We start from the raw sequence: 43,815 nt of genomic DNA on the forward strand, positions 1-43,815 counted from the left end.
AAAGATACCCCCTAAGAACGTCTGTCCGCTCAGACAGGTCCTTGATCTGGTTATGTATCGGGTTGGTTTCCAACATGGATCGCCCTGGCCTTGGTCAATATGACATGGTTCAAAAGAAAGACGCGCCGCTGTGGCGTCTTGGCTTGATGATTCCAAGCCAGCACCACAGCGGCGAAATTCTGAAAACCCATTGTAACGAAACCTGGCGTTTCTCGCATCCACTCGCCATTACGACGAATGCCTGAACCCAGCGAGTGCCGGGTTCAGGAGTAGAGCTGCCGATTATTTAACGCGTAAGAAACTTATTCCATCAAGACGCCTAAAACATGGGCTTAAAAACGATAAGTTTAAAAACGATAGGTCAACTGAGCACCAAAGCCGTGGGCTTCGTTTTTATAGTCAGCGGAGTAGGTAGATGTAACAGCCGGCAATGCCTCTGAGACAGGGTTATTATCCGTCTTTGTTTGATCCACATGAGTTGAACGCTCGGTTAGATAAGAGTAAGCAAAATCAAGCGTTAAATCAGGCGTTGGGCTCCACCCAGCACCCAGCGAGAAGATACGCCGATTATCGGAGGGAATACGCACACTGCGTGTCGCATCCTGTGTTGGCGTAAAGTCCAGCGCCAATCCTGCTCGCAAAGCAAGCTCAGGGGTCAGTTGATACTCACCACCTGTGGCAAACGCCCACGCATTGGAATAATTTTGCTGCTCGTCAGTAAGCTTTCCACGTTCAGCGCCATTAACCAGGATTTGATCAAAGCGGCTCCAGCGCGACCAGGAAGCGCCAAACATGAGTTTGAGATTGTCACTCATTTGCTGGGTTACTGAAAAATTGACCGTTTCAGGCGTGGTCAAATCCAATGCAGCAGTATCCGTTATGGTCCCTAGGCCTATCTGATCAAGTTCAGGTGAACTTGCGGAGAAACTACCCTCCAAATTGAAGTCCACTTTTGAGCGGTACGTTAAGCCAAATGTGGTTTCGGGCACCGGCTGATAAATCACCCCCAAGTTATATCCCCATGCGTCGTCGTCGCCCTCAACACGCGAGTCAACTTCCGTAGGTCCAACCGGAGTAACCGCCGGAACCTGGCGATGCAGCTCGCCATCAACGCGGTTATAGGTAATGCCCAACCCCACACCCCACTGCTCGTTAAAACGATAGGAGACCGTGGGTTGAGCCGTCATCACTTTGACTTCGGTATAGTTACCCTGATTACGCCCTTGGAAACCATCTTCGTACTCAGTTTTTGAGCCAAAAGGTGCATATAAACCAAAACCAAAGGCTAACTGGTCATTGACTGGCTGGGCGTAGAAGGCAAAAGGCACTAGCGTACCGGGCACCATATCACCGTCATTGGATCCTGATATCTCCGTCGAGCCACCTGCCCCAGCAACGCTTTGAGAGGCACTAACGTTACTAATATCTGTATTCGCATTAAGATAAGTGCCCCCCACCGTGAACTGCGCACGGTCCAGAAACGACATACCTGCCGGGTTACCGTACACAATGGTGGCATCGTGTACGTTAGAGCTGCGCCCTGCATGGCTGTAGCCTTGGCCACTAACGCTTTGCTCGTTAATTTGATAACCGCCAGCGTGTGCCTGGCTTGCGAAGACAGCTGCCGAAACCGCAGCTGCTAGAGTGAGCTTATTAAATTTATTATACATGGTCGGCCTCTTGTCCCGATGATCCTGTGGATGGCGACATCCGCTGGTACTGTTTTTATAGCGTAGGCATACACTTCAGTTTTCGCCCAATGTGGCCTTTGGTTCAAGGGCAAACGAGCGTTTTATTTTGTTTTTCGCTCATACATTAGTCGTACGACCGTTTTAAATCATTGTTTTGTTCGTTTTAAGCCCTTTTTAGCGAATTATTGAACAGCCCTTCTTGACCTACGTGTTACCCATAGGTTTTACACTACGTGCATTCCCACCGCTTACGAACAGCGGACAAAAACGTAAGGAGTGCGCGATGAAAGTCAGCGAGCTTGCCAAACAGGGCGGTGTAACGGCAGAGACAGTGCGCCACTACACCCGCGAAGGCTTACTTCTCCCGAGCCGCCATCCAGATAACGGCTATCAGCTTTTCTCAAGCACCGACCTTGAGCGGCTGCAGTTTATTCAGCGAGCACGCAAGCTGGGGTTTAGCGTAGCGGAGATACGCGACATTCTCCTACATGCCGACCAGGGCGACTCGCCCTGCCCGCTGGTGCGCGACCTGCTCGCCAGCCGCCTGCCGCAGATCCGTACACGGATTGCCGAACTTGAAGCGCTGGCCCAGCGCATGGAGCAAGCGCTGAAAAGCTGGGAGCACATGCCAGACGGCACACCCGATGGGCATAGCGTGTGCCGCCTTATTGAAAGCTTTCCCGATGAGCCCTCTTCCAGGGAGGCCTTATGAACGACACAACCACTTCTCGTCATACGGTTTTCCGTACGGTAGGCGGCATGAGCTGCCAGGGCTGCGTTAAGCGGATGCGTGAGGCGATTCAGGCAGAAGACCCAGCGGCTGAGGTAGTGGGCACTCCGGCTGAAAAACGCCTTGAAGTTACTACAAGCCTGGACGATAGCCGCCTGAACACGGCGCTGGAAAAAGCCGGCTACCCGGTCAGCAGCGAACCCGCCTCGCCGACAGCACCTGAAGCACCGCCAGAGGCAACTGAGATACCGGCCACGGCTGGGCCCAACCTGCGCTTGGCAATTAGCGGCATGACCTGCGCCAGCTGCGTTAAAAGCGTTCAGAATGCGCTGAAAAATACCCAAGGGGTGGAAGCCGCCAGCGTTAACTTCGCGACCCACACCGCCCAGGTAGTGGGCAGTACCGATGCGCAAGCCCTTATCAACGCAGTCGCCTCAGCGGGCTACACGGCGGAGCCGATTGTGGATATGCGTGAAGCCGAGCGCGTTCGCGCCGAGCAGGATGCCACTACCTATCGGCAGCGGCTGCGGGGCAGCGCCATCGCGCTGACACTGGCTATTCCCCTGATGCTCAGCATGTTTATCTATCATCCCCACGTTATGGGCCTGGGCCGTGTTTACTGGCTGGTGATTGGTGTCTTGACCCTGGGCGTGCTTGCCTTTCCAGGCCGCCACTTTTTTATCAATGCGTGGAAGAATCTCAAACGCCACCAAGCCAATATGGACACATTGGTGGCGATGGGTACGGGCACCGCTTGGCTCTACTCCATGGCGGTGGTCCTGTTTGCACCCTGGTTGCCTGAAATAGCCCAGGGAATCTACTTTGAAGCCTCAGCGATGGTGATTGGGCTTATCCTGCTGGGTAACGCCATGGAGCTTCGCGCCCGTGGGCGTACCAGCAACGCGCTAAAGCGCCTGCTTGATTTGCAAAGCCGCACGGCACGCGTCATTCGCGACGGCCAGGAGCAGGAAATAGACGTGGATGAAGTTCGTGAAGGCGACCAACTCCGCGTGCGCCCCGGCGAGCGCTTACCCGTTGATGGCGAAGTCACCGAAGGCCAGAGCCATATTGATGAATCCATGTTGACCGGTGAGCCGCTGGCCGTCAGCAAGCAATCCGGGGATAACGTCAGCGCAGGCACGGTCAATGGCCAAGGCGGGCTGGTGTATCGCGCGACCCGCGTGGGCCGCGATACCCGGCTTGGGCAAATAACCGAGCAGGTCGCCAGCGCCCAGAATTCGCGCCCGCCAATTGGTGAGCTGGCGGATAAAGTATCGAGCATCTTCGTGCCGTCCGTCATCATTATTGCCGTACTGGCGGCACTTGCGTGGTTTAACGTTGGCCCTGAGCCACGCGTGATTCATATGCTGGTGGCGGCCACCACCGTACTGATTATTGCCTGCCCCTGTGCACTGGGCCTTGCTACCCCCATTTCCACCATGATTGGCGTGGGCAAGGCCGCCGAACAGGGCGTGCTGGTAAGAAGCGGCGAAGCGCTACAAACCGCCAGCAAATTGACCACGCTGGTGGTCGATAAAACCGGCACGCTCACCGAAGGCAAACCCAGTGTCACCGATGCACAGCTGTTTGGCATGGATAAAACCACTGTGCTGGGCTTGGTTTATGGCCTGGAGCGCGGTTCTGAGCATCCGCTGGCAACAGCCCTTATCGCTTACGCGGATGCGCAGGGCGCCGCGCCTACTGAGATTCAAGGATTTGAAAGTGTTACGGGTGGTGGCGTAAAAGCCGAAACCCACGATGGAAAAGCGCTGCTGTTGGGCAATGCGCGCCTGCTTGAGGCTGCCGGAGTTGATCTTTCATCTGCCCAGCAAGCGGTTAACACGCTACAACACAAGGCGCGTACGCTGGTATATCTGGCAGTGGATAATCAGCTAGCGGCGCTCTTCGGGATTAGCGACCCACTACGTCACGATGCCGTCGCGGCCGTTAAACGCCTGCAGCAGGATGGACTGAACGTGGTCATGCTGACCGGCGATAACCAGCATAGCGCCGCGGCGATTGCCCGCGAAGTAGGCATTACAACGTTCAAAGCGGGCCTGACACCCGAGGACAAGCACGCTGAGATTGAGCGCTTACAGCAGGCAGGCGAAATCGTCGGCATGGTGGGCGACGGTATTAACGATGCCCCGGCGCTGGCGCGCGCTAACGTCGGCTTTGCGATTGGCCAGGGGACGGATATCGCCATGGAAAGCGCGGGGATCACCCTCATGCGTGGATCACTTCACGGCGTGGCTTCAGCGATTGAAATCAGCCGCACCACGCTTGCCAACATCAAGCAGAACCTGGTGGGCGCCTTTGGCTATAACGTGCTGTGCATCCCGATTGCGGCAGGCTTGCTCTACCCGGTAACCGGCATGCTGCTTTCACCGATTATCGCCGGGGTCGCCATGTCGCTCTCCTCCATCACCGTGGTGAGTAACGCCAATCGCCTACGATTCTGGAAGCCCGCTCAACAGGAGGTCTCATGAGCTTTTTGGTTAACGCGGCAGGCCTGGGGCTCATTGCCCTGGTCGTCTGGTGGTTCTGGCTTAGCTAGACGCTAACTCACGCCGATGTATCGCCCGGGCTTATGGTTAAGGGCGATAATCAAGTTCAACGTCAACGCTCCCAGCACCGAGTAGCCAACGCGGTCTAACGGTAGCTGGGTAAGCGCTACCAGCAAAATCATCCCATCAATGCCTAGCTGCACATAGCCCGCCCGCAGGCCGTGGCGGTCCTGCAGGTAGAGCGCCAGAATATTGATGCCGCCCAGGCTCGTGCGGTGGCGAAACAGCATCAGCATGCCAATGCCCATCAATGCCCCGCCCATGAGTGCGGCGTAGAGGGAAGGCACGCTTTCAAACTGCACCCAGCCCTGGGTTAGTTCAGAAAACAGCGATACCAGGCCAATGGCTATAAACGTACGCAGCGTAAAGCTCCACCCCATACGCTTGATCGCCAAGTAGTAAAACGGCAGATTGATGGCAAAAAACCACAGCCCAAACCCCCACTGCGTCACGTAATTAAGCAGCAGCGCCAAGCCCGCAGTGCTGCCAGTTAGCAGCACCGCTTGGGTATAAAAGGTAACGCCCAAGGCAACGAAGAACGTGCCCAGCAGCATCGCCATTACATCCTCATAGAGGCGGTGCGGGTCCTTGGGTAAATCGTCCACGCGCATTTTTAAACGCCCTTATGAAGTGTGCTGGGGTGATGAACAGGGTTAATGAACCGGGTTGATGAAAGCGTTTTAAACTGCGCTTGCGTGCTCAACCATCAACTGCAACGACTCCCGCCCCCGCCAGCGGTTACGATTAAGCTTGTAAGCGCAGTGCAGCGTGTCGCCGATGGCGAACGCGGGCAGCTCACCTGGTGTTAAGGCACGAAACCAGATTGCTTTACAGGTGACGGCACCCATGGAGAGCTCCAGCATCAAGTGCGCGCCATCGGCACCCACCGGGCGCAGCGCTTCGACGATAAAACGCCCTTCAAAAAGCGGTGCGTCAAATTCACGCCCATAGGGCCCCAGCGCGTCGATCTCCTCAAGCGTGGCGAGAGAGAGCTGCGCGGTGGAAAGCTCGCCGTCCGTCCATAGCCGGGGATAGAGCGAACGCCCTTCCAGCTGTTCCGCTACGGCCTTGAGAAACGCCTGTTTAAACACGTCCAGCTGTTCGCGGGGAACGCCCACTCCTGCGGCACCGCTGTGCCCACCAAAGCGTGGCAGCGCCTCAGGAGCTAGCTCAAAAGTACGCTGCAGCGCATCGCGCAGGTGCAAACCATCGATTGAGCGCCCGGAACCGGTGAGCATATTGGGTGCCGCCGCCTGCGTCAGCACCAGCGCAGGGCGCCCGTAAGACTGCACCAGCCGGGAGGCCACAATGCCCTGAACGCCGGGGTGGCCATCCTCCAGGAACACCACCACAGCAGGCTCATCGGCTAACAGTGCACTGGCGGCCAGCGCCCGTGCCTCTTCGGCCATATCAGCCTCAATCGCCTTACGCGACTGGTTATCCTGATCCAGCACTTCCAACTGACGATTAGCGACAGCGTCGCTCTCGGCCAGCATGAAATGCAGCGCGGCGTAAGGGTCATCCAGCCGCGAGCGCGCATTGATCCGCGGGCCCATCTGGAAGGCCAGGGTTTCGGCGTTGAACGGCACGCTGTCCGCCCCCAAGCGCGCGGCCATGGCGCGCCAGCAGGCGGCGTCCATGCGGTTGATCAGAGTTAATCCATAGCTCACCACGGCGCGGTTGGCGGGGCTTCCGCCCAGCGACACGCAGTCCGCCACGGTGCCCAGCGCCACATAAGAGAGCCACGGCGAAAGTTTGGGCGTAGCCTCGGGCAAGGCCCCCCACTCCACCAATACGCCACGTGCCAACGACATCAACAGCCACGCCACCATGCACCCGGCGATGGTTTTATCCGGATAAGTGCAATCGTCACGTGTGGGATTTACGCAGGCGTAAGCCGAAACGGGCGGGCCTTCCAATGGCAACGCGTGGTGATCACTGACCACCACGTCAATGCCTGCCGCTTTGAGTCGCGCGATACGTGGCTCGTCGCTGCTTCCGCAGTCGGCGGTAATCACCAGGGTCGGGAATGGCTTAAGCGCCAGCGTGCGCTCAACCAACGGCAAGCTGATCCCGTAGCCATCGTGAATACGGTGGCCAATCAGGCTATGCAGCTTGTGCTCGGGCACACCAAACAGCTCAACCAGCGTGCGGCGAATAACCACGTGGGAGGTAATCCCATCCACATCGTAATCGGTCAGAATCCCGATGGATTCACCCTCCGCAACCGCCTGAGCAATACGTTCGGCGGCACGGCGCCCATCGGCGAGCTTTTCCGGATGAGCCAGATAGCGCAGGCTGGGCGTTACCAGCGGAGCAAGCTCGCCCTGATAGCCGGGCAGCCGTGAGGCGAGAAGGCGCGCCTGAAGCTCGCTCAAGCCTTGTGCCTGGGCACGGGCGTAGACAGCCTCGTCCAGCGGACGAGGCTCCAACATTAGCTGCGTGGTGTGCTGAGGTGTAACAGGCGGATTGGCATCTGGCAAAGCAGTCATCATGTGTTAACGACGGTTATCCGCCACAAACTGCTGCACGGCGCTCAGCTCTGCAGGCAATACCGTGTAGCGCTCTTCACGCTCCAGCAAATCATCCATATGCGTGGGCAGCGGTACGCCCTGGAAACCTGCTTTCACTACGGCTTCAGCAAACTTGGCCGGGTGCGCGGTGGCAAGCGTTATCATCGGTGTTGATTGATCGGCGCGCACACGCTCAGCGGCGCGGTAGCCCGTAGCGGTGTGCGGGTCGAGCATTTCACCAGTACGGTGATGCGCTTCGCGAATGACGTCCAGAATGGTCGCATCGTCCACACTAAAACTTGAGAACTTCTCACGCAGCTTGGCAAGCGGCGCATCGGCAAGTGCGGTGGGCTCTTGCTGAAAGCGCTCCAGCAGTGCCGCCACGGCGGCGCCATCACGCTCATAAGCATCAAACAGAAGACGCTCGAAGTTAGACGACACCACGATATCCATGGAAGGCGCGAGCGTTGCCTCAAGCTCCTTCTTGGAGAAGTCGTTGGCGGCCAGCGTACGGTGCAGAATGTCGTTGGAGTTGGTGGCAATGATGAACTGCTTGACCGGCAGCCCCATTTTGTACGCCATGTAGCCCGCAAACACGTTGCCAAAATTGGCCGACGGCACGCAGAAGCTGACCTCGCGATGCGGAGCACCCAGCGCCACACTCGCCGCTACGTAGTAAACGATCTGAGCCATGATGCGCGCCCAGTTGATCGAATTGACCGCCACCAGGCGCGTGCCGTTCAGAAAGTCCTGATTGGCAAAGCTTGCCTTGACCATGGCTTGAGCATCATCAAAGTTGCCTTCGATAGCAATATTGAAGACGTTATCGGCCAGCACCGAGGTCATCTGGCGGCGCTGCACTTCGGACACCCGCTGGTGCGGGTGCAGAATAAAGATATCCAGGTTGTCGCAGTGGCGGCAGCCTTCAATCGCCGCCGACCCGGTATCGCCCGAGGTGGCGCCCATGATCACCGCGCGCTCGCCGCGCTTTTTCAAAAAGTGATCCAACAGGCGGCCCAAAAGCTGTAGCGCGACGTCTTTAAATGCCAGCGTCGGGCCATGGAACTGCTCAAGCAGGAAGTGATTGGCGTCGAGCTGCTTGAGCGGCACCACCGCATCGTGAGTGAAGGTGGCATACGCGTCGGTCACGATGGTGCGGAAAGTGTCGTCGTCAATCTCGCCGTTCACAAACGGCTTCATAACGCGAAAAGCAATCTCAGCGTAAGAGAGCCCGGCCATATCGGCCAGCGCTTCTTTCGAGAGGGTGGGCAGTTCTTCCGGCACGTAAAGGCCGCCGTCGCTGGCCATACCGGTTAGTACGACTTCTTCAAAGGAGAGCGCGGGCGCCTGCCCACGCGTACTGATATAGCGCATAGTGGGTTACTCCCCTTCGCTCAGGCTTTCCACGCGGATGCGTGTCACCGGTCCGGCGATATCGGCCATCGCTTCGATTTCACGAATTGCTTCGTTCATCTGCTTCTCTTTGGTGCGGTGCGTCAGCAGAATAATCGGCACCAGCTCGCCTTCGGTTGCCTCTTTCTGGATCAGTGCCTCAATAGAGATGCCCTGCTCCGAAAGAATGGTGGCTACGCGCGCCAGTACACCAGGGCGATCCACCGCCAACAGGCGCAGATAATACGCCGTAATGATGTCTTCCATCGGCATAATCGGCAGTTGGCTGACATCTTCATCAATACCGCTGAACGCCAAATAGGGCACGCGATAGTGGTGGGCAGTTGTAATATCACGAGCTACATCCAACACATCAGCAACCACGGCGGAAGCCGTTGGTTCAGCACCCGCACCGGCACCGTAGTAAAGCGTGGGGCCTACCGCGTCACCCATGATGGCAATGGCGTTTTTGACGCCATGCACATTGGCTAGCAAACGCTCTTTGGGGATCAACGTGGGGTGAACGCGTAGCTCAAGCCCCTGGTCGGTACGCTTGGAAATACCCAAGTGCTTAATAACGTAGCCCAGGTTATCGGCCTGCTCGACATCTTCAGCGGTAATCCGTGAAATACCTTCGGTGAAGGCTCTTTCAAACTGAAGCGGTACGCCGTAAGCAATCGAGGCCAGAATGGTCAGCTTGTGCGCCGCATCGATACCTTCCACGTCAAACGTGGGGTCGGCTTCGGCGTAACCCAGTGCCTGCGCTTCGGCAAGCACGTCTTCAAAGGCTCGGCCTTCGTCGCGCATGTGCGTCAGAATAAAGTTGCCGGTGCCGTTAATGATGCCGGCCACCCACTCAATGCGGTTGGCACCCAAGCCTTCACGCAGCGATTTGATAACCGGAATACCGCCTGCAACGGCGGCTTCAAAGGCGACAATAACGCCCTTTTCATGGGCGGCTTTGAATATCTCGTTACCGTGAACAGCAATCAACGCCTTGTTGGCAGTAACCACGTGTTTGCCATTGGCAATCGCGGTGAGTACCAATTCACGCGCCATGTCATAGCCGCCAATCAGCTCGACCAGCACATCAACGTTAGGGTTAGTTGCCACCTCGAAAACATCGGTGGTTGCGTTAATACCGGTAATATCGCAGTCAGGGTGAATACTGCGATGAGCCACCTGCTCAATCACAATAGGGCGGCCTGCACGGCGTGCAATATCATCCGCGTTGCGCGTCAATACATTGAACGTGCCGCCGCCAACCGTGCCTAGCCCACAAATGCCTACTCTTACCGGTTTCAAAATACATCCCCTTTCGTGGTGGGCGCCCTTGGCGCCTGGTCTTAAATTCAGTGTCTCAGCGTCACCGCTCGTTAACGGTGCTCTCTATTGGTGGGCACTTGTTGGGCGTGCCTATTGCTATGTTTCTGTTGCTACGTTTCTGTTGCCAGGCGCCTGTTTCAAAGCGCCTGCTTCAAAGCGCCTGCCAGATCAGGCTTAGACGTCGCCCAAGCCTAACATGACGGCAAGCCTTTCTGGCGGTACATAGCCTGGTACCATTTGGCCATCGGGCAGAATAATCGCGGGCGTGCCCTGTACACCCAGCGCCATACCCAGCTCATACTGTTCAGCCACCGGGTTATCGCAATCCGAAGGACCCGATAGTGGCTGGCGCTGCTGGGCACGGGTCATCGCTTCACTACGATTATCCGAACACCACGCTTGCTGCATGGAGGTCGCCGCATCGCTGCCCATACCCGCCCGTGGGAATGCTAAATAGTGTACCGCAATCCCGCGTTCATTAAGCTCAGGCACGGCTTCGTGAAGACGCTCACAGTAGGGGCAAGTGGGGTCGGTAAATACTACCACGGTGGCTTTTGGCTCATCGACACCGCGATACACAACGCGCTCAGACTCGGGGATGCTTGCCAGTGCCGCAACACGCTCCTGATTCTTGGACTGCTCGGTTAAATTGACCAGCCCCGTTTCGGCATTTTCGAAAAGATCACCCACCAAAAAGTGGCTGCCATCGACGTTGGTGTAGAACGACTCGCCGCTTTCCAAGCGCACGTGGTAAATGCCTTCCATCGGAGTCGTCGTTACGTGCTCAACCGGCATCGGCTGACCATTAACGCTCAGCGACTCACTCAGTCGTTGCGTGACGGCATCTGCCTGAGCGGCGACCGGCAAAACGCTGGCGATGGCGAGCGTGAGTAATGCCGTGCGTAAAGAAGGAGTAACCGTACGTTGACGCATTCTATCTTCAACCTCGCGGATGGTGTTCGGCATGTAAATGCTCCAAGCGGGCTTGGGCAACATGCGTATAAATTTGAGTCGTAGATAAATCGCTGTGGCCTAACAGCAGCTGTACGACCCGTAAATTGGCCCCATGATTCAATAAATGTGTCGCAAAAGCATGCCGCAGCGTATGCGGAGACAGCGGACGCGAGATACCAGCCGTGATGGCATGCGCTTTTATACGGTGCCAGAAGGTCTGTCGCGTCATGGCTTTATCATGGCGCCCTGGAAAAAGCGCTGGCCTGGTCGGGTCGCTCATCAGCGCAGGTCTGGCCGTTTTCATATAGTGCGCAAGCCAATCTGCTGCTTCTTCCCCCATGGGCACCAAGCGGTCTTTATCCCCCTTACCACGCACACGCACCACATTTTGGCGCAGATTCACCGCATCGCCGGTTAACGACACAAGCTCCGACACGCGCAGCCCACAGGCATACAGCAGCTCCAGCATGGTGCGGTCGCGCACACCCAGCGGCGTATCAACATCAGGCGCCATCAGCAGGCGCTCGACCTCCGCCTCTTCCAGCGTATTGGGCAGACCTGGCTGCACTCTGGGAAGCTTAACATCCACCAGCGGGTCGCTAACCACATGCCCGTGTAAGCGCGCCCAGCGATAAAAACTTCTGAGGCTCGATAACAACCGGGCATTGCTTCGCAACTGGTAGCCTTGCTCTCGGCGGGCATCCAACCATACGGGAAGCCGCTGCCCCGTGGGAGACAATATATCCTCACCTTCTGCTACCAGGTAGTGCTGCCACGCGGTTAAATCGCGCCGATAGGCGGCTAACGTATGATCACTGGCGCCTTGCTCTAACCAAAGGGCGTCCAAGAAAGCATCAATGACGCTCATACGTTAATCGTCTCCTGCTGAGTATATGAACACATAAACAAAACCCCGCCCCGCAAAGCGGTGACGGGGTTCTGGTATCCGGTGCGACACGTGCCCAAGACGTACGTCAAGAACAGTGCGCGCCCGAGAAAGCGTCGCTTAGGACAGCTTTTCTTTGATACGTGCTGACTTACCGCTACGCTCACGCAGGTAGTACAGCTTGGCTTGACGCACGTCACCACGACGCTTGACTTCAAGAGAGTCAACCAGCGGGCTGTAGGTCTGGAAAGTACGCTCAACGCCAACACCGTGAGAAATTTTACGTACGGTGAAAGCGGAGTTCAGGCCACGGTTACGCTTGGCAATAACAACACCTTCAAACGCCTGCAGACGCTCGCGGGTGCCTTCCTTGACTTTTACTTGAACGATAATGGTGTCGCCCGGCGCAAAAGAAGGAATCTCTTTGCCCATCTGCTCGTTTTCGATCGCCTGGATCACCTTGTTCTTGCTGCTCATCTTCATACTCCTAAATAACGGAATGGTTTGCCACGCAGTTGTGGAAGGGGCAAACCGTGATCCCGGCGCTCGAATCGAGCCACACGGGAGTCGTTATGGGTGACACAGGTCCGTAGGCTTGCCGTCAATATGTAGACGACGTGCCCTTTCCGTCCTGCACCGCCGCTCTGCACCAGGTCGTTGAAAATAACCTACTTGGCAGACAGAGCGTGTTCCTCGATAAACTCGTTCAGCAACTGCTGTTGCTCAGCATTAAGCGCGCGCCCTTCTAACAGATCGGGACGGCGCTGCCATGTGCGGCCTAACGACTGCTTCAACCGCCAACGCTTGATGGCTGCATGATTACCGCTTAGCAGCACATCCGGCACCTGGCGCCCGTCGATACTTTCTGGACGGGTATAGTGCGGGCAGTCCAAAAGACCGTCATTAAACGAGTCTTCGATAGCGGAGTCCTGATGCCCCAATACACCGGGAACCAACCTCGCCGCTGCGTCAATCAGCACCATGGCAGGCAGCTCACCGCCGCTCAGCACATAGTCACCAATCGACCACTCTTCATCGATGTCACTCTCCACCACACGCTCATCAATCCCTTCATAGCGCCCTGCCACCACCACAAGGGGGCCAGCAGCGGCTAATGCCTGAGCGCCTTTTTGATCAAGCTTACGCCCTTGGGGCGAAAGGTAGATCACCGTAGGCACCTGGCCGGTGGCTTGATGTGCCCGTTCACGGGCATCGTGGATAGCGCCACGGAGTGTATCGACTTTCATCAACATACCCGGGCCGCCGCCATAAGGGCGATCATCCACACTGCGATGGCGGTCGGTGGCGTAATCTCGCGGGTTCCAGAACTCCAGGGCAATACGTTGCTTCTCTATCGCCCGACCTACTACGCCCTGCTGGGTGAGTGCATCGAACATTTCAGGAAACAACGATACTACGCCGATCCACATAGCGGGCGTATCCACATCATTGCCAAGCACCGCTGTTTGCACATCGGCCGCTTCGTCATTGATCAAAACTCAGGGTCCCAGTTAACGACCATACGGCCATCTTCAAGGCTGATTTCGACAATCACGTCATCAGGCAAAAACGGGAGTAGCCGCTCGCGTTTGTCGATCGCGTCGTCATCGCCGCGAACCACCATGACATCGTTGGCGCCGGTTTCAAACAGGTAGCTTACCCGTCCTAACCGCTCGCCGGCTTGAGTGAAGACAGCCAAGCCTTCAAGCTCATGCCAGTAATACTCATCGGCTGCCAGTGTAGGCAGTGCATCTTTGGGAAGTAAAATATCCGCTTGCGCCAGTGCTTCAGCGGCATTGCGATCATCTACGCCTTTAATCTGCACAACAAGGCCTTTACCTTGCCGACGTCCCTGAACAATGGTCATTCGCGTCAGGGTTTCCCCTTGGCGCACCCACCATTCGGGATAATCCAAAATGCTGTCCATGGGGCTGGTGTAAGAATACACCTTGAGCCAACCCTGCACCCCGTGGGGGCTAGTCAGCTTGCCTAACACCACATGCGTGTCGTCAGTTTGGCTTGTTTCAAAACGCGTCATCGACGACCTCAACGTACAGCAGTCCAGACTCTACCGTGAACAGACTTACGCCTGTTTACGCGCTTCTTTAACCAGCTCAGCAACACGACCAGACAGCTGGGCGCCTTGGCTCTGCCAGTGAGTAACACGCTCTAGATCAACGCGCAGACGCTCTTCCTGACCACGGGCAACCGGGTTGAAGAAGCCGATACGCTCGATGAAACGGCCGTCACGGGCGTTACGCGAGTCAGTAACAGTCAGGTGATAAAAGGGACGCTTCTTGGCGCCACCACGTGCCAAACGAATGGTAACCATACGATAACTATCCTTCGGTTGAGGTTACGAGAGTGGAAAATAGCGCAAACCGCCACCAGAACACTCATCATACTGTTTTCTTGATACGCGGCTCACTTGAAGATAAGTGGCTGCTTTGTACCATTTTAGGCCTTCACAACCGGATGTGGCGGCAATGCTTACACATATTTTGCCAACACCCACGCATGAAGAGGCCGCATTCTACGCAAATGCGCCCTGATTGGAAAGCCTGACAGCCAGAAAACTCACAATACGTCAACCACTGCATTAACGGCTAAGCACTGACACGCTCAACAAGCGTCACGCCAACTCTCACGACCTGCGTGGCGCGCGTAGGCGTCTTTACTCTTGCTTCAAGCAGGCGCAGTGCCTCAAGAGCCGTTTCCTGTACCGGGTTACGCACCGTCGTTAAAGGGCAGCGCCCCCAAGCAGCGCCTGGAACATCGTCAAACCCGGTAACCGCTATCTCATCCGGCACCCGCATACCGCGCTGCGCAGCGGCTTCGACAACGCCCAGAGCCATGGCATCGTTGGCGCAGATAATTGCATCCAATGACTGTCCGGCATCCAGCAGCGCCAGCCCTTCATTCAGCCCACTTTGCAGCGAGAAATCTCCCCGGTGCACGGCCATTAACGCCAAGCCGTGGTAGCTCAGCGCCTGCTCGACGCCCAGCCTGCGCTCCTGGTCAGAAAACGTATCCTCAGTGCCGCCCAACCAGGCAATCCGTCGGCGCCCTTGCTGGACCAACCGGTCCACCAGCAAATGCATACCTTTTATATTGTCGCAACACACGGCATCAACCCCACTGCTTTCCAGCACGCGTCCAATCAATACCAGCGGCGCCCCTGAAGCCCGGCAGCGGTCGGCGATCTCGCGACTCACCGAGCCTGCCGCCACAATAGCCCCCTCAACCTGATAGGCCAGCGCATGGTCGATCACCTCGGTGACGTTACCGCCGCGCAACGCTGGCAATAGTAGCGGCTGATAGCCACGGGAGCTGAGCTCAAACACCAAATGCTCAAGTAGCCAAGCCTCATAAGGACGCGATATCTCTCCGGCCACCACCGCGATCAATCCAGTGCTACGCCCCGTCAGCCCCCGAGCGATAAGATTGGGCCGATAACCCAGCGCCTGAGCCACGGCTAAAACGTGTTCGCGCTTTTTTGCCGACACCGACGCTCCGGCTGTAAAAGCGCGTGAGACCATGGCGCGAGATACGCCTGCCGCTTGGGCTACATCATCGGCGGTTACGCGTATCGGCATGCGCCAGCGCCTCGGGTGTTTTTCAACATGATGACCGCTCAATCAACAAGATAATTCCGCCATCCTAGCACCCCTTGGTTGCCTTTTAAGCGTTTTAAAATGTACATCAAAGCGTCATCAACGCCTCGTAAAATCACCTTATTAAAATTTTGCACGCGCGTTCAAAATTACGCTTGTTATCCGTCTTCTACCTTTTATGGAGCACCGAGAATGAGCACCGAGGCATTGACGCTCAATGACGTGACGATTGACCTCAGGCAGAAACGCATTCTGGAAAACATCCATCTTGATGTCGCGCCAGGAAGCTTCACCTGCCTGCTGGGTCCATCCGGCTGCGGAAAAACGACGCTGCTGCGCGCCATTGCTGGCTTCACACCTCTAAGCCGTGGCGACATACGTTTAGGCAAACGGTCTATCACTCATCTGCCGCCTGAAAAACGCCAGACCGCCATGGTGTTTCAGTCCTACGCGCTCTGGCCGCATATGAGTGTGGGGGAAAACCTTGGCTACCCGCTGAAACTGCGCGGCGTCCCTCGCGAGGAGCGCGCCCGAAAAGTTGCCGCCATGCTGGAGCGCATGGAGCTTGGTGGTTTTGAAAGCCGTGCGGTCACGCAACTCTCTGGCGGCCAGCGCCAGCGTATCGCCCTGGGGCGTGCGCTCATTATTGACCCACCTTTATTACTGCTCGATGAGCCACTTTCCAACCTGGATGCCGCGATTCGGCGCAGCCTACGCAGCGAACTACGCCGCCTACAGAAGTCACTGGGTATCACCACTATCATGGTGACCCACGACCAGGAAGAAGCGCTCCAAATGGCCGACCAGATCGTCCTAATGCGCGGAGGCCATGTCGTGCAGGTAGCGCCACCCCAAACGCTTTATCACCAGCCGGCTGACGTGGCCGCCGCACGCTTTTTGGGTGTGGATAACACCGTTGCTCGGCAAGCCTCGGACCCCGCGATGGCCTCTGCTGCCACCACATTTGGCTTTCGTACGCGTGACGCCTTGATCAATGCCCCCCAGCATCCTGCGATGCTGACGCGTAAAGGGCGGGTTACTGACTGCGTTTATACCGGCGATGGCTATCAAATATCGCTTTGTGCCGAACAGGCTGAGCTTTGTGCTACGTCGGCCACTCCTATTGCTCCGGGTACCTTTGCCGTTGTTCAGGTACCGCAATCGGCCCTGATCCCTTTTGGGCCGGACGATCGGCATCTGCCGCCACTTGATCGACAAGAGGATATTGCATGAAACCCTTCGCCCTTACGCTCAGCCTGATCGCCAGCGCCATCACTGCGCCCGCCATGGCCGCCACAACGCTTAACGTGTTTACGGCAGGCGACGACAACATGGTCGAGTACATTAATGAATTTCTCGCTCCTCGCTTTGAAGCCATGCATCCGGATGTCAGCGTCCGCGCCATGGGCACCGGCCCCGGCGATGCGGGTAGCCAAGCTATTTACGAAACCCTAAGCGCTCAGCGTGATAAAGAGACGTGGGGCGTCGACGTTGCAGTCATCCACCAGCGCATGGCCGGGCAGATGGTGGAAGAAGGTTTACTAAGCACCTATACCGACGCGCTTGAAACCGGTGATTTGGTCAGCGCGGACAGCGCGCGTAATGCGCTGGGCGTTGACGTCGAAGGCTATGTTATGCCGATGTTTCAGAGCCAGATTGCCATCGCCTATAACCCGGCCCTTTTAGAACAGCCGCCGGAAAGCTACGCAGCGCTTGCCGACTGGGTTGAGGAGAACCCCGACCAGTTTGGCTATAACGGCATCACCGGCGGCATGGCAGGCGTAGGCTTTGTCTTCGGCTGGATGTACGCCTTTACTGATATGGCCGACACGCTGCAAAACGGCCCTTGGGAAGAGGGCGCGTCTGAGCGCTGGACAACAGCACTTGATCAGTTGCGTACTTTTAACCAGCACGTCACCCTGACACCCGGCAATGCGGGCACCATGGACGCCATGAACCGCGGCGAAATCGCCATGGGTCCGGTGTGGATGGACATGTACTACACCTGGATGGCCGATGGTCGCCTCAACCCCGATTTCCGCCTGCTACTGCTCGAACCCGGCATGCCCGGCCAGCCGATGTACTACGCGATTCCTGAGCGCGCAGAACATGCTGAGCTGGCGGCTGAATTCATTGCTTTGGCAACGAGTCCTGAGGTACAGGCTGAAGGTATTGTCGGCACGTTTAACTGGTTCCCCGGTATTGATGCCGAACACGTTCGCAGTGAACTGAGCGATGAACAGTGGGCGCAGCTCTATGCTGACGTATCGCCAGAGACACTTGCTGAACGTGGCCGCTCCATGCCGCAAGCGGACTACTTCCGTGCCATTCTCGAAGCCTATGAAAGCCACGTCAGCCGCTAAGCGCTGGACGATCAAGCGCTCGATGATGACGCTTTGATGATAAGGCATTGATGATCACTACCAGGGGGCCGTCGCGCCCCCTTCACTGTGGAAAGCGTTTATGACGACTTCGCCCTCTTCAACCTATCTCATGGCGATGCCTGGCAAGCGGTTCCCACGAATAAGCTTGGGTATCTTGCTGGTGCTGCCCGCGCTAACCGCGATTACACTGCTCTATGCGCTGCCCTTGCTACGCTCGCTGGTGACAGCTTTTCGTAGCAGTGATGGCGGCTGGACTACCGACCACCTCGTTCGCGCCTTTTCGCTTTATGGCCGCGACGTGCTTTTTTCTATCGGCGTCGTATCAGCAGTACTTGCGCTCATCGCCGTTATCTCCATTGCGATTTCAGGTTATCTGGTGCTGGGCACCACGCCCTGGGCCGTTCGCTTATTGCGCTGGCTCTACCGCTGGCCGCTGTTTATTCCGTTCGTAGTAAGTGGTCAGATTGCCCGCTCATTTTTATCGACCAACGGCATGATGAACGGCGTACTGATCGAAACAGGCCTAATGATGCCCGAGAGCGCGCAGAGCTTTTTGGATTGGCGAGGATTAGTGCTGACCTTTGCCTGGAAACAGATCCCGTTTGTGACGCTTCTCTTGGCCGGTGCCATGGCCGCGATTGACCGTAGCCATATTGAAGCCGCCCGCAACATGGGCGCGAGCCGCCTGCGCTGCCTTTTCGGTATTATCCTGCCTCAGGCAGCGCCCACCCTCTGGGTCGGGCTGATTCTGTCGCTGGTCGCGATGCTTTCGGTCCTCTCGGTACCGATGATGCTGATTGCCGGTAACCCCACCATGATGACCTCAATGATGGCCCATCGAATCACGTACTACGGTGACTACGGCGTCGCCAATGCGCTGGGGCTGTTCTCCTACGCGTTAACGGCGGTAACCGCATGGATCTATTTGCGTCTGACCCTGCGCCGCGAGGTGACCTCATGAGTATCACCCGCGCACTTTCGCCGATAGGGCTGGGCCTTTTACTGGGCGTGGTTGCCTTTATTGTTTTCGGGCCGCTGTTGAATCTTGCTCTTTGGGCCTTTGCCGAGCAGTGGTTTTACCCGAATCGACTGCCTACCGGCTGGGGCTTTTCCTTTTGGGAGCGCGTGTTCCGCCCACGTGCCGGCGCTTGGACATCGCTTTTCAATACCGTACTGGTTGCCTTTTCCGCCGTTATCCTTTCAATGGCGCTGGCCATTCCTGCAGGCTACGCCCTGGCACGTCAGGCGTTACCCGCGCGTAATGTGATTATGCTGTTTTTTTTATTGCCCCAGGCATTTCCCAATCTGCCGATTTTCGTCAATATCGCCGCCATTTTTTATCAGTGGGGGCTCAACGGAACGCTAATTGGCGTAGTGCTGGTGCATTCGCTTCCGGGCCTTGTATATGCCGTTTGGATCGCGACCGCCGCATTCTCTACGGTGGACCGCTCGCTGGAAGAAGCGGCCCGCAACCTGGGTGCCTCTCCGCTGCGTACGTTTGCCGGTATCACCCTGCCCCAGGCGCTGCCTGGCCTGCTTGCCGCGTCCATCTTCGTATTCCTCGACAGCATTGATGAGTTCACCGGGACGTTTTTTGTCGGCGCACCGGAAATTACCACGCTGCCACTGTTGATGTTTAACGCCTCCATGGGTGGCAACTATCAGGTGGCGGCCATTACTGCGTTGATTTTGCTGATCCCGTCGGTCGGCTTCATGTTGGTCATCGAGCGTTTTCTAAAAGCCGATGTCCTGTCACGCGTGGGCCGTTAACGGCCCGCGTCATGTTATCGAGTCCTGTACATGCTGATTGCCCATTTATCTGACCTTCATGTGTTTACTACACAGTCTGAAACCGGCGAGTCACGTTTGGATATCGCCCACGTGATTGAACGTATCGTGAGCGACCTTGTGTCGCTTAGCCCACCGCCCGACCTTGTTGTGATCAGCGGTGACCTGGCCGACGGCGGGACCGAAGACGACTATCGACTGATTCGCCGCTTGCTGGCACCACTGGAAATGCCCATTCTGGCCGTCCCGGGCAACCACGATCGGCGTGAAGCCATGCGCGCAGTGCTGGGTGACCGACTTTCGGGCTTGCAGCCAGGCAAGTTTCTGCACTCCCGTGTGGAAGCAGTCGGTGTCACGTTACTGGGCCTGGACTCAATTATTGTTGGCAAACCTCAAGGCGCGCTATGTAGCGAACGCCTGGATTGGCTGGAAAATCAGCTTCGCCATACCCAGCCGTTAACGTTCCTGGTGATGCATCACCCGCCCTTTATGACGGGCAACCCTCACTGGGATGACTACAGCCTGATCGAGGGCCGAGAGCGTTTCGAGGCTATTATCAGCGCGTCTCCCAAACGCATTCTATGTGGGCATATTCATCAGCCCTTCCACACCTTGTGGGGGCAACACTACAGCGCCATTGCGGGCAGTCCTGCGTTTCAATACAACCTGGTGCCGGGCAGCCAAGCGAACCCGACACTCAGCGATGTGCCTTACAGCTATCCGCTACATGACTGCCAACCAGATGGCAGCGTTCTGGTTCACCTGCGTCATATAACCTAAAAGCCAGCACCGAAGGGTGCTGGCTTTTAAAGCGTGCGGGCCTTTAATTGGCCCGCTACCAGGTTCCAGGCGTGTGCTTAGCGCCAGGGCAGGCCGCCGGGGCCACCCATACCGCCACCGCCCATGCCTCCCATTCCACCTGGGCCGCCAGGACCTCCGCCGCCGCCCATCATGCCGGACATGCCGCGCATCATTTTCTGCATGCCGCCTTTCTTGCCCGCTTTCTTCATCATCTTCTGCATCTGCTTGTGCTGCTTGAGCAGACGGTTCAGGTCGGGCACCTGCAGGCCAGCACCGGCGGCAATCCTGCGCTTGCGCGAGCCGTTGATGATATCCGGCGCGCGGCGCTCCTTGGGCGTCATGGAGTTGATCAGCGCTTCAAGCTTGCCCAGCTCCTTCTCAGGCCCAGGGCCTTGAGCCATTTCGGCCATTTGCCCCATGCCAGGCAGTTTGCCCAGAAGACCACCCATGCCGCCCATCTTTTTGAGCTGTTGCAATTGGTCGCGGAAGTCTTCCAGATCAAAGCCATCGCCTTTTTTAACCTTGCTGGCTAGCTTGGTAGCTTTGTCTTTATCAACCGTGCGCTCGGCTTCCTCGATCAGCGACAGCATGTCGCCCATGCCGAGGATACGTGATGCCACACGATCCGGGTGGAAGGGCTCCAGAGCGTCAACTTTCTCGCCCACCCCCATAAACTTGATGGGCTTACCAGTAATATGACGTACCGACAGCGCCGCACCGCCACGCGCATCACCATCAGCCTTGGTTAAGATAACCCCGGTCAGCGGCAGCGCATCGTGGAATGCTTTCGCGGTATTAACCGCATCCTGGCCAGTCATCGCATCGACGACGAACAGCGTTTCTTGCGGTGAGATCGCCTTATGCAGCGCCTGGATCTCCGCCATCATGGCTTCATCAATTGCCAAGCGACCCGCGGTATCTACCAGCACCACATCGTGGAACTGGATTTTGGCGTGCTTGATCGCCGCTTCGGCAATATCAACAGGCTTCTGGTCAGAGCGCGACGGGAAGAAGTCGACTTCGACCTCTTTAGCCAGCGTCTCCAACTGGTCGATGGCTGCCGGGCGATAAACGTCGGCCGACACCACCAGGACTTTTTTCTTCTCGCGTTCGCGCAGGTAGCGGGCAAGTTTGGCTACCGACGTGGTTTTACCCGCCCCTTGCAAACCGGCCATCAACACAACGGCTGGCGAGCCTTTGAGGGTTAGGCCTTCGTTGGCCTCGCCCATAATGGCTTCCAGCTCCTGCTGGACGATTTTGACGAACTGCTGACCGGGCGACAGGCTCTTGGACACCTCTTGCCCAACCGCCCGCTCGCGAACGCGTTCGATAAAGGCCTTGACGACCGGCAGCGCTACGTCGGCTTCAAGCAGCGCTTTGCGCACTTCGCGCAGGGTATCTTTGATATTGTCGTCGGTCAGGCGCGCCTGACCTTTGATCGACTTCAACGTCTGGGAAAGACGCTCACTGAGATTCTGAAACATGGGGCCTCTCTGCCTCCGTCGCTGTCGCCAGGCCTACGCCCCTGGACTGATGTGCATGGATTATACGCGCTCACGCCTTGAGTCTCCATGACTGTCCGCGCGGGCTAACGATGGCTGTGCGATACTGCTTTGATTGGTTATAGTAGTCGGTACACGTTAACTTAACTGTTTTTTACTGCAACGCGCGAAATGCGCGCACGGATAGCATCATGCAGGCGCTGCCTTTCGCCACGATCGCTTTTGTACTCTATGTTGCTGCTGCCACTTGGCAGGGCATGACCCTTTTTCGCCGCGTGCCGCCACGCCAAGGCATGGTGCGCCTGCTGGGTGCCTTGGGCCTGCTGCTCCATATCCCGGTGGTCGTCCAACTGATGGGGCAATCCCCAGGCCTCCTGCCTGGATTTACCACCAGCGCGACGCTTTTCATGGCGGTCGCCGTTAATGTGCTGTTGATAGCGAGCCTTTTCAAGCCAGTGCTTAACGTCGGCATCGTTCTCTTTCCTTTAGCGGGTGTCGCGCTGATTACCGCCACCTGGCTCCCCAGCCACACTAGCCAAACGGGCCTGACACCCGGCATTCTGCTGCATGCCATTAGCTCCGCGCTAGCGTTTGCCATGCTCGCAATTGCAGCGATACAGGCAATTCTGGTGGGATTACAAAACCAGGCGCTACGCCATCACCATATTCGCGGCATCGTGCAGTCGCTTCCTCCGCTAACCACGATGGAACGCGTCCTGTTTGAGTTGGTCTGGGCAGGCATTTTGCTACTAACGCTCTCGATTGTGAGCGGCTTTATCTTTCTTGATAATATTTTTGCCCAGCATTTATTACATAAAACCGTTCTTTCATTAGGTGCATGGGTTATTTTCACAACCCTACTCATTGGCCGCTATCGCTTCGGTTGGCGCGGCATGCGCGCAGTACGGTGGACACTGGGTGGTTGCACGCTTTTGATACTGGCCTACTTTGGCAGTAAGTTTGTGCTTGAGATACTGCTCAATCGCTAAGCCCATATACACGGCTATGGCTGTCTTGACACACCTTCTTCTAGCTTCTACAAACCGTGCTTGATACGGCATAAAGGAATTTTCGACTTGAGCGACGACTTCCCCTTGGGATTACTATTCGGCCTTCTTGGCTTACTAGTACTGCTATCGGCTTTTTTCTCCAGCTCTGAAACCGGCATGATGTCGATTAATCGTTACCGCCTGAGCCATCAGGCCAACAGCGGTGATCGGCGCGCCAAACGGGTCATGCGCCTGCTTACCCGCCCTGACCGCTTGATTGGCGTCATTCTAATCGGCAACAATTTCGTCAATAACCTTGCGGCATCCATTGCGACTATCATCGCTATTCACTTTTTCGGCGAAGTATCAGGCCCGGCGATTTCTACTGCCATTTTAACGATTACTATTTTAATTTTTTCCGAGGTTACCCCCAAAACCTACGCGGCGATTAAACCTGAGCGTATTGCCTACCCCAGCTCTATGGCGCTGGAGCCGCTTTTGAAGCTGCTTTATCCGCTGGTGTGGCTGGTGAATATGATCTCGAACGGCCTACTGCGCCTACTGGGCGTGAAAAGCGTGGAGAATGGCGGCGACAACCTTACCCGCGACGAGCTGCGTACCGTGGTGCATGAGGCGGGTACGCTGATCCCCTACCGCCACCGCGCCATGCTGCTGTCGATCCTGGATCTTGAGAATGTCACGGTCAACGACATTATGGTGCCGCGCCATGAAGTGCTGGGGATAGACCTGGACGACTCGTTGGAAGATATTCTGACCCAAATTCGTACCAGCCAGCACACCCGCTTACCGGTTTATAAAGGCGACATCAATAACATCATCGGCATGCTGCACTTGCGCAATGCCGCGCGCTTTTTATCCCGTGACGAAGTCACCAAGGCGGCCATTGTCCAGGAAGCACGCGAACCCTACTTTATTCCTGAGTCCACACCGCTTCATACCCAACTGCTTAACTTTCAAAAGCAGAAGCGGCGTATCGGTATCGTGGTAGATGAGTATGGCGATGTCGAAGGGTTGGTAACGCTTGAAGATATTCTGGAAGAGATCGTTGGCGAGTTCACCACGGACGTATCGGAAGATGAAGAGATTCATCAGCAGGACGACGGCAGCCATGTCATTGAGGGAACGGCTAACATCCGTGAAATCAATAAAATGCTGGGATGGCACTTACCAACCGATGGCCCCAAGACCCTGAACGGGTTGATTTTAGAGCACCTTGAAGCGTTTCCCGAAGGCCCCGCCAGCCTGCAAATTAATAATATCCGTATGGAAATACTGGAGATCCGCGACAACCTGATCACCTCTGCCCGCTGCTGGCAAAACGTGCGTCTTCCAAGACGCCAGCCCTGACAGCACCTGAGATAGATAGCGCTTGAGATGGCTAGCACTTGAAATGGACAGCACTTGAATTGGACAGCACTGGGGACGACATGAACAAGTAGTGCTGAAGCGCGTTAGCGCGCGTCAATATCTTTATCGGCGGCCACTTTTAGCGCTCGCACCCGCGTTTCCAAATAGCCACGCAGCGTAACCCCATCCACCTCTTGCACATTAATGGGTGGGCCAAAATGCAGGCTAACCGGCGCCCTAAAGCGGCTTGGCCACTTTTTCAGCGCTTTACCGTTGTAGTGTGATGTCCAGGAACCCCACAAGCCTGCCAGCCCGGCGGGAATCACCGGCACATTATCGCGTGCCAGAATAGTTTCCAGCCCGCGCCTGAAGGTATGGATATCACCGTCCGGCGTTAACCGCCCTTCCGGAAATACCATAACGACTTCCCCACGACGCAGTGCCTGGCTCACTTCATCCAGCGTACGCCGCAAGGCGCCGGGGCTACGCCGTTCGGACTCAATGGGAATAGCGCCGACAAGCTGAAACCACCACTTGAGCCAGGGCGAATCGAAAATTGGCTGATCCATAACAAAACGCAGTGGCCGAGGGCTACCGCCCCCCAGGACCAGAGCATCCATAAAGCTTACGTGGTTGCACACAACCAGCGCGCCGCCGCGTTTGGGCAGGTGATAACGCCCATGCACATGCAAGCGGTAGCAAAGGCGCATAGCCAGATAAATCAGGCTCCGCAGCACTTGGCGGACAGCATTGATCCACCATCTCACGACGCCGGCTCCCGGCGCCGAAGCCCTGCCAGCACCGTGCTGACCAACTGATCCAGCAGTTCATCCACTTTAAGCTGCTGGCCTTGCCAATACCCCAAGCGTTCATTTAATCCCAGCTGTACAAGCCCATGTACGCTGCCCCATAGCGTACGCCCCAGCCGCCGAGCTTCGAGATCATCAAGCGTGGGCTGGTACTCTTTGAGAGCGGATTCCACCTGGGTAAACAGCGCTTCAATGAGGTGGCTTTGACGCTGATCCAGCTCCCCTTCTTGTGCCAAAGGGTAATCAAACAGCAGCTTCCAGCGGTAGCAGTCTTGCTCGGCGAAGTGCCAGTACGCATGCGCCAGCGCACGCAGCCAAGGCTCTGGCGCGTCTGCCGATAATGACGTAATGGTCTGCTTCAAGCCCGCCAACGTTTCGACGTTAACGTGCTGCAATAAGTTGTTAAAGCTGCCGTAAAGTTTAAGCAGCGTACTGGGCGCGCAGCCAACCTCTCTAGCCAGGGCACGCAGGGATAAATCGTGGACTGACTGTACAGCCAACCAATCATCACAAGCTTTCATGACCTGCGCATGGAGGGCATCGGGCGCATGCTGTCTAGGACGGGCCATGGCGATCTCTTCAGGTCAACGAATAACAAGAAAGAATGCCTCACAGCGCTTTAGCGTGAGCAAGGGGTAATATAGGATACCTTATATCGAACACTGTTTTCGACACTAAAACGCCACATTTAGCGCATTCTTGTGCATCTGTAATCTCTCCCATGACATGATTGAGCCGATTCTGCTTAAGGAGACTGGCATGACCGGACGCCTACATGTACACAACTTACCGCTCAAGCGTCTTCTGCCCTCACTCAAGGCGACATCCGCGCTGGTGGAATCCCCCAATCTGGCACCCCGCCAACCCGTTTCGGCTATTCGTCTAGCCCAAGGTGAATTGCAGCTCGAATCAGTTTTTTGGGGGTTAACCCCCCCGTGGTTAACGGTGCTGGATCACGCTCCACACTGCGCTAGAGCTGAGACACTCAGTTCAAAAGCCATGTTCCATGAAGCGTTTCAGGCTCGTCGCTGCGTTATTCCTGTCAGCGGTTTTTACGTCTGGAAAGTACTGCCGCGACACAAACAGCCTTATCTGGTCACAGAGGTGAGGCGCGCGCCCTTACTGCTCGGTGCGTTATGGTGTCGCTACCATACAACGCTTACCGCGTTTACTGACTCAACAGCACTGATTAGCGTACCGGCCAACGCATGCCTGGCACCGCTTAGCGACCGATTGCCGGTGGTCATTCCCCCACATGCGTTGACCACATGGCTTGACCCCGATAGCCCTTTGGAAACCGTTAAAACGTTATTAACACCCGCGCCCTTGGAACTATTAGGTGCGTTTCCAGTATCCAAGCATGTCAATAATCCTGCCTATCAATCAGCCGCTTGCGCCCACCCGGTTGGGCCAATGCTGCAATGGACCGTCCCACAGGAGCCGTAATGTTACGACCGAAAAGTAGACTATTTTATTCGCGCGTTGTACTGGCAGCGGTGCTCAGTTCCGTATGGTTTTCTCCCGGCGTGATGGCCGCTGGTGATGACCCGATAGAAGACGTTGTCATCCCGATTGCCAGCCCCTTTGACAGTCGCGACTATCGCGTGCTGACGCTTGAAAATGGTCTACAAGCGCTATTGGTAAGCGATCCTGACGCCGATAAAGCCGCTGCATCCATGAACGTCCGAGTCGGTAGCGCCCAGGATCCAGATGACCTGCAAGGGCTTGCTCATTTCCTTGAACACATGCTGTTCCTGGGTACCGAGGCGTATCCCGCTCCAGACGCCTATCAGCGCTTTATTTCTGACCACGCGGGCTCCCATAACGCCTTTACCGCTCAGCAAGATACCAACTATTTTTTTGATATCGAGCCCTCCGCTCTGCCGGAAGCGCTTGATCGCTTTAGCGAGTTTTTCCTGTCACCGCTGTTTAATGCCGACCATTTAGAGAGCGAGCGCAATATCGTTCATTCTGAGTACATGGCAAGAATTCGCGATGAGCCCCGACGCGAAAACGACGTACTTAATCAATTGCTCAACCCTGACAATGCCACCACAGGATTTGCCGTTGGCAGCCGCGAGACGTTAGCCAGCCCGCCGGCGGGAGAAGCGACGCTACGCGAACGTGTCATCGATTTTTATCACCAGCATTACGATGCCAACGTAATGAACCTGGCCATCGTTGCCCCACAGCCGCTTGATACACTCGAAGAGTGGGTGGTGGAGCGTTTTGCGGATATTCCTGACAATGGCCTGGGCGTTCCTACGATTGATGCACCGCTGGTAGATACCGATACCCTGCCACGCTACGTTGAGCGTCAGTCACTGCAAGATCGCCGCCAGCTGCGTTTTTACTTCCCCATCCCTGATCCCGAAAATGAGTACCACGCAAAACCCACTCATTTAATGTCGCATTTGTTGGGCGATGAAGGGGACGGTAGCCTTTTGGCGGTACTGCGTAATGCAGGTTTGGCCGACGGCCTGTCCGCAGGTGTTCAGCGCGGTGATGGTCAGGACGCCCTGTTTACGGTTTCCATTAGCTTGACGCCCGCCGGTGCCGAGCGGCTTGATGATATCCAGGCTACGCTATTTGCCGCCATTGATCAGCTGCGTGACGATGGATTGGCTGACTGGCGCTATACTGAACTGCGCGATTTGAGCGAGCAGGCATTTCGTTTTCAACAGCACGGCGCACCCCAGCAGGAAGCTACTCAGCTCGCCATGAATTTGTCCCGCTACCCGGTTGAGGATGTGCAGTATGCCGCGTATCGCATGGATGCACCGGACACTGAGCGCCAGCAAGCGTATCTGGCTGCGCTAACGCCGGACAACATGCTGCGCTTTTACTCTGCGCCCGAGGTGGAAAGTGACACGGTTTCGCCCTGGTTCTCGACCCAGTGGCGAGAACAACCGCCTGTTCAAGAAGGTCTTGCGCTTGAAGGTTTGGCCCTGCCTGAACCCAACCCCTTTATTGCCAGCGACCTTGCCCTTATTGAAGGCCAGGACGAGCACCCAAGCCTAATGATCGACACGCCATTCTTTAAGGTTTGGCACATGCAGGACTCACGCTTTAATACACCAAGCGTTGAGTGGCGGGTCAGTTTGCAGTATCCCGACGCCAGCTATTCGGCCGAAGAGGTCGTACTGACGCAGTTGCTGGCTGGGTGGCTAAACGACAGCTTGAATGAACCACTTTATCCCGCATGGATGGCCGGTCAGTCGTTTAGCGCCTACCCGCACGCACGTGGGATGACGCTATCATTTTCCGGTTGGCGTGATGGTCAGACACCGCTTATTGAGCAAGCCATTGATCAGCTTAAAACGGCTGAGATTAGCGAAGGCGCCTTTGATCGCGTGCAATATCAGCTGCAGAGAGAGCTGGTTAATGCGCCGCAATCATCGCTTTATGGCCAGGCAAGCCGCACGCTGGGTGAAGCCCTGCTGACCCCACGCTGGTCGACAGCCGAACTACTTGACGCCAGTCAGCGCCTTGACCAGCAGCACCTTGAGAACTTCCGTAAGCGCTTTTTGGGCGGGCTCTATATCGACGCCATGGCGATTGGCAACCTGGATGAAGCTCTCGCCCAGGAACAAGCCGAGCGGGTGCGCAGCAAGCTGCGCCCAGGCTTGACGCGAGAAGATATTCCAACGCTTAGCCCGCTGGCCATTGACACGACTTCCAGCGTACTGCACCTGCACAGCACCCGCGACGAGTCCCTGGTGCTGCGTTACTTACAAGGGCGAGACCAAAGCCCTAAAGAACAAGCAACCATTAGTGTGATTGCCCAGTGGCTGGAGACGCCCTTTTATCAACAACTGCGCACGGAAGAACAGCTGGGCTATATTGTGAACGCGGGTTATTCCCCCCTGCTTGAGGCACCTGGCATTGCACTACTCGTTCAATCTCCGGATGTGGACAGCGAAACGGTCGCTGCGCACATGGATGCCTTTTTAGCTGACGCTGGCGAAGCACTTAAGCAACTCGACGATGCTGAACTCGACGCCTATCGCAAAGCGGTCCATGCCAGTTTGAGCGAGCGTGATACCAGCCTTGCGGGCATGGCCAACCGTTACTGGCAGGCCACCGCGCTGGATGAGATCCGCTTTGACCGTCGTGAAGAGCTGGCCAACCTGGCACTTGAGGTTAGCGCTGCGGATATTCAAGCTGCATGGCCAGAGCTACTTGGCCACCAGCTTGATATACGCTTCGACCCGGGTGATGAACCCAGCGATGTAACGCCTTACCGCGAAGCGCTAACGCCGTTTGCCCAGCGCAACATTCCGTAAATGAATGTGCCGCTCAGGCATCGAACGCCTGGGCGGGCATCATGGCCTCGACAAACATTACCAGCTCTTCAAGGATCTGCCGCTCACGCTCGCTGAGCGGCTGCTGATTGTAGCGCTCGATCTCCCGAGCAAAGGCCTTAAGCGTAAAGCCGGACATCGCCGGATCATTAATACGCATCCAGCGAAACGCCTCCCACTGCTCGCGCTCGTCACCTTCCAGCGTGTCAGGGTAGCTACGCGCCCGATAGCGAAACAGCATCTCCTCAAGGCGCGGGTCCTGAAAGGCAAACCGCTGCCCTACCAGATCCCAGGGTTCCATCTTACGCACCTGCTCCATCTGCTGCCGATCGGCGGCGGAAAAGAAGTTGCCGGAGTAAAGCATCATGTCAGGGTCGTGGGGAGCGTCATCAAAGTTGGTCTTAAAGACCTCGGCCACTTTAGGCGTCACTCCCTGGGCGCTGCGCAAGGTTTTCCAGTGCTGGCGGCACGTTGCAATATCCAACCCTAAACGCTCAACAATCGCGCCATACGCTCCTTTTTGCGGCCCCTCTATGTCCTTGAGCACGCTCGACGGAAAGATCACCGGGCAACGGTTGATATGAATGACCTTGAGTGGAATACGCGCCTCACCTTCCGCTAAATCCTGCTGACTGACAAAGACGCGCTCGCGTATTTGCTCAGGCGAAAGCGTAAGAAAGTCGCTTGGATCAACACTCAGGTCGTACACGATCATTCCATTAGGGTTGGTAGGGTGCTCAGCTAACGGCATTACCAAGGCGCTGCAACCACGGCTGGCCGGGTAGCGGCGGGAAATGTGCAAAAGCGGCTTGGCATTAGGCAGGTCAAGCTGCTGGGCAACCGCGCGTTTGCCGCGCAGGCCAAGCAAGTAATCGAAGAGCTTAGGGTTACGTGTTTTGAGCAGTCGCGCTAGGGCAATGGTTGCCCGAACGTCGGCCACCGCATCATGCGCACCTTCATGCTCAATCCCGTTGGCTTTGGTTAAATGCTCAAGCTTAAAGCTTGGCGCACCATCTTCACGTAGCGGCCACTCAATGCCATCCGGGCGTAGCGCGTAAAATGCGCGCACCACATCAATTAAATCCCAACGGGAGTTACCGTTTTGCCATTCGCGGGCGTAGGGGTCGAGCAGGTTACGATAGAACAGGTGACGAGACACTTCATCATCAAAGCGTAAGCTGTTGTATCCCGCAACACAGGTGCCCGGCTCGCTCATGTGGCGCTGCACTTCACTGGCAAACTGCGCTTCAGGCAGACCGTGACGTCGCGCTTTTTGTGGGGTAATCCCGGTAATCAAACACGCGGCAGGATGAGGCAGGTAATCGTCTGCTGGCTTGCAGTAAAGCTCGATAGGCTCACCGATCTCGTTTAAGTCCGCATCGGTACGCAGCGCAGCAAATTGAGCGGGCCGATCTCGACGTGGATCGGCCCCGAACGTTTCATAGTCATGCCACAAAAAACTGGCAGGGGCGGCATTAGGTGGCGCCATGAACAAGCACTCCGCAAGGCAGCAAAAATCCTAGCCTAGCACACCCAGCGCCTTTCTCGCCGCCTGTTGCCCTCCTGTCTTGTCAGCTTTTGGGCAACGTCACATTCAGCTCAAGTACTGAGCAGTTATCTTCGCTATCCAGCGAAATCTGAATGGCATTGTCGTCGACATGCACATAGCGACGAATAACTTCGAGCAGTTCGCGCTCAAGTAGCGGCATGTAGTCAGGCTGACCACGCTGGCTCCGCTGATGCGCCACGATGATTTGTAACCGTTCTTTGGCCACCGAGGCGGATTTCTTGCGCTCACGCTTCAAGAATTCCAAGAGTTTCATCGACGGTTACCTCCAAACATACGACTAAGCAGACCTTTGCGCTGCACCTCATGAAAACGTAACGGAATCTCCTCACCCAGCAGACGTGAAACGGTATCCGTATACGCCTGACCTGCATCACTTGATGCATCGTGAGTGACCGGCACCCCCTGGTTCGAGGCGCGAAGCACAGCTTCGGACTCAGGAATCAGACCCAGTAAGTGAACGGCCAGAATTTCACGAATATCCTCAAGGGTTAGCATATCCCCGGAGGTCACCCGTTCAGGGTTATAGCGGGTAACGAGCAGGTGCTCTTTAATCGGATCACCACCCTGCTCAGCACGCCGGGTTTTTGATGCCAAAAGGCCCAAAATACGGTCAGAATCGCGTACCGATGAGACTTCCGGGTTGGTGACCACAATCGCTTCGTCGGCAAAATACATGGCAAGCTGCGCACCACGCTCAATACCGGCAGGCGAGTCACAGATAATAAAGTCAAATTCTTCTCGAAGCTTTTCCAACACCTCCGCTACCCCTTCCTGGGTTAGCGCATCTTTATCCCGGGTTTGCGAAGCGGGCAGGATATACAGATTTTCAACACGCTTATCACGGATCAACGCCTGGTTAAGGCCAGCTTCGCCCTGAATAACATTTACAAGGTCATACACTACACGACGCTCGCACCCCATAATCAGGTCAAGGTTTCGAAGCCCTACATCAAAATCAATGACCACGGTTTTTTTACCACGCAGGGCCAGACCTGTTGAGATTGCTGCAGCGCTAGTGGTTTTACCGACCCCCCCTTTACCTGAGGTCACAACAATAATTTTAGCCAAGATTCACTTCCTTCTTGAAGTCGTTCATCGCGAGCGCATGACGCTGAACGAATAACGGGAACGTCAATGTCACAAAAGCCCTACTGTAACGGATAGGCAAGGCAGCGTCGCTAAGCATTAAGCATGGATGCACGCTGCGTTGAAAGCATCAACCCAACGGCTTAATTTCAAGCTGCTCTTTTATAAAATGAACTTCTGCGGCGCGGCCCAAAAGCCGGGGATCAACATCTTCGAGGCGTTTGTAATTCCCAGCCACCGAAAGCAGCTCAGCCTCAAGCTCGCGGCAGTAAATACCGGCCTGAGTATTACCATGAATACCTGCCAGCGCCCGTCCCCGCAGTGCACCGTAAATATGAATACTACCTGCTGCTAGTACTTCTGCACCCGCATTGACGGCACCAATAACGATTAGATCCCCATCCGATGCGCTGACCTGCTGGCCTGAACGAACGGTACCGCGATAAAGCCGTGTTGCCGCACTCTTGGCGTGTGCCTCAATACGGTCGTCGTCAGAGGCATTGTTTTTTGAGGCTTCCTCTTTGCTGCTGACGCTCTCCAGTGCTCGAGCGCGCGTCTCCTCTACAGGTGCAAACCACCCAAGCCCCAATGCCCAAGCCGACTGGCGTACCGGCTCTGAACCGCCGCGCACCGCAACGGGTAAAAGTTTGTGATCCCGGCAAACGGCGCATATTCTTTCCAAAGCCAAATGAGGCTCATCAAGCTTTTCCACGCTTAGCACAACCGGTGTATGCTGGAAGAAGGCAGGAGACTGAGACAGTTTACCGGCCAACTGCCGCCGGATATGCTCAGGGTCAGCGCTACTTAATTCCATGACGGTCATCGGCAGCATGCCGCCTTTAAAGGTAAATGCCATGTTGGCACTATCGGCGTTGAGGCTCATAGCCGAACTCCATGTCATGTTCAGGTAAGATAAAGGTAGCGCAATTTGGCGCCTTTGGGTGTGAAGAATCAATTTCTATTACACCCTGGTAAGGCAAAGCTAAGCGACAGCGCCGATGACTGCAACCGCTGTTCAATAATGGCTAATTTTTTTCATGCTACGCACCTCTACGCAGGATGATCCATGCACGGACTGTTAAGACGCCTGTTCGCTCCTCGTTGGCAACACCCCGACCCCGAGGTACGCCGACAGGCCCTCTCTCGACTTGGCCCCCACCAGGCTGAACAGCGCGAAGCGCTGCAAGCACTCGCGCACGATAGTGACAGCAGCATCCGCTTGGCGGCCCTGCTCGCGCTGGATGATGTCGAAGGATTGGTGGCAGGCTACCCTGACCACAGCCAGCAAGAGGCATGGTTCAATGCCGTGAGTCAGCGGCTTAGCGGTCTTGAAGGCAGCACCGAACTGCAACAACGCCAAGCCCTGGTGGAAGGGCTGGACGAGCCACGGCTTTTAAACGTGATTGCCTTACAAGGCGACAACCTTGATCTGCGCCTGACCGCTCTTGCCCGGCTAACCAGTGAAGACGACTTGATTAAGCAAGCGTGCCAAAACGGTGTCGCGGCTGTTCGTCATCGCGCCGCCGAGCGTATTGAGACAGAAGAGGGCCTAAAGCGCCTGCTTAAAGATGCGCGACGTGATCGTTATGTAACGCGCCTTGCCCGCGAAAAACTCGGCCAGCAGCGAACCGATGCCGAATGGCTGGCTCGCCAACAGCAGCAGCTGGAGCACCTTCTTCACCAGATGGAACAGCAGGCTCGCGCGCCTTGGGAGCCGCTATATGGCGGTCGCTTTCGCCATTTAGAGCGCGAATGGAAGAACCTGACGCCCCCGCCCAGCGCCGAGCAAGAGCAGCGCTTTCATCAAGCCATGCTGAGCTGTCGTAAAACGCTTCACGACCATGAAACGCAGGAGCAGGCTCGCCAGCAGAGCCTTGCCCGCCGAGAGGAAGCGGATCAGACACGTGATCAGTTGCTTGATGGGCTAGAGGAGACGCTTGAAAGTCTTCATCATGCTACCGAGCTGACCGTTCAGGATATTGACAGCCTACGTGCCCAACGCCAGCTTTTCAGCCAACGCTGGCAAGCGATCTCCGACGTACACTCGCCCAGCGAGCCTGCAAGCCAACGCTACACGCAAGCCATTATTCAATATGAGCAGTGCCTGGATGCCTGGCAGCGCTGGCAAGATGTCAGCGTCGTGCTTGAGCAAGCGCTTGCGGATAATGACCACCACGCCATGCGTCGCCTGCTTAACGAATGCGACTGGCCAAAAGCATTTACGCCGCCCGCGTTAATACAGCGCGTTCAGGCAACACTTGCCAGCGAGTCTCACTCACCGGCAGCTAGTCCACACGCCTCGGTTTCATTAAGCACTTATGAAGCAGAACTCGATAGCTTTGAGCACCTGCTTGAGCGTGGCGCCTTCAAAAGTGCCAGCCATCTTCACCAGCGCTTAAAACCGCAAATCGAAGCCCTGCAAATGGCGGAAGCCAAGCCGCTGAAGGCACGCTTAAAGCAGTCCGGCGCGCGCCTTGCCGAGCTACGCGATTGGCGCGGCTTTGTCGCAGGGCCCAAGCGCGAGCAGTTATGTTCAAGCATTGAAGCACTGGCCAACGACCCGCACATGGCGGAAACCGCGCTTGACCGCCACCACCGCCAGCTAGTGAAAGAGTGGAAGTCGCTGGGCGATGCCGCCGCCAATCGCGAACAGTCCGCGCGCTTTCGTGCCGCATCTGACCGCATCCACGAGCGGCTAGCCCCATGGCGCGACCAGCTAGGTCAGGAGCGTGAAGCGAACCTGCAAGCCCGCGAGCAGCTGTGTGAACAGCTTGAAACACTGCTCGCCCAGCCAGCGGAGGACGCTGACCCGGATGTACTACGTGAAATTCGCGACAAGGCACGCCATCAATGGCGTCACTACTCGCCGGTGCCTCGCGAGCGCTCTGAGGCTGTTGGTCAGCGGTTTGGAAAAATCCGCCATCAGTTGCAAACATTAATTGATCAGCGGGCCGAGCAGATCGCCTCTCAAAAGCAGGCACTCATTGACGAAGTGCGGGCGCTTCGTCACGACCAGCAACAGCCTTTGGCTCAACGCATTACACAAACCAAGCAACTACAGCAGCACTGGCGCCAGTTAGGGCGCGCACCCAAAGGGGCGGAACAAACCCTTTGGAAGGCGTTCCGGCACGAGTGCGATCAGCTGTTTGCTCAGCGCGAAGCCCACAAGAGTGAGCAGGCTGCCCATCAGCAACAGCAGCTTGAAGCCATGCAAATACTTATCGATCAAATGGACAGCTGGCAACCCACTACCGCCAATGAAACCAGCACGCTGGACGACTTTTTGAACCAGGTCAGCCAGCTTGAGCCACTGCCGCGAAACCGGCGTAGCGAAGGCATGCAGCGTCGCCTAAGCGGTATTGTGCGCGCCAAGCGCGAGCGTTTGAGTCGTCTGAAGATTGCAGATACCGTTCAGCAATGGCAGCTTATTTTACCGCTCGTTAACGCACACCTGGCCGCCGATCAGCGCTATCTGGACGGCGGGGCCGCGGAAACTATCAACGCTGACGATATCATCAGCACGCCGCTTCCCAGCGTATTTGTCGAGGCGCATCAGACGCGTAACCACCAGCGTCAATCCACGCCACTCCCTTTGTCGCTGGACGATGAGGCAGCACGGGCAGACGCCATTTCTCGGCTGCGGGTGCATCTGTCTTTATTAACCAGCGGCAGCATCCGGCAAAGCGACGAGCCTTTGCGCCTGGCGATCCAGGTAGAGCGCTTGAATGAAGGAATTCGCCAAGAACGTGGTCGCGAAGAAGAAATTATCGATGTTTTAGCCGCGCTATTAGCGCTTGGCCCGGTATCGATGGCGCAGTGGGAAAAAGAAGCCAGGGAACTGGATAGCTTATTGCGCGACCTGGGGCATATCCCGCCCCCCTGATCGCCCCATCAATGCGACAACAACACAACGGGCGGGAGGCGATTCGCCTCCCATTTTGCATGCTCCCTTGTGAGGAATAAGCCGTCGCGTAGGCACGGGTGGCCTAGCCCATAAATTGCCCACCGTTAATATCGATGTTGGCGCCGGTAATAAAGCCAGACTCTTTATCGGCAAGGAACGTCACCAATCGACCAATTTCTTCCGGCGTACCGTAGCGTTTTACCGGAATCGTTTCGCGAATGGCTTCACGCACTGGCTCCGGAATTTTCATAATCATGTCGGTGGCAATATAGCCAGGCGATACGGTATTTACCGTAATGCCTTTGGTGGCCGTTTCCTGCGCCAGCGACATGGTTAAACCGTGCATACCGGCTTTAGCGGCAGCGTAGTTAACCTGGCCAAACTGCCCTTTACGGCCATTGATGGAGGAGATATTAATAATTCGACCATAGCCATTTTCGAGCATCATCTCGATCACGCTACGACAAGTATTAAAGACGCTATTAAGGTTGGTATCGATGACCTGATACCACTGTTCGTAGGCCATTTTTTTCATCGTGCCGTCGCGGGTAATGCCAGCACAGTTTACCAGCACGCTAATTGGACCGTACTGTTCGTGGATCTCACGCGCAGCATCCAGGCATGCGTTATGGTCAGACAGGTCGACCCCGAGTGTTGTAATATTCTGATAACCGGCAGCTTGCTGGGTATCCAGCCAGGTTTTGGCTTTTTCGGGATTGTTATACCCTGCCACCACCCTATAACCCGCATCTGCCAACGAACGACAAATTGCCGTGCCGATCCCACCAGTTCCACCAGTTACCCAGGCGACGGGGGCTTGATTGGCCATTGACTACCTCCCTGATATGACAAATGGCTTGGACGCTAAGTACTGTTATGGTCCGCAAACCATTTCGAATAAGCGTCAAGCGCTTGTATCACTAACAGCACGCCACCGCTTTTATTGTTAGGCGGCCTACCGACAGTAAGCTTTTTATTGGGACCATGGGAAGCATAGCTTTACTCTTTGCATATTGCAGTACGATGAATATCAGCCTTTCGTGCTTTGTTTTCCACAAGGGGTTGACGTGGCGCAAAAAATCCGTAGAATACGCCTCACGTTGATGCGGGGTGGAGCAGTTTGGTAGCTCGTCGGGCTCATAACCCGAAGGTCATCGGTTCAAATCCGGTCCCCGCTACCAATATTTTAAAAGGCAGATCAGTTACTTACTGATCTGCCTTTTTGCGTTTACCCTCCCCTCTCTTCGCATCTCCCCAGCACTACGCCACCGCACACCGTTATGCCGAGCGCATCACGCCGACGCTCGACATCGAATACCCTTACCGAAAAACCAAAGCACAGCTCCCAGCAAGCCACATAAGCAACTTACCGGGCTGACTCAGGCAACCTAACTGTACATCCAAGCCCCCAAAATTAGCGCCGAGACTCACTGGCCAGCTACACGCCTGTTCGTTTCTTGTCAGGGGAAATACTAACGATATTTTGCGGCTCTCCCTTTACAAAAAACGCATGGATATTATCAACCGACCCATTGAGAAAACGCGAAAAGGTCTCTTCGGTCTTCCACGCCATATGCGGCGTTATCATGACATTATCCAATGCCGCAAAGGCATTATGCTGCGGTAGCGGCTCTTCACAGAAAACATCAAGCCCCGCCCCACCAATCTTCTTACGCTGCAAAGCATCAATGAGCGCCGCTTCGTCAATAATAGGCCCGCGTGATGTATTGACCAGAATCGCATCAGGCTTCATTAGCTCAAAATGCTCCGTCGTCAGTAACCCTTCCGTTTCAGGCACAAGCCTTACATGGATACTAACGGCGTCCGCTTGGGTGAGCAGGCTTTCTAGTGACACGTACTCTGCTCCCACCTGAACGGCCCGCTCCTGGGTCAGTCTGGGGCCCCATACAATGACTCGCATACCAAAGGCCTGCGCCATTCTCGCCACGGCACAACCAATCTTGCCCAGACCAATCAGGCCAATGGTTTTACCGCTCAAATTACTGGTAACAATCGCTGGCCACTCTCCAGTGGACATCCGGCGATCTACCTCAACAATCCGCTTGGTGAGATTAAGTAAAAACGCAAAGGTCATCTCGGTTACCGCCGCCGTAGACCCACCCGGCGTCGTTGCAATCGAAATCCCCGCTTCGTCCACTGCATCTTTATCCACATGAGCCAGCCCCGTACCGGTTTGGGCGATCAGCTTTAGGTCAGGTAAAGCCGCGATAAGGTCTCGATCAATCAAGGTGCGCTCCCTGAGCGGGATAATCGCATCGGCCCCTTGAAGCCGGCTCACCAGGGTTTCAAAGGCAGGCACATCACCATAGACCGATACCTCAGAGAATTCGCGCAAGCGAGATACGGCAGGGTGCTCCTTCATACAGCCTTCCCAATCATCAAGAATCACCGTCTTCATATACACTCCTTCTCTAGCGCAGGCCAAGGCCGGACATAGCATTGCCTGAGCCGTGTGGTTATCGCTCAATCACTATTTAATTAAGGGCATCTCTCTTGGGCAACTGCTCTTCAAGCGCTTCCCAACTGCTCTGTATATGCCGCCGCATCAATAAGCCCGCCACCTCCACATCACCTTCCGAGATAGCGGAGGCTATACGCTCGTGTTCATAAAGTGCGATTTTTCCGCGTCCTGTAACATGTCGATGCTTATTCCTTAACAGGGTTAGCTGCGGGCGAAGCTCGTGGGTTAAATAACGCTGAATGAGTGGATTACCGGACATTCGTGCGGTAATTAAATGAAAATCATACTCCTCAGACTCCTGAAGATAGGCTCCCTCAGGATGAGATGTCACTTGACTGGCATGTAACTGCAGTAACGTAAGGTATTCATCGGCAGTGGATGCATTGGCACGACTGGCCGCCAACATGGCGGCTTCAGCCTCAAGAGCAGCTCTGACCTGGTAGATCGCCCGAGCATCTTCGTACCGCATTTCACGCACGTGCGCCCCACTGTTCGGCACGATAGTAACGAGCCCGCACTCGCTAAGGCTTTTGAGCGCCATACGCACCGGCCCCCGACTAACACAAAAGCGCTCAGCCAACGCGACCTCTCCAAGACGAGTCCCAGCCTGCAGCTGCCCTTTAAGTATTTCATCGTACAAGCCACTAGCCACTCGCTCAGCTGCCAAACCATGCGTTTCTTCTTTTATTGTAGACAAAATACTTATCCTCCGAAGACAACACACTCTATATAATTTTCAATAATTTCCAAAAAATATCTTAAAAAATAGATCTTTTGTTTACATATCCGAGGATTGACAGGAACTACTATATGTATTTCTATATTCACGCACAAATGATTGTCTTACAATTGTCTATGATGAAGCGGAGTGACCACCATGATCGATAAGAAGAAAGTCATCGCTACAGCTATGCTGGGTTTCTCCCTGGCGGCTGCAATTACCCCCCTCACCGCCGCAGCCCAGGAAAGCTGGCCAACACAGAAAATCACGTTCGTTGTTGCGCTTGGCCCTGGCGGGTCCGCTGATCGCACCGCTCGCGCGCTGGCTCAACGGCTCCAGGAAGACCTGGGCACGCCGATTTCAGTCATTAACCAGAATGGCGGCGGTGGTCACGTAGGGCATACTTACTTCCACAACATGCCTGCTGATGGCAGCTATTTCCTTGCCTCTTCAATCCACCCTTACGTCTCTAATGCGATTCTTGGCTTTGATGCCACTTATGATTTGTCAGACTTCGCATTCATTAACGGGCAGTGGAATGATTACGATCTTTTCGCCGTTAATGCTGATACGCCTTATGAAACGCTGGCGGACTTCATGGCGGCAGCCAAGGAAAACCCAGGGAAACTTAGAGTTTCTGTCGTACCTGGCTCGACCGGCGCTATCAACCTTGAACTGGCTCTTGAGGCCTTTGGGCTCGATAAAACAGACGTCAACATTGTCACCTATCAGTCTGGTGGTGCTGCGCGCACGGCGGTCGCTGGCGGGCAGGTAGACATGACTGTATTAGCTGCAGACGGCACACTATCAATCCAGGAATATATACGTCCTCTTGCCCTCGCGGCTGATACCGCATCGGAGGACTGGGATGCACCAACGCTTAATGCAGCGCTTGAAGAGAGCGGTCACGAGCCGGTTCCGGTGCTTGCAGGATCAATGCGAGGCCTTGCCGCGCATGCTGACTTTAAAGAGAGTAACCCCGAAGCATTCCAACAAATGGTCGATGCCTATCACAATGCGCTGCAAGATGAGGCGTTCGTTAGCCGACTAGAAGCCCAGGATATTGGTGCAGAGTGGCTTGGTCCTGAACGTACGACAGAGATCATTGAGTCCAACTTTGAAATTTTGAAGCAATACACATCAGAAGAATAAATGATTTCAATGCTGGCACATGTGCACTAATGCTTTTCGCTTAATCGTCACGGGACCAACTTGCGCTTGGTCCCATTATTATTTCAATGTGGAGGCGCTATAAAATGGTGACAGGAAAGATTTCTGCAACACATGCCTTTTTGTTAGGCCTTGTACTGGCTATAGCGGGCTTTATTACCTGGAGCGCTACTCAGGCTTCCACAACGCTGAACAATCTGGTGGTAGTGGCCCCCACCGCGATAATCATCGGCCTTCTGTCCATTGGGATTGTCGCTAAAATCTTGCTGAAGCCAGTTCCAGCTCCCTCATCCAGCAGTACGGATAAACCATCGTTATGGGGCGACATACTGCTTCTCGCAGGATTTGCCGTCTTCTGCTTTGCGTTAACCAATGTCGGCTTCGATGTTGCTACTTTTGTTTTCGTCTGGGTTGGCATTCTTATGTGTGGGAGTAAAGGTAAATGGCAACCGCCTTTGTACGCACTTTTGTTTACTGTTTTTCTCGTCAAGGGCTTTGGCTCTCTCTTCCCTTACCCAATGACCACACTAGTGCTTTAACATGATTGATCAATTCGCATTATCTCAGGCGTTTTCCCATCTTTTTACTGATCTAAGCCCTTGGCTTTGGGTTATTCCGGGCTTATTAATCGGTCTCGTTTTTGGGTCGATTCCCGGGCTGCAAATTTCCATGGCCATGGCCGTTTTCTTGCCCGTAACCTTTGGTATGGATTTTCTTCAAGCCATGCTGTTTTTAACCGCCATATTTACTGGCGGTGCCTACGGTGGCGGGGTAACCGCTATTCTTATGAACATCCCAGGGTCATCCTCGTCAATTGCGACGGCATTTGACGGATACCCTATGGCGCGAAAGGGACAACACAATGAAGCCTTGGGCCTGGGCCTGTGCGCTTCAGTTGTGGGCGCTTTCGTGGGTTATAGCCTGCTGATGTTGTTAATCAATCCACTGGCTGCTTTTGTACTTAAGATAGGCCCGCTGGAAATGGTCGTGGTGGTTCTGTGGGGATTAACCCTTATCGCGACACTCAACGATAGCAGTATGGCCAAGGGTCTGCTGGCTGGCTTCCTGGGGCTCATGCTCAGTCAAATTGGTATGTCCACAACGGGTATTATGCGCACGACGATAGGCAACCCCTACCTCCTTGATGGCATACCAGTAGTACCCGCCATGATCGGCATCTTCGCCGCTTCTGAGTTGTTACGCCTGAGAGGAAGCTCATTTCTGGTACAAAATGAGGCTCAACGTAATATATCTTTTGCGCTTATTCTCAAAGGCGTTGGGCAGACATTTCGCCATCCCGGCATCTTACTACGAGGTAGCCTCATCGGCGCAGTGATCGGCGCCATCCCAGGCGTGGGCTCATCGGTAGCTAACCTGGTCTCTTATGGTGAGGCCAAGCGAACGTCGAAAACGCCTGAAGCGTTCGGCCAAGGAGCACCCGAGGGTGTCGTGGCGGCCGAGTCCGCGAACTCCAGCTCGGAGGGAGGCTCAATGACGGCGCTATTAGCACTTGGCATTCCTGGTGGGGCTGCGACTGCTGTGCTTCTGGCCGCATTCTCTTTTCACAACATTATTGGTGGGCCATCGTTTATAAGAGACCAGACCGATATCGTCTATTCGATTATTCTCGGCAATCTGGGCCAAGTAGTACTTCTCGCGTTTTTGGGATTACTTAGCCTGCGCTTACTGGGCATGGTGGTGCGCGTTCCCTTGGCTTACCTAGTGCCCAGTGTATTAGCAATGTGTGCCTGGGGCGGCTATGGCATAACCGGCACTATCGCTGGGCCGCTAACAGTTGCCGCATTTGCAGGGCTTGGCTGGCTCATGCGACAAAACAACTATCCCGTCGCGGCAACAGTCATCGGTTTACTGCTTGGCCGCATGATGGAAGGAGAAGTCGTGCGCACCTTACAGGTGTCCGGTGGCCGACCTTTTGAATATATGATGGAGCGGCCCATTGCTCTTGCTCTTTTCATCATAATGCTGCTTGTTTTAATTGGAGCCCCCGCATTGAAAGCCTTCCGCTCTCGCCGCGCTAGCCATGAATCTAATTAAACAAATGCCTCCTCAACTTCGAGGAGGCATTACCTTTGGCATCGGCACGTTAGGCGGACTCGCTTTTTTTGCACTCTCTCTACCGTTGCCATGGGTACTGGGCAGCCTAACGGCATCACTCTTGTGCACTCAGACGACGTCTTTTCAGCCTCGTTTTCCAAACCCTTGGCGCAGTTACGCTATGGTCGCTATCGGCACGATGCTAGGCACCAGTTTCACCCCAGAAGTCGTACGACAAGCCGGGGACTGGACCATAAGCCTGATTGTCATGAGTGTGTTATCGCTGGCATTTTGTTTCATTGCCTATCAAATATTCTATCGCTTCGGGAAAATGGATAGAGTAACTGCTTTGTTCGCCGCCATACCCGGAGGACTCTCAGTCGTTTCAGTTTTGGCAGAAAATTACCGAGCCGAAGTCAGCCGTGTTGCCCTTTGCCATACCGCGCGCTTAGTGGTATTGCTAATTGCAGCGCCCATCATCATCCAGGCGACATCCGGTATTAACCTCGCTGACGCTAGTCTTGCAAGCTTCACTCACGCGGAAGCAATCGACCCTATTAACCATGGAATCCTGGCCCTGGTAGCGATAGCCAGCGGCTGGCTAGCCTGGCGATTAAACTTTCCCTCAGCGATGCTATTGATTCCATTACTCAGCTCGGGATTACTGCACGCGACTGATCTTTTAACGGTGCATGTCCCTCCCTTGCTTTCCAGCGCAGCACAGATTGTCATTGGCGCAGGAGTAGGCGCGCGATTCGAGAATTACTCCCTTCCACAAATTTTAAAAGATGGTTGGCTAGCGGCGGTGATCGGTGTACTCCTTACCTTTGGCTCCTTCGTTGCAGCCCTGTTGTTTGCGCCCATTATAGGGTTGGACAACACGCCTTTGTTCTTATCCTATTTACCTGGGGGGGCGCCGGAACTTGGCGTCGTAGCGCTTGCGTTGTCCATAGATCCCGCCATGGTGGCAGCCCACCATGTACTGCGTGTTTTCTTGATCGTAGCGATGCTACCCCTCATCGCTAGTTGGCTAGGAAAACAAATGCAGCAAGGCTAACGATAGCGCTTACGAGGCTAAATGGTGATGCTATCGCGCGCTGCACGCATTGGCGTCACCGTCTCGTCGAAGCCACTCTCAAGAGCTGGCGATATAAAGTGCTAATAGACTCCTTTAGAGCAGTGCTTGCTCCTATATTTTTCCTCTTGGCC

General features: G+C 55.5%; 40 protein-coding genes and 1 tRNA gene (1 of these 41 running past the window's edge). 18 read left to right on the forward strand and 23 right to left on the reverse strand.

All coding sequences use genetic code 11. The features are described 5' to 3' along the window. The gene (gene prfB / locus ACT3T7_RS04845) for a peptide chain release factor 2 (RefSeq protein ID WP_172118525.1) occupies window positions 1–76 on the reverse strand; it reaches 1,023 nt to the left of the window's first position. Within the gene, window positions 2–76 belong to an annotated coding region; the region does not span the whole gene. Here prfB and ACT3T7_RS04850 point away from each other — a divergent pair. Further along, a complete protein-coding gene (locus ACT3T7_RS04850) occupies window positions 75–245 on the forward strand; it encodes a hypothetical protein (protein WP_444630227.1) in 171 nt (56 codons plus the stop codon). The two genes, prfB and ACT3T7_RS04850, sit on opposite strands and share 2 nt — an antisense overlap. Before the next feature lie 102 nt (window positions 246–347). Here ACT3T7_RS04850 and ACT3T7_RS04855 read toward each other — a convergent pair whose 3' ends face one another. Further along, window positions 348–1,670: an OmpP1/FadL family transporter gene (locus ACT3T7_RS04855; RefSeq protein ID WP_444630228.1), complete on the reverse strand. Its 1,323-nt coding sequence runs from the start codon at window positions 1,668–1,670 to the stop codon at window positions 348–350. A 304-nt stretch (window positions 1,671–1,974) separates the two neighbouring features. Here ACT3T7_RS04855 and ACT3T7_RS04860 point away from each other — a divergent pair, with 304 nt between their 5' ends. Then, entirely contained in the window at window positions 1,975–2,403 is a 429-nt protein-coding gene (locus ACT3T7_RS04860) for a MerR family transcriptional regulator (protein ID WP_444630229.1), read from the forward strand. Next, on the forward strand, window positions 2,400–4,910 hold the full coding sequence (locus ACT3T7_RS04865) for a heavy metal translocating P-type ATPase (RefSeq protein ID WP_444630230.1): 2,511 nt from the start codon (window positions 2,400–2,402) through the stop codon (window positions 4,908–4,910). Before ACT3T7_RS04860 ends, ACT3T7_RS04865 begins: the two co-directional genes overlap by 4 nt. 71 nt (window positions 4,911–4,981) lie before the next feature. On the opposite strand, the gene ACT3T7_RS04870 is transcribed toward ACT3T7_RS04865, so the two are convergent. The 11 genes from ACT3T7_RS04870 to ACT3T7_RS04920 all read right to left on the reverse strand — a co-directional run bounded on the left by ACT3T7_RS04870 (window position 4,982) and on the right by ACT3T7_RS04920 (window position 15,655). After that, the gene (locus tag ACT3T7_RS04870) at window positions 4,982–5,599 is read right to left on the reverse strand and encodes a YitT family protein (protein WP_192527215.1); all 618 of its coding nucleotides are present in this window, start codon (window positions 5,597–5,599) and stop codon (window positions 4,982–4,984) included. Window positions 5,600–5,668: 69 nt separating this feature from the next. Further along, window positions 5,669–7,423 carry a single-stranded-DNA-specific exonuclease RecJ gene (locus ACT3T7_RS04875; protein WP_444630245.1) on the reverse strand — a complete coding sequence of 585 codons (1,755 nt, stop codon included), beginning with the start codon at window positions 7,421–7,423 and terminating at the stop codon, window positions 5,669–5,671. A gap of 63 nt (window positions 7,424–7,486) precedes the next feature. Next, window positions 7,487–8,875, reverse strand: coding sequence for a threonine synthase (gene thrC / locus ACT3T7_RS04880; protein WP_444630231.1), 1,389 nt, complete (start codon window positions 8,873–8,875; stop codon window positions 7,487–7,489). Between the two features lie 6 nt (window positions 8,876–8,881). After that, window positions 8,882–10,198 carry a homoserine dehydrogenase gene (locus ACT3T7_RS04885; protein ID WP_172118532.1) on the reverse strand — a complete coding sequence of 439 codons (1,317 nt, stop codon included), beginning with the start codon at window positions 10,196–10,198 and terminating at the stop codon, window positions 8,882–8,884. Window positions 10,199–10,393: 195 nt separating this feature from the next. After that, window positions 10,394–11,185: a DsbC family protein gene (locus ACT3T7_RS04890; protein WP_444630232.1), complete on the reverse strand. Its 792-nt coding sequence runs from the start codon at window positions 11,183–11,185 to the stop codon at window positions 10,394–10,396. Next, on the reverse strand, window positions 11,160–12,041 hold the full coding sequence (xerD, locus tag ACT3T7_RS04895; protein WP_441677817.1) for a site-specific tyrosine recombinase XerD: 882 nt from the start codon (window positions 12,039–12,041) through the stop codon (window positions 11,160–11,162). Before xerD ends, ACT3T7_RS04890 begins: the two co-directional genes overlap by 26 nt. 138 nt (window positions 12,042–12,179) lie before the next feature. Continuing rightward, complete coding sequence (gene rplS / locus ACT3T7_RS04900) at window positions 12,180–12,536, reverse strand: 50S ribosomal protein L19 (RefSeq protein ID WP_087110090.1); 357 nt, start codon at window positions 12,534–12,536, stop codon at window positions 12,180–12,182. A gap of 191 nt (window positions 12,537–12,727) precedes the next feature. Further along, window positions 12,728–13,489 (reverse strand): tRNA (guanosine(37)-N1)-methyltransferase TrmD, encoded by a 762-nt coding sequence (gene trmD / locus ACT3T7_RS04905; protein ID WP_444621824.1) that lies wholly within the window; start codon window positions 13,487–13,489, stop codon window positions 12,728–12,730. Window positions 13,490–13,551: 62 nt separating this feature from the next. Next, complete coding sequence (gene rimM, locus ACT3T7_RS04910) at window positions 13,552–14,097, reverse strand: ribosome maturation factor RimM (protein WP_172118535.1); 546 nt, start codon at window positions 14,095–14,097, stop codon at window positions 13,552–13,554. A gap of 45 nt (window positions 14,098–14,142) precedes the next feature. Continuing rightward, window positions 14,143–14,391, reverse strand: coding sequence for a 30S ribosomal protein S16 (rpsP, locus tag ACT3T7_RS04915; protein ID WP_009724081.1), 249 nt, complete (start codon window positions 14,389–14,391; stop codon window positions 14,143–14,145). A gap of 274 nt (window positions 14,392–14,665) precedes the next feature. After that, on the reverse strand, window positions 14,666–15,655 hold the full coding sequence (locus ACT3T7_RS04920) for a LacI family DNA-binding transcriptional regulator (protein WP_444621774.1): 990 nt from the start codon (window positions 15,653–15,655) through the stop codon (window positions 14,666–14,668). Between the two features lie 210 nt (window positions 15,656–15,865). Here ACT3T7_RS04920 and ACT3T7_RS04925 point away from each other — a divergent pair, with 210 nt between their 5' ends. From ACT3T7_RS04925 to ACT3T7_RS04945, 5 genes are all read left to right on the forward strand, one after another. Beyond that, complete coding sequence (locus tag ACT3T7_RS04925) at window positions 15,866–16,906, forward strand: ABC transporter ATP-binding protein (RefSeq protein ID WP_444621773.1); 1,041 nt, start codon at window positions 15,866–15,868, stop codon at window positions 16,904–16,906. After that, on the forward strand, window positions 16,903–18,036 hold the full coding sequence (locus tag ACT3T7_RS04930) for an extracellular solute-binding protein (protein ID WP_444621772.1): 1,134 nt from the start codon (window positions 16,903–16,905) through the stop codon (window positions 18,034–18,036). The genes ACT3T7_RS04925 and ACT3T7_RS04930 overlap by 4 nt, the downstream gene beginning before the upstream one ends. A gap of 100 nt (window positions 18,037–18,136) precedes the next feature. Then, window positions 18,137–19,018 carry an ABC transporter permease gene (locus ACT3T7_RS04935; RefSeq protein WP_444630233.1) on the forward strand — a complete coding sequence of 294 codons (882 nt, stop codon included), beginning with the start codon at window positions 18,137–18,139 and terminating at the stop codon, window positions 19,016–19,018. Beyond that, the gene (locus ACT3T7_RS04940) at window positions 19,015–19,827 is read left to right on the forward strand and encodes an ABC transporter permease (protein ID WP_172118539.1); all 813 of its coding nucleotides are present in this window, start codon (window positions 19,015–19,017) and stop codon (window positions 19,825–19,827) included. Before ACT3T7_RS04935 ends, ACT3T7_RS04940 begins: the two co-directional genes overlap by 4 nt. Window positions 19,828–19,857: 30 nt before the next feature. After that, window positions 19,858–20,625, forward strand: coding sequence for a metallophosphoesterase (locus ACT3T7_RS04945; RefSeq protein WP_444630234.1), 768 nt, complete (start codon window positions 19,858–19,860; stop codon window positions 20,623–20,625). Window positions 20,626–20,702: 77 nt separating this feature from the next. Here ACT3T7_RS04945 and ffh read toward each other — a convergent pair whose 3' ends face one another. Next, window positions 20,703–22,130, reverse strand: coding sequence for a signal recognition particle protein (gene ffh, locus ACT3T7_RS04950; protein ID WP_172118541.1), 1,428 nt, complete (start codon window positions 22,128–22,130; stop codon window positions 20,703–20,705). A 209-nt stretch (window positions 22,131–22,339) separates the two neighbouring features. On the opposite strand from ffh, the gene ACT3T7_RS04955 reads away from it, so the two are divergent. Both ACT3T7_RS04955 and ACT3T7_RS04960 read left to right on the forward strand, forming a co-directional pair. Beyond that, window positions 22,340–23,137, forward strand: a complete 798-nt coding sequence (locus tag ACT3T7_RS04955; RefSeq protein ID WP_087110110.1) for a cytochrome C assembly family protein — start codon at window positions 22,340–22,342, stop codon at window positions 23,135–23,137. 87 nt (window positions 23,138–23,224) lie between these two features. Beyond that, a complete protein-coding gene (locus ACT3T7_RS04960; RefSeq protein WP_172118542.1) occupies window positions 23,225–24,505 on the forward strand; it encodes an HlyC/CorC family transporter in 1,281 nt (426 codons plus the stop codon). Window positions 24,506–24,609: 104 nt separating this feature from the next. Here ACT3T7_RS04960 and ACT3T7_RS04965 read toward each other — a convergent pair whose 3' ends face one another. Beyond that, window positions 24,610–25,215, reverse strand: coding sequence for a 1-acyl-sn-glycerol-3-phosphate acyltransferase (locus ACT3T7_RS04965; RefSeq protein WP_140398993.1), 606 nt, complete (start codon window positions 25,213–25,215; stop codon window positions 24,610–24,612). Between the two features lie 53 nt (window positions 25,216–25,268). Continuing rightward, the gene (locus ACT3T7_RS04970; RefSeq protein ID WP_172118544.1) at window positions 25,269–25,883 is read right to left on the reverse strand and encodes a TetR/AcrR family transcriptional regulator; all 615 of its coding nucleotides are present in this window, start codon (window positions 25,881–25,883) and stop codon (window positions 25,269–25,271) included. Window positions 25,884–26,073: 190 nt separating this feature from the next. Here ACT3T7_RS04970 and ACT3T7_RS04975 point away from each other — a divergent pair, with 190 nt between their 5' ends. Both ACT3T7_RS04975 and ACT3T7_RS04980 read left to right on the forward strand, forming a co-directional pair. Next, on the forward strand, window positions 26,074–26,760 hold the full coding sequence (locus ACT3T7_RS04975) for an SOS response-associated peptidase (protein ID WP_444630235.1): 687 nt from the start codon (window positions 26,074–26,076) through the stop codon (window positions 26,758–26,760). Next, window positions 26,760–29,600 carry an insulinase family protein gene (locus ACT3T7_RS04980; protein ID WP_444630236.1) on the forward strand — a complete coding sequence of 947 codons (2,841 nt, stop codon included), beginning with the start codon at window positions 26,760–26,762 and terminating at the stop codon, window positions 29,598–29,600. The genes ACT3T7_RS04975 and ACT3T7_RS04980 overlap by 1 nt, the downstream gene beginning before the upstream one ends. Window positions 29,601–29,613: 13 nt before the next feature. Here the strand turns inward: ACT3T7_RS04980 and sbcB are convergent, their stop codons facing one another. The 4 genes from sbcB to minC all read right to left on the reverse strand — a co-directional run bounded on the left by sbcB (window position 29,614) and on the right by minC (window position 33,157). After that, window positions 29,614–31,107: an exodeoxyribonuclease I gene (gene sbcB / locus ACT3T7_RS04985; RefSeq protein ID WP_444630237.1), complete on the reverse strand. Its 1,494-nt coding sequence runs from the start codon at window positions 31,105–31,107 to the stop codon at window positions 29,614–29,616. A gap of 82 nt (window positions 31,108–31,189) precedes the next feature. Further along, window positions 31,190–31,441 (reverse strand): cell division topological specificity factor MinE, encoded by a 252-nt coding sequence (gene minE / locus ACT3T7_RS04990; protein ID WP_018918334.1) that lies wholly within the window; start codon window positions 31,439–31,441, stop codon window positions 31,190–31,192. Beyond that, entirely contained in the window at window positions 31,438–32,256 is an 819-nt protein-coding gene (gene minD, locus ACT3T7_RS04995) for a septum site-determining protein MinD (protein WP_444630238.1), read from the reverse strand. Before minD ends, minE begins: the two co-directional genes overlap by 4 nt. Before the next feature lie 148 nt (window positions 32,257–32,404). Further along, the gene (gene minC / locus ACT3T7_RS05000; protein WP_172118549.1) at window positions 32,405–33,157 is read right to left on the reverse strand and encodes a septum site-determining protein MinC; all 753 of its coding nucleotides are present in this window, start codon (window positions 33,155–33,157) and stop codon (window positions 32,405–32,407) included. A gap of 183 nt (window positions 33,158–33,340) precedes the next feature. Here minC and ACT3T7_RS05005 point away from each other — a divergent pair, with 183 nt between their 5' ends. Then, window positions 33,341–36,157, forward strand: coding sequence for a DUF349 domain-containing protein (locus ACT3T7_RS05005; RefSeq protein ID WP_444630239.1), 2,817 nt, complete (start codon window positions 33,341–33,343; stop codon window positions 36,155–36,157). Window positions 36,158–36,260: 103 nt separating this feature from the next. Here ACT3T7_RS05005 and phbB read toward each other — a convergent pair whose 3' ends face one another. Beyond that, window positions 36,261–37,007 (reverse strand): acetoacetyl-CoA reductase, encoded by a 747-nt coding sequence (gene phbB, locus ACT3T7_RS05010; protein WP_444630240.1) that lies wholly within the window; start codon window positions 37,005–37,007, stop codon window positions 36,261–36,263. A gap of 275 nt (window positions 37,008–37,282) precedes the next feature. Here phbB and ACT3T7_RS05015 point away from each other — a divergent pair. Beyond that, a tRNA-Met gene (locus ACT3T7_RS05015) sits at window positions 37,283–37,359 on the forward strand. A gap of 257 nt (window positions 37,360–37,616) precedes the next feature. On the opposite strand, the gene ACT3T7_RS05020 is transcribed toward ACT3T7_RS05015, so the two are convergent. Together ACT3T7_RS05020 and ACT3T7_RS05025 are read right to left on the reverse strand one after the other, a co-directional pair. Further along, window positions 37,617–38,597: a D-2-hydroxyacid dehydrogenase family protein gene (locus ACT3T7_RS05020; protein WP_444630241.1), complete on the reverse strand. Its 981-nt coding sequence runs from the start codon at window positions 38,595–38,597 to the stop codon at window positions 37,617–37,619. 76 nt (window positions 38,598–38,673) lie between these two features. Continuing rightward, window positions 38,674–39,357, reverse strand: coding sequence for a GntR family transcriptional regulator (locus ACT3T7_RS05025; protein ID WP_193055166.1), 684 nt, complete (start codon window positions 39,355–39,357; stop codon window positions 38,674–38,676). Window positions 39,358–39,537: 180 nt separating this feature from the next. Between ACT3T7_RS05025 and ACT3T7_RS05030 the strand changes: the two genes are divergently transcribed. From ACT3T7_RS05030 to ACT3T7_RS05045, 4 genes are all read left to right on the forward strand, one after another. After that, on the forward strand, window positions 39,538–40,533 hold the full coding sequence (locus tag ACT3T7_RS05030; protein WP_444628862.1) for a Bug family tripartite tricarboxylate transporter substrate binding protein: 996 nt from the start codon (window positions 39,538–39,540) through the stop codon (window positions 40,531–40,533). Window positions 40,534–40,637: 104 nt separating this feature from the next. After that, window positions 40,638–41,090 carry a tripartite tricarboxylate transporter TctB family protein gene (locus ACT3T7_RS05035; protein WP_226912029.1) on the forward strand — a complete coding sequence of 151 codons (453 nt, stop codon included), beginning with the start codon at window positions 40,638–40,640 and terminating at the stop codon, window positions 41,088–41,090. 1 nt (window position 41,091) lies between these two features. Further along, the gene (locus ACT3T7_RS05040; RefSeq protein ID WP_193055165.1) at window positions 41,092–42,606 is read left to right on the forward strand and encodes a tripartite tricarboxylate transporter permease; all 1,515 of its coding nucleotides are present in this window, start codon (window positions 41,092–41,094) and stop codon (window positions 42,604–42,606) included. Next, complete coding sequence (locus ACT3T7_RS05045) at window positions 42,593–43,663, forward strand: AbrB family transcriptional regulator (protein WP_444630242.1); 1,071 nt, start codon at window positions 42,593–42,595, stop codon at window positions 43,661–43,663. Before ACT3T7_RS05040 ends, ACT3T7_RS05045 begins: the two co-directional genes overlap by 14 nt. Window positions 43,664–43,815 lie beyond the last annotated feature (152 nt).

This window comes from Halomonas sp. 111, from assembly GCF_052379685.1.
GTDB classification, from domain to species: domain Bacteria; phylum Pseudomonadota; class Gammaproteobacteria; order Pseudomonadales; family Halomonadaceae; genus Vreelandella; species Vreelandella citrativorans.

Excerpts from the sequence above, each read along its gene's own strand:
- ffh (WP_172118541.1), bottom strand. The coding sequence starts at position 22,130 with ATGTTTCAGAATCTCAGTGAGCGTCTTTCCCAGACGTTGAAGTCGATC.
- ACT3T7_RS04855 (WP_444630228.1), bottom strand. The coding sequence starts at position 1,670 with ATGTATAATAAATTTAATAAGCTCACTCTAGCAGCTGCGGTTTCGGCA.
- minC (WP_172118549.1), bottom strand. The coding sequence starts at position 33,157 with ATGAGCCTCAACGCCGATAGTGCCAACATGGCATTTACCTTTAAAGGC.
- ACT3T7_RS05020 (WP_444630241.1), bottom strand. The coding sequence starts at position 38,597 with ATGAAGACGGTGATTCTTGATGATTGGGAAGGCTGTATGAAGGAGCAC.
- rimM (WP_172118535.1), bottom strand. The coding sequence starts at position 14,097 with ATGACGCGTTTTGAAACAAGCCAAACTGACGACACGCATGTGGTGTTA.
- sbcB (WP_444630237.1), bottom strand. The coding sequence starts at position 31,107 with ATGGCGCCACCTAATGCCGCCCCTGCCAGTTTTTTGTGGCATGACTAT.
- ACT3T7_RS05045 (WP_444630242.1), top strand. The coding sequence starts at position 42,593 with ATGAATCTAATTAAACAAATGCCTCCTCAACTTCGAGGAGGCATTACC.
- ACT3T7_RS04865 (WP_444630230.1), top strand. The coding sequence starts at position 2,400 with ATGAACGACACAACCACTTCTCGTCATACGGTTTTCCGTACGGTAGGC.
- ACT3T7_RS05035 (WP_226912029.1), top strand. The coding sequence starts at position 40,638 with ATGGTGACAGGAAAGATTTCTGCAACACATGCCTTTTTGTTAGGCCTT.
- ACT3T7_RS04920 (WP_444621774.1), bottom strand. The coding sequence starts at position 15,655 with ATGCCGATACGCGTAACCGCCGATGATGTAGCCCAAGCGGCAGGCGTA.
- ACT3T7_RS04870 (WP_192527215.1), bottom strand. The coding sequence starts at position 5,599 with ATGCGCGTGGACGATTTACCCAAGGACCCGCACCGCCTCTATGAGGAT.
- ACT3T7_RS04930 (WP_444621772.1), top strand. The coding sequence starts at position 16,903 with ATGAAACCCTTCGCCCTTACGCTCAGCCTGATCGCCAGCGCCATCACT.
- phbB (WP_444630240.1), bottom strand. The coding sequence starts at position 37,007 with ATGGCCAATCAAGCCCCCGTCGCCTGGGTAACTGGTGGAACTGGTGGG.
- ACT3T7_RS04980 (WP_444630236.1), top strand. The coding sequence starts at position 26,760 with ATGTTACGACCGAAAAGTAGACTATTTTATTCGCGCGTTGTACTGGCA.
- ACT3T7_RS04945 (WP_444630234.1), top strand. The coding sequence starts at position 19,858 with ATGCTGATTGCCCATTTATCTGACCTTCATGTGTTTACTACACAGTCT.
- rplS (WP_087110090.1), bottom strand. The coding sequence starts at position 12,536 with ATGAGCAGCAAGAACAAGGTGATCCAGGCGATCGAAAACGAGCAGATG.
- ACT3T7_RS04860 (WP_444630229.1), top strand. The coding sequence starts at position 1,975 with ATGAAAGTCAGCGAGCTTGCCAAACAGGGCGGTGTAACGGCAGAGACA.
- ACT3T7_RS04970 (WP_172118544.1), bottom strand. The coding sequence starts at position 25,883 with ATGGCCCGTCCTAGACAGCATGCGCCCGATGCCCTCCATGCGCAGGTC.
- ACT3T7_RS05030 (WP_444628862.1), top strand. The coding sequence starts at position 39,538 with ATGATCGATAAGAAGAAAGTCATCGCTACAGCTATGCTGGGTTTCTCC.
- ACT3T7_RS04890 (WP_444630232.1), bottom strand. The coding sequence starts at position 11,185 with ATGCCGAACACCATCCGCGAGGTTGAAGATAGAATGCGTCAACGTACG.
- ACT3T7_RS05005 (WP_444630239.1), top strand. The coding sequence starts at position 33,341 with ATGCACGGACTGTTAAGACGCCTGTTCGCTCCTCGTTGGCAACACCCC.
- thrC (WP_444630231.1), bottom strand. The coding sequence starts at position 8,875 with ATGCGCTATATCAGTACGCGTGGGCAGGCGCCCGCGCTCTCCTTTGAA.
- rpsP (WP_009724081.1), bottom strand. The coding sequence starts at position 14,391 with ATGGTTACCATTCGTTTGGCACGTGGTGGCGCCAAGAAGCGTCCCTTT.
- ACT3T7_RS04965 (WP_140398993.1), bottom strand. The coding sequence starts at position 25,215 with ATGCGCCTTTGCTACCGCTTGCATGTGCATGGGCGTTATCACCTGCCC.
- ACT3T7_RS04875 (WP_444630245.1), bottom strand. The coding sequence starts at position 7,423 with ATGTTGGAGCCTCGTCCGCTGGACGAGGCTGTCTACGCCCGTGCCCAG.
- trmD (WP_444621824.1), bottom strand. The coding sequence starts at position 13,489 with ATGTGGATCGGCGTAGTATCGTTGTTTCCTGAAATGTTCGATGCACTC.
- ACT3T7_RS05040 (WP_193055165.1), top strand. The coding sequence starts at position 41,092 with ATGATTGATCAATTCGCATTATCTCAGGCGTTTTCCCATCTTTTTACT.
- ACT3T7_RS04935 (WP_444630233.1), top strand. The coding sequence starts at position 18,137 with ATGACGACTTCGCCCTCTTCAACCTATCTCATGGCGATGCCTGGCAAG.
- ACT3T7_RS04925 (WP_444621773.1), top strand. The coding sequence starts at position 15,866 with ATGAGCACCGAGGCATTGACGCTCAATGACGTGACGATTGACCTCAGG.
- ACT3T7_RS04955 (WP_087110110.1), top strand. The coding sequence starts at position 22,340 with ATGCAGGCGCTGCCTTTCGCCACGATCGCTTTTGTACTCTATGTTGCT.
- ACT3T7_RS04940 (WP_172118539.1), top strand. The coding sequence starts at position 19,015 with ATGAGTATCACCCGCGCACTTTCGCCGATAGGGCTGGGCCTTTTACTG.
- xerD (WP_441677817.1), bottom strand. The coding sequence starts at position 12,041 with ATGAGCGTCATTGATGCTTTCTTGGACGCCCTTTGGTTAGAGCAAGGC.
- ACT3T7_RS04975 (WP_444630235.1), top strand. The coding sequence starts at position 26,074 with ATGACCGGACGCCTACATGTACACAACTTACCGCTCAAGCGTCTTCTG.
- ACT3T7_RS04850 (WP_444630227.1), top strand. The coding sequence starts at position 75 with ATGGATCGCCCTGGCCTTGGTCAATATGACATGGTTCAAAAGAAAGAC.
- minE (WP_018918334.1), bottom strand. The coding sequence starts at position 31,441 with ATGAAACTCTTGGAATTCTTGAAGCGTGAGCGCAAGAAATCCGCCTCG.